General features: G+C 59.7%; 55 protein-coding genes, 1 tRNA gene and 2 pseudogenes (1 of these 58 only partly in view). 25 read left to right on the top strand and 33 right to left on the bottom strand.

The window, feature by feature from the left end; genetic code table 11:
- The 3 genes from FPT12_RS25095 to FPT12_RS25085 form a co-directional block, all read left to right on the top strand.
- On the top strand, positions 1-691 hold the 3' portion of the coding sequence (locus tag FPT12_RS25095; RefSeq protein ID WP_145021456.1) for a succinylglutamate desuccinylase/aspartoacylase family protein. It extends 422 nt beyond the left edge of the window; only the last 691 of its 1,113 coding nucleotides appear in the window; its start codon lies beyond the left edge, outside the window; the stop codon is at positions 689-691.
- A gap of 18 nt (positions 692-709) precedes the next feature.
- On the top strand, positions 710-1,474 hold the full coding sequence (locus FPT12_RS25090; RefSeq protein ID WP_123425469.1) for an ABC transporter ATP-binding protein: 765 nt from the start codon (positions 710-712) through the stop codon (positions 1,472-1,474).
- A 120-nt stretch (positions 1,475-1,594) separates the two neighbouring features.
- Positions 1,595-2,503 carry a MurR/RpiR family transcriptional regulator gene (locus tag FPT12_RS25085; RefSeq protein ID WP_103317263.1) on the top strand — a complete coding sequence of 303 codons (909 nt, stop codon included), beginning with the start codon at positions 1,595-1,597 and terminating at the stop codon, positions 2,501-2,503.
- A gap of 9 nt (positions 2,504-2,512) precedes the next feature.
- Here FPT12_RS25085 and FPT12_RS25080 read toward each other — a convergent pair whose 3' ends face one another.
- The gene (locus FPT12_RS25080) at positions 2,513-2,824 is read right to left on the bottom strand and encodes an AzlD domain-containing protein (protein ID WP_178098891.1); all 312 of its coding nucleotides are present in this window, start codon (positions 2,822-2,824) and stop codon (positions 2,513-2,515) included.
- Positions 2,824-3,522, bottom strand: coding sequence for an AzlC family ABC transporter permease (locus tag FPT12_RS25075; RefSeq protein ID WP_145021451.1), 699 nt, complete (start codon positions 3,520-3,522; stop codon positions 2,824-2,826). The genes FPT12_RS25080 and FPT12_RS25075 overlap by 1 nt, the downstream gene beginning before the upstream one ends.
- A gap of 324 nt (positions 3,523-3,846) precedes the next feature.
- Here FPT12_RS25075 and pcsA point away from each other — a divergent pair, with 324 nt between their 5' ends.
- The 5 genes and pseudogenes from pcsA (at position 3,847) to FPT12_RS25050 (ending at position 6,285) form a co-directional block, all read left to right on the top strand.
- Complete coding sequence (pcsA, locus tag FPT12_RS25070; RefSeq protein ID WP_371922609.1) at positions 3,847-4,548, top strand: phosphatidylcholine synthase; 702 nt, start codon at positions 3,847-3,849, stop codon at positions 4,546-4,548.
- Positions 4,549-4,559: 11 nt separating this feature from the next.
- The gene (locus FPT12_RS25065) at positions 4,560-4,961 is read left to right on the top strand and encodes a DUF488 domain-containing protein (RefSeq protein ID WP_145021445.1); all 402 of its coding nucleotides are present in this window, start codon (positions 4,560-4,562) and stop codon (positions 4,959-4,961) included.
- A 73-nt stretch (positions 4,962-5,034) separates the two neighbouring features.
- Positions 5,035-5,439: a cupin domain-containing protein gene (locus FPT12_RS25060; protein ID WP_145021442.1), complete on the top strand. Its 405-nt coding sequence runs from the start codon at positions 5,035-5,037 to the stop codon at positions 5,437-5,439.
- Between the two features lie 206 nt (positions 5,440-5,645).
- Positions 5,646-5,771 (top strand): annotated as a pseudogene (locus tag FPT12_RS25055) (alcohol dehydrogenase); the annotation flags it as partial.
- 52 nt (positions 5,772-5,823) lie between these two features.
- Positions 5,824-6,285: a GNAT family N-acetyltransferase gene (locus FPT12_RS25050; protein WP_145021439.1), complete on the top strand. Its 462-nt coding sequence runs from the start codon at positions 5,824-5,826 to the stop codon at positions 6,283-6,285.
- A gap of 112 nt (positions 6,286-6,397) precedes the next feature.
- Here FPT12_RS25050 and FPT12_RS25045 read toward each other — a convergent pair whose 3' ends face one another.
- The 4 genes from FPT12_RS25045 to FPT12_RS25030 all read right to left on the bottom strand — a co-directional run bounded on the left by FPT12_RS25045 (position 6,398) and on the right by FPT12_RS25030 (position 11,158).
- On the bottom strand, positions 6,398-7,567 hold the full coding sequence (locus tag FPT12_RS25045; protein ID WP_145021436.1) for an MFS transporter: 1,170 nt from the start codon (positions 7,565-7,567) through the stop codon (positions 6,398-6,400).
- Positions 7,568-7,583: 16 nt separating this feature from the next.
- Complete coding sequence (locus tag FPT12_RS25040) at positions 7,584-8,999, bottom strand: saccharopine dehydrogenase C-terminal domain-containing protein (protein WP_145021433.1); 1,416 nt, start codon at positions 8,997-8,999, stop codon at positions 7,584-7,586.
- A 1-nt stretch (position 9,000) separates the two neighbouring features.
- Positions 9,001-9,792, bottom strand: coding sequence for a hypothetical protein (locus tag FPT12_RS25035; RefSeq protein ID WP_145021430.1), 792 nt, complete (start codon positions 9,790-9,792; stop codon positions 9,001-9,003).
- Between the two features lie 409 nt (positions 9,793-10,201).
- Complete coding sequence (locus FPT12_RS25030) at positions 10,202-11,158, bottom strand: LysR family transcriptional regulator (RefSeq protein ID WP_145021427.1); 957 nt, start codon at positions 11,156-11,158, stop codon at positions 10,202-10,204.
- Between the two features lie 124 nt (positions 11,159-11,282).
- On the opposite strand from FPT12_RS25030, the gene FPT12_RS25025 reads away from it, so the two are divergent.
- The gene (locus tag FPT12_RS25025; protein ID WP_145021424.1) at positions 11,283-12,041 is read left to right on the top strand and encodes a TSUP family transporter; all 759 of its coding nucleotides are present in this window, start codon (positions 11,283-11,285) and stop codon (positions 12,039-12,041) included.
- 200 nt (positions 12,042-12,241) lie between these two features.
- A complete protein-coding gene (locus FPT12_RS25020; RefSeq protein ID WP_145021421.1) occupies positions 12,242-12,514 on the top strand; it encodes a DUF2790 domain-containing protein in 273 nt (90 codons plus the stop codon).
- A gap of 44 nt (positions 12,515-12,558) precedes the next feature.
- Here FPT12_RS25020 and FPT12_RS25015 read toward each other — a convergent pair.
- From FPT12_RS25015 to FPT12_RS24995, 5 genes and pseudogenes are all read right to left on the bottom strand, one after another.
- Positions 12,559-13,514 (bottom strand): annotated as a pseudogene (locus FPT12_RS25015) (LysR family transcriptional regulator).
- Between the two features lie 65 nt (positions 13,515-13,579).
- Positions 13,580-14,530 carry an aldo/keto reductase gene (locus FPT12_RS25010; protein ID WP_145021418.1) on the bottom strand — a complete coding sequence of 317 codons (951 nt, stop codon included), beginning with the start codon at positions 14,528-14,530 and terminating at the stop codon, positions 13,580-13,582.
- A gap of 66 nt (positions 14,531-14,596) precedes the next feature.
- Positions 14,597-16,087, bottom strand: coding sequence for an efflux transporter outer membrane subunit (locus tag FPT12_RS25005; protein WP_145021415.1), 1,491 nt, complete (start codon positions 16,085-16,087; stop codon positions 14,597-14,599).
- Positions 16,088-16,106: 19 nt separating this feature from the next.
- On the bottom strand, positions 16,107-17,606 hold the full coding sequence (locus tag FPT12_RS25000; protein ID WP_145021412.1) for a DHA2 family efflux MFS transporter permease subunit: 1,500 nt from the start codon (positions 17,604-17,606) through the stop codon (positions 16,107-16,109).
- On the bottom strand, positions 17,603-18,742 hold the full coding sequence (locus tag FPT12_RS24995; RefSeq protein WP_145021410.1) for an HlyD family secretion protein: 1,140 nt from the start codon (positions 18,740-18,742) through the stop codon (positions 17,603-17,605). Before FPT12_RS24995 ends, FPT12_RS25000 begins: the two co-directional genes overlap by 4 nt.
- Positions 18,743-19,001: 259 nt before the next feature.
- Here FPT12_RS24995 and FPT12_RS24985 point away from each other — a divergent pair, with 259 nt between their 5' ends.
- The 3 genes from FPT12_RS24985 to FPT12_RS24975 all read left to right on the top strand — a co-directional run bounded on the left by FPT12_RS24985 (position 19,002) and on the right by FPT12_RS24975 (position 21,194).
- The gene (locus FPT12_RS24985) at positions 19,002-19,625 is read left to right on the top strand and encodes a TetR/AcrR family transcriptional regulator (RefSeq protein WP_145021404.1); all 624 of its coding nucleotides are present in this window, start codon (positions 19,002-19,004) and stop codon (positions 19,623-19,625) included.
- A 37-nt stretch (positions 19,626-19,662) separates the two neighbouring features.
- Entirely contained in the window at positions 19,663-20,187 is a 525-nt protein-coding gene (gene mug, locus FPT12_RS24980) for a G/U mismatch-specific DNA glycosylase (RefSeq protein ID WP_145021401.1), read from the top strand.
- A 92-nt stretch (positions 20,188-20,279) separates the two neighbouring features.
- Positions 20,280-21,194 (top strand): LysR family transcriptional regulator, encoded by a 915-nt coding sequence (locus FPT12_RS24975; RefSeq protein WP_145021398.1) that lies wholly within the window; start codon positions 20,280-20,282, stop codon positions 21,192-21,194.
- A 16-nt stretch (positions 21,195-21,210) separates the two neighbouring features.
- Here FPT12_RS24975 and FPT12_RS24970 read toward each other — a convergent pair whose 3' ends face one another.
- Complete coding sequence (locus FPT12_RS24970; RefSeq protein WP_145021396.1) at positions 21,211-22,092, bottom strand: LysR family transcriptional regulator; 882 nt, start codon at positions 22,090-22,092, stop codon at positions 21,211-21,213.
- Positions 22,093-22,195: 103 nt separating this feature from the next.
- On the opposite strand from FPT12_RS24970, the gene FPT12_RS24965 reads away from it, so the two are divergent.
- Complete coding sequence (locus FPT12_RS24965; RefSeq protein WP_145021393.1) at positions 22,196-23,257, top strand: alkene reductase; 1,062 nt, start codon at positions 22,196-22,198, stop codon at positions 23,255-23,257.
- A 61-nt stretch (positions 23,258-23,318) separates the two neighbouring features.
- A complete protein-coding gene (locus tag FPT12_RS24960; protein ID WP_145021390.1) occupies positions 23,319-23,558 on the top strand; it encodes a hypothetical protein in 240 nt (79 codons plus the stop codon).
- Positions 23,559-23,627: 69 nt separating this feature from the next.
- Here the strand turns inward: FPT12_RS24960 and FPT12_RS24955 are convergent.
- The 3 genes from FPT12_RS24955 to FPT12_RS24945 all read right to left on the bottom strand — a co-directional run bounded on the left by FPT12_RS24955 (position 23,628) and on the right by FPT12_RS24945 (position 25,722).
- Positions 23,628-23,702 (bottom strand) — tRNA-Gln (locus FPT12_RS24955).
- A gap of 190 nt (positions 23,703-23,892) precedes the next feature.
- Entirely contained in the window at positions 23,893-24,546 is a 654-nt protein-coding gene (locus FPT12_RS24950) for a peroxiredoxin (RefSeq protein ID WP_145021387.1), read from the bottom strand.
- A gap of 162 nt (positions 24,547-24,708) precedes the next feature.
- Positions 24,709-25,722 carry a GlxA family transcriptional regulator gene (locus FPT12_RS24945; protein ID WP_178098889.1) on the bottom strand — a complete coding sequence of 338 codons (1,014 nt, stop codon included), beginning with the start codon at positions 25,720-25,722 and terminating at the stop codon, positions 24,709-24,711.
- A gap of 314 nt (positions 25,723-26,036) precedes the next feature.
- Between FPT12_RS24945 and FPT12_RS24940 the strand changes: the two genes are divergently transcribed.
- Both FPT12_RS24940 and FPT12_RS24935 read left to right on the top strand, forming a co-directional pair.
- Positions 26,037-26,342: a panthothenate synthetase gene (locus tag FPT12_RS24940; RefSeq protein WP_145021384.1), complete on the top strand. Its 306-nt coding sequence runs from the start codon at positions 26,037-26,039 to the stop codon at positions 26,340-26,342.
- Positions 26,343-26,444: 102 nt separating this feature from the next.
- On the top strand, positions 26,445-26,846 hold the full coding sequence (locus tag FPT12_RS24935) for a hypothetical protein (protein ID WP_145021381.1): 402 nt from the start codon (positions 26,445-26,447) through the stop codon (positions 26,844-26,846).
- Positions 26,847-26,910: 64 nt separating this feature from the next.
- Here FPT12_RS24935 and FPT12_RS24930 read toward each other — a convergent pair whose 3' ends face one another.
- The 3 genes from FPT12_RS24930 to gabT all read right to left on the bottom strand — a co-directional run bounded on the left by FPT12_RS24930 (position 26,911) and on the right by gabT (position 29,489).
- Positions 26,911-27,399, bottom strand: a complete 489-nt coding sequence (locus FPT12_RS24930) for an Lrp/AsnC family transcriptional regulator (protein WP_008055821.1) — start codon at positions 27,397-27,399, stop codon at positions 26,911-26,913.
- Between the two features lie 45 nt (positions 27,400-27,444).
- A complete protein-coding gene (locus FPT12_RS24925) occupies positions 27,445-28,101 on the bottom strand; it encodes a 2-haloalkanoic acid dehalogenase (protein ID WP_145021377.1) in 657 nt (218 codons plus the stop codon).
- A 95-nt stretch (positions 28,102-28,196) separates the two neighbouring features.
- A complete protein-coding gene (gabT, locus tag FPT12_RS24920) occupies positions 28,197-29,489 on the bottom strand; it encodes a 4-aminobutyrate--2-oxoglutarate transaminase (RefSeq protein ID WP_145021374.1) in 1,293 nt (430 codons plus the stop codon).
- Between the two features lie 272 nt (positions 29,490-29,761).
- Between gabT and FPT12_RS24915 the strand changes: the two genes are divergently transcribed.
- Positions 29,762-30,688: a glyoxylate/hydroxypyruvate reductase A gene (locus FPT12_RS24915; protein WP_145021371.1), complete on the top strand. Its 927-nt coding sequence runs from the start codon at positions 29,762-29,764 to the stop codon at positions 30,686-30,688.
- A gap of 160 nt (positions 30,689-30,848) precedes the next feature.
- Here FPT12_RS24915 and FPT12_RS24910 read toward each other — a convergent pair whose 3' ends face one another.
- Entirely contained in the window at positions 30,849-31,733 is an 885-nt protein-coding gene (locus FPT12_RS24910) for a LysR family transcriptional regulator (RefSeq protein WP_123583692.1), read from the bottom strand.
- 95 nt (positions 31,734-31,828) lie between these two features.
- Between FPT12_RS24910 and FPT12_RS24905 the strand changes: the two genes are divergently transcribed.
- The 5 genes from FPT12_RS24905 to FPT12_RS24885 all read left to right on the top strand — a co-directional run bounded on the left by FPT12_RS24905 (position 31,829) and on the right by FPT12_RS24885 (position 37,312).
- Positions 31,829-32,965 carry a DSD1 family PLP-dependent enzyme gene (locus FPT12_RS24905; protein ID WP_145021368.1) on the top strand — a complete coding sequence of 379 codons (1,137 nt, stop codon included), beginning with the start codon at positions 31,829-31,831 and terminating at the stop codon, positions 32,963-32,965.
- Positions 32,955-33,374 carry a RidA family protein gene (locus FPT12_RS24900; RefSeq protein WP_145021365.1) on the top strand — a complete coding sequence of 140 codons (420 nt, stop codon included), beginning with the start codon at positions 32,955-32,957 and terminating at the stop codon, positions 33,372-33,374. Before FPT12_RS24905 ends, FPT12_RS24900 begins: the two co-directional genes overlap by 11 nt.
- Positions 33,375-33,456: 82 nt before the next feature.
- Positions 33,457-34,641, top strand: a complete 1,185-nt coding sequence (locus tag FPT12_RS24895; protein WP_145021362.1) for an FAD-binding oxidoreductase — start codon at positions 33,457-33,459, stop codon at positions 34,639-34,641.
- Positions 34,642-34,700: 59 nt separating this feature from the next.
- Entirely contained in the window at positions 34,701-35,558 is an 858-nt protein-coding gene (locus FPT12_RS24890) for a GNAT family N-acetyltransferase (RefSeq protein WP_145021359.1), read from the top strand.
- Positions 35,559-35,824: 266 nt separating this feature from the next.
- On the top strand, positions 35,825-37,312 hold the full coding sequence (locus FPT12_RS24885; RefSeq protein WP_145021356.1) for an aldehyde dehydrogenase family protein: 1,488 nt from the start codon (positions 35,825-35,827) through the stop codon (positions 37,310-37,312).
- Positions 37,313-37,371: 59 nt separating this feature from the next.
- On the opposite strand, the gene FPT12_RS24880 is transcribed toward FPT12_RS24885, so the two are convergent.
- The 13 genes from FPT12_RS24880 to FPT12_RS24815 form a co-directional block, all read right to left on the bottom strand.
- Entirely contained in the window at positions 37,372-38,451 is a 1,080-nt protein-coding gene (locus FPT12_RS24880; protein WP_145021353.1) for a tartrate dehydrogenase, read from the bottom strand.
- Positions 38,452-38,477: 26 nt separating this feature from the next.
- Positions 38,478-39,935, bottom strand: a complete 1,458-nt coding sequence (locus FPT12_RS24875) for an NAD-dependent succinate-semialdehyde dehydrogenase (protein ID WP_145021350.1) — start codon at positions 39,933-39,935, stop codon at positions 38,478-38,480.
- Between the two features lie 256 nt (positions 39,936-40,191).
- Entirely contained in the window at positions 40,192-41,349 is a 1,158-nt protein-coding gene (gene argE, locus FPT12_RS24870; RefSeq protein ID WP_145021347.1) for an acetylornithine deacetylase, read from the bottom strand.
- On the bottom strand, positions 41,346-42,500 hold the full coding sequence (locus FPT12_RS24865) for an FAD-binding oxidoreductase (RefSeq protein WP_145021344.1): 1,155 nt from the start codon (positions 42,498-42,500) through the stop codon (positions 41,346-41,348). The genes argE and FPT12_RS24865 overlap by 4 nt, the downstream gene beginning before the upstream one ends.
- Positions 42,497-43,888, bottom strand: coding sequence for an NAD(P)/FAD-dependent oxidoreductase (locus FPT12_RS24860; protein ID WP_145021341.1), 1,392 nt, complete (start codon positions 43,886-43,888; stop codon positions 42,497-42,499). The genes FPT12_RS24865 and FPT12_RS24860 overlap by 4 nt, the downstream gene beginning before the upstream one ends.
- On the bottom strand, positions 43,870-44,178 hold the full coding sequence (locus tag FPT12_RS24855; RefSeq protein WP_145021338.1) for a (2Fe-2S)-binding protein: 309 nt from the start codon (positions 44,176-44,178) through the stop codon (positions 43,870-43,872). The genes FPT12_RS24860 and FPT12_RS24855 overlap by 19 nt, the downstream gene beginning before the upstream one ends.
- Positions 44,175-46,016, bottom strand: a complete 1,842-nt coding sequence (locus FPT12_RS24850; RefSeq protein ID WP_145021335.1) for an ABC transporter ATP-binding protein — start codon at positions 46,014-46,016, stop codon at positions 44,175-44,177. The genes FPT12_RS24855 and FPT12_RS24850 overlap by 4 nt, the downstream gene beginning before the upstream one ends.
- Position 46,017: 1 nt before the next feature.
- On the bottom strand, positions 46,018-46,893 hold the full coding sequence (locus FPT12_RS24845; protein WP_145021332.1) for an ABC transporter permease: 876 nt from the start codon (positions 46,891-46,893) through the stop codon (positions 46,018-46,020).
- On the bottom strand, positions 46,890-47,846 hold the full coding sequence (locus FPT12_RS24840; protein WP_145021329.1) for an ABC transporter permease: 957 nt from the start codon (positions 47,844-47,846) through the stop codon (positions 46,890-46,892). Before FPT12_RS24840 ends, FPT12_RS24845 begins: the two co-directional genes overlap by 4 nt.
- Before the next feature lie 48 nt (positions 47,847-47,894).
- Positions 47,895-49,532 (bottom strand): ABC transporter substrate-binding protein, encoded by a 1,638-nt coding sequence (locus FPT12_RS24835; protein ID WP_145021326.1) that lies wholly within the window; start codon positions 49,530-49,532, stop codon positions 47,895-47,897.
- Positions 49,533-49,624: 92 nt separating this feature from the next.
- Positions 49,625-50,899 carry an FAD-binding oxidoreductase gene (locus FPT12_RS24830; protein WP_145021323.1) on the bottom strand — a complete coding sequence of 425 codons (1,275 nt, stop codon included), beginning with the start codon at positions 50,897-50,899 and terminating at the stop codon, positions 49,625-49,627.
- 40 nt (positions 50,900-50,939) lie between these two features.
- Positions 50,940-51,608: a haloacid dehalogenase type II gene (locus FPT12_RS24825; protein ID WP_145021320.1), complete on the bottom strand. Its 669-nt coding sequence runs from the start codon at positions 51,606-51,608 to the stop codon at positions 50,940-50,942.
- Between the two features lie 476 nt (positions 51,609-52,084).
- Positions 52,085-53,557 carry an aldehyde dehydrogenase gene (locus FPT12_RS24815; protein ID WP_145021316.1) on the bottom strand — a complete coding sequence of 491 codons (1,473 nt, stop codon included), beginning with the start codon at positions 53,555-53,557 and terminating at the stop codon, positions 52,085-52,087.
- A 242-nt stretch (positions 53,558-53,799) separates the two neighbouring features.
- On the opposite strand from FPT12_RS24815, the gene FPT12_RS24810 reads away from it, so the two are divergent.
- Together FPT12_RS24810 and FPT12_RS24805 are read left to right on the top strand one after the other, a co-directional pair.
- Positions 53,800-54,657, top strand: coding sequence for a GNAT family N-acetyltransferase (locus tag FPT12_RS24810; RefSeq protein WP_145021313.1), 858 nt, complete (start codon positions 53,800-53,802; stop codon positions 54,655-54,657).
- A 69-nt stretch (positions 54,658-54,726) separates the two neighbouring features.
- Positions 54,727-55,440 carry a cupin domain-containing protein gene (locus tag FPT12_RS24805; protein WP_145021310.1) on the top strand — a complete coding sequence of 238 codons (714 nt, stop codon included), beginning with the start codon at positions 54,727-54,729 and terminating at the stop codon, positions 55,438-55,440.
- 91 nt (positions 55,441-55,531) lie between these two features.
- Here FPT12_RS24805 and FPT12_RS28130 read toward each other — a convergent pair whose 3' ends face one another.
- On the bottom strand, positions 55,532-55,660 hold the full coding sequence (locus FPT12_RS28130; protein WP_256676854.1) for a hypothetical protein: 129 nt from the start codon (positions 55,658-55,660) through the stop codon (positions 55,532-55,534).
- Positions 55,661-55,806 lie beyond the last annotated feature (146 nt).

Raw genomic sequence — 55,806 nt, 5'->3', positions numbered from 1 at the left:
GCTGGCCGAATCGGAACTCGACGGCCTGCGCCGCCTGCTGTTGCAGCACGCCTGCGATGCCGATGTGGTGTTGGACCTGCACTGCGACTTCGAGTCGATCATGTTGCTGTATGCCCTGCCGCAAAACTGGCCACGCCTGCGTTCACTGGCCGCACGCCTGGACGCCGGTGCCGTGCTGTTGGCCGAGGACGCTGGCGGCAATGCCTTCGATGAAGCCTGCGCGATCCCCTGGTTACGCCTGGCCGAACTGTTCCCGCAGGCGAACATTCCGCTGGCCTGCGTGGCGACCACCATCGAACTGCGCGGCATGGCCGACACCGAACGTGAACCGTGCATGGCCAGTGCCGAGCAGATCCTCGGCTACCTGGCCGAACAGGGTCTGATCAGCGGTGACTGGCCAGACGCGCCGGCCAGCTGCTGCGACGCAACGCCCTTCGCCGGTGCGCAATACGCCTATGCGCCACACCCCGGTGTGGTGAGTTTTCTGCAACCGCTGGGTGCTCGGGTCTCGGTCGGCGACCCGCTGTTCGAAGTGCTCGATCCGTTGACCGATCGCCACAGTGTGGTGAAGGCCAGCACCGACGGCATTCTTTATGCCCGCGAACGCCTGCGCTTTGCCCAACCGGGCTTGTGGCTGGCCAAGGTCGCAGGCTCTACCCCCATTCGCCAGGGTCGCTTGCTCAGCGACTGACTCAAGAGAATCGACACCATGAACACACTTGAAATTCAGGACCTGCACAAACGCTACGGCACCCACGAAGTGCTCAAGGGCGTGTCCCTGGAAGCCAAAGCCGGCGACGTGATCAGCATCATCGGCTCCAGCGGCTCGGGTAAAAGCACCTTCCTGCGCTGCATCAACCTGCTGGAGCAACCCAACTCGGGCAACATCCTGCTCAATGGCGAGCAGTTGAAACTGGTCGCCAACAAGACCGGCGGGCTCAAGGCCGCCGAGCCAAAACAGCTGCAACGCATGCGCTCGCGGCTGGCAATGGTGTTTCAGCATTTCAACCTCTGGTCGCACATGAGCGCCCTTGAAAACGTCATGGAAGCGCCAGTGCATGTGCTGGGCATGGACAAGAAGCTGGCCCGTGAAAAAGCCGAGCACTACCTGAACAAGGTCGGCGTGGCCCATCGCATGGGCGCTTATCCGGCGCACATGTCGGGTGGCGAGCAGCAGCGCGTGGCGATTGCGCGTGCGTTGGCGATGGAGCCGGAAGTCATGTTGTTCGATGAGCCGACTTCAGCCCTCGACCCGGAACTGGTTGGCGAAGTGCTTAAAGTCATGCAGGACCTGGCCCTGGAAGGCCGGACCATGGTGGTGGTGACCCACGAAATGGGCTTTGCCCGGGAGGTGTCGAACCAACTGGTGTTCCTGCACAAAGGTCAGGTGGAAGAGCGTGGCAACCCGCGTGAAGTGCTGGTCAACCCGCAGTCCGAACGCCTCCAGCAGTTTCTGGCCGGCAGCCTGAAGTAAGCCGCTCGCCGACCGTTTGGGGTGCTGCACGCCAACGGTCGGCTTCGGATACACTGGCGCGCACTCATGTCAGGGGCCAGATAGGGTCCCTTCCAACCTCCTGCGGATGTTGAGCCGGTTATGCCTACTCCTTCGAAAAACACCACGGTCTACGCCGCGCCAGTCATGCGCAAACTGGCAGAAATTCTTGCCGACTTGCAGCCGTCGCTGCGCAAGGTGGCCGACTTTATCCTGCGTCATCCGCTGAAGGCCGCCACTCTGACCATCGAAGAGATGGCCCATGAAACTTCCACCTCGCCGGCGGCGGTCAACCGTCTGGCCAAGGCGTTGGACCTGGGCGGTTACAGCGGCATGAAAGCCGAGCTGGTCGCGACCTTGCAGCAGATGGTCTCCCCGGTGGACAAACTGCGTAACGAACTGGCACACCGCCCCGGTGGTGCATTCGGTCTGCATGAGCAAATCCAGAGCGCCACCAGCAACCTCGGCACCGCCGGCACCAACAATCACCCTGACACCTTCGAAGCCGTGGTCACCTGCCTGATCGAGGCGCGCAAGATCTACATCCTCGGGTTCGGCAACAGCGTCTACATGGCCGGTCTCGCGGCCTCGACACTGATGCCGTTCTGCGCCGACGCCACGGCGATCAGCATGGAAGGCGGCAACGAAAACGCCGCCTATCGACTGGCTGCAATTACCGATCAGGACGTGCTGCTGGCGATCTCGCTGCCGCGCTATTCCCTCGACACCCTGCAACTGTCGCGCTTTGCCCATGAGCGTGGCGCGACGGTGCTGGCGATCACCGACTCGCCCGCCTCGCCCCTGACTCACATCGCTCAGCACGTGCTGTTTGCGCCGGCCGACCACCCGGTGCTGACCAGTTCCAACATCGCGGTACTGGCGCTGATCGAAGGTTTGGTCGCCGGTGTGATGGCGCGTAACAAAGAAGCGGTGAAGCTGGCGACCGAACTCACCGAAAGCGTGATGAATTACCTGCACATTCCCGGCAGCAGCAAAACCCCGAAAAAGTGAGACGGCGGGTCACAGCCACCAGCGCAGCAGGAAAAAGAAGCCCATGCTCAGCAGCATGCTGATCAGGGTACTGCGGGTGTAGAGCACCAGGCCGATGGCGACCAGTGAACTGATCAGGTACGGGTTGTCGTACTGCAGATTCAGTTGATGGCCGGGCATGAACACGATCGGCCCGCAGATCGCCGTGAGCATGCCCGGCACCGCAAATCCGAGAAATTGCCGTGCGTTGCTGCTCAAGCGCACGGGCAACCGTGGTTCAAGGAACACATAGCGGTTGAGAAATACCAGCACGCCCATCCCAAAAATAACCGCCCAGACCATCATGTGCGCGCTCCATAGAACTTGTTGCAGACAAACCCGGCACTCATCCCCAGCAAGCCGGCCAATACCAGTGCCGAGCCCCAGTGCCAGTAGTTGAAGAGCACCGAGCAGAACAGCGAAACCGCCACACAGACAATCGTCGGAACGTTGCGCACCACGGGGGTGATCAACGCAATAAACGTGGCTGCGATGGAAAAATCCAGGCCCAGGTGTTCAAGGCCCGGAATGCTGCTACCCAGCACAATTCCGGCGAGGGTGAAGAGATTCCACGCCACATAAAAGGTCAGGCCCACCCCGAGGGCGTACCAGCGATTGAACTGCTGCTGGTCAAATTGACTGGTCAGTGCGAACAGTTCATCGGTGAGCAAAAATCCCAGCCCTACCCGCCAGCGACCCGGCAACGGCGAAACCACCGGACGCATGCTCATGCCGTACAGCAGGTGTTGCGAGGTCAGCAGCAAGGTGGTCAGCAGAATCGAGAAAATCCCCGCACCGCCCTTGAGCATCCCGATCGCGACCAACTGCGCAGCCCCCGCAAAGACAATGCTTGATAAGCCCTGGCCTTGCAGTGGAGTGAGGTTGGCCTCAATGGCCATCGAACCTGCCAACAGCCCCCATGGCGCAGTCGCCAGGGACAGGGGCATGACGGCAGCGGCACCGCGCAGGAAAGCACTGCGCGGCAATAGATTGTCTGACATAGCGCTCTACAACAAAGGAAAGGTTGCTAACTGTGTCAGCCGATCAACCTCTTGTCTTGAACAATCTTGCGTAATTGCGCTTCAGGCGCAGGCCGGTGGTTGAGCGCTGAGGGTAAAAAGTACTGTTCGATTGACATGGTAGCGACAGGGGATGGTCTACTTTTAATGGATGTCGACTTCGGGTCGTTTGAGCGCAGCTGAATCTTATCGCCGGATACCCGGTCGATAGGTGCAGCCCAGCCAGGTTTGCCGGTGACCCCGTCGGTAGTAGCAACTGGCCCGTATCATTCGCTGGAGAACGCCCTCTTGATAACGACCCGACGCATGGCCACGCTCAAAGCCTGGGGCGCCCACGGTTTTACCGCAACCGGTGTGGTGACCGCCTTCCTGGCGACCCTCGCCTTGTTCGATAACCAGCCCAGAGCCTGCCTGCTGTGGCTGGGCGTGGCGCTGATCGTCGATGGCGTGGACGGCTCGCTGGCACGCAAGGTCAATGTCCAGACGGTACTGCCGCATCTCGACGGATCGGTGCTGGATCTGGTCATCGACTACCTGACCTACGTGTTCATCCCGGCGCTGTTCATCTACCGTTACATCGACTTGCCGGCGTACACCCCGCTGCTGACCACCTCGGTGATCCTGGTCTCGTCGCTCTATTGCTTCTGCAACGTCAACATGAAGAGCAAGGACAACTACTTCCAGGGCTTCCCTGCCGCGTGGAACGTCGTCACTCTGTGCCTCTACATCATTGCGCCGACACCCTGGCTGACGCTGCTCACCATTATCGGCCTGGCACTGTTGACGGTGACCCGGATGAAGTTCCTGCACCCGTTTCGCGTGCGACGGTTCATGCCGATCAACATTGCCGTGACGTCCATCTGGTTGCTGTGCAGCCTGTCACTGGTCCTCAACCATCCGACCGTCAACCCTTGGGTCATGGGGCTGTGGCTTACGATGTCGGCTTACTTTCTGGGGATCTGCATCTGCCGCTCGGCCGCAGACTGGCTTGAGCGCAGTCATCATTAATGGAGGCATGAATGCCTATCCATATCGTGCAATTGGGCACGCCCCGCACACCCCATGAAGGGCTGCGCCTGGGCACCGTCCGCCGCCCACCGCGCGGCGTTCCGAAAGCCGAATTCGCCAGCCGCGACTTCTATGACACCTGGCTCCCCGTCCTGTCGCCCAGCGCGGAGCTGGTAACAGAAGCCAAAGCCGCGGAGGACGAAAAAGACTGGGAAGCCTTTCGACGTAAATTCAAGGCCGAAATGAACCACCCCGCCCCCAGCCAATTGCTGGATCTGCTGGCTGCCCTGTCCCATCAAACCTCGCTGGCCATCGGCTGCTACTGCAAGGAAGAACGCCACTGCCATCGTTCGGTGTTGCAGGAGTTGTTGAAGGCTCGTGGAGCGGTGATTGTGGCGGCTCAAGAGGTGTAACCGGTCTTGGATATCAGAAGCTAACACCACAGAAAAACAGTACTGTTAGCGCTAATAAACCTGAGCGTCGACCATGAATAAATATCTATCAATTTCTATTTTAGTCGGAACCATGATGGCTGCTCACCCAACCATGGCCACAGATACTGCGCCTGCCGCAAAAGAGACAGAAACATTGCAGAGGATTGCGGTAAATGGAACTAACCGTGAGTTGGGCATGGGAATCTCGGAGTTTCCGCCCAATGCAGAAAAACCGCGTCACCGGGCTATCGGACCCGAGATTGTGTACGTCATCCAAGGAGAAGTAATCGTTCTTATTGATGGGCAACCGGCGAAAACCGTTCGCGCAGGCGAGAGCTATCAACTTGCAGCGAAAGACGTTCATACCACCAAAGCTGGCCCATCCGGGGCAAAAACAATTGCTTCCTGGGTAACCATCCCAGGCAAACAGTTCAACATCTACACCAATAAAGAATAGGATATTTTTATTTCTCGAACATTTTCAATCATGGTGGGTTGCGAATAACCCATTAGGTTTTTCTGACCGCACAAGCGAAACCGACATTTATAATATGCCGCTTTCCTGGATGAGGTTTACATGATTAAAAATACGTTGCGACAGATCATGAGCGAAAGAAGCGGAAAATCACTCTGGGCGAGCTTTCCCATCTCTCCGGTGTGAGCAAGGGCATGGCGGGCCCGCTGTTCTGCGCCGGCTCGACAGTGTTCAACCCGCTTGTGGAATACGACGTCAAGCCCACCGACCGGGTCGGCGTGGTGGGCATCGGCGGCCTCGGTCATCTGGCACTGCCCCCCTCCGCGACCCGCCCTCTACATGACGAATACATAAGGAGTTGTTCAGATGCTGCGAGTGGATTGGCTCGATAAACAAATGGATAAATGCGACATGATGGCCGAATGGCTTTATCGAGAGTTCAGGTATGAATTTGCACAGCAATCTCTCGCCAGTTGGCAGCACGAGTTCTCTGTGGGGCAACGTGGTGGTCGTTGGAGATGCCTGATCGCAACGCAACGAGACCAGTTGCTGGGTGGCGCAACTCTTGCCAGTAGCGACCTACCTGACCGGCCCGAGTTGGGCCCGTGGCTGGCCTGCGTGTTCATCACCCCAAGCGCTCGACGCAGAGGAATTGCAGCGCAGTTGATCGAAGGCATCTGTAGCCATGCGAGAGAGGCTGGATTCACCACCTTGTTCTTGCACACGCACAACCAGAGTCATTATTACGCCAAGCTTGGCTGGGAAGTGTTGGAGCGCTTTGAGGCTTGGGGGAAAAGCCAATACCTTATGTCACGGCGTTTATCGTAAAAGCCGGGTTCAATCGCCGCCCCAGAGCCGCTCGTCAGTATTAGAACTCAGACGTGACGTCCGGGGGCGGGATATCAGGAGGATACGGCGTACGCCGAGCGGCTGGTGCGCATCACTCTGGCGCGGGGGCTCTGCGTAACATCAACATTGCGATGAACAGCGCACCGACTATCCCCACCGAGATCATCAATCCATGTTCGCTAACATAGGAAACCGTGGCGCCAGTGGCTATTGGGCCCAGTACGCTGCCTAAAGTGTAGAACATTGCAATGGCGGTCATAGCTGTGGACACTTGATGTTCGCCAACCCGGTCCCCCGCCTCAATCACAGCCAGGGTGTTCATGCCGCCAATGGCTCCCCCCCAGAGAAACACGATGAGCGTCGCTAGCCAGGGAAGGGGCTGGCTGAAGGGAATGGCCACCGTGCCCAGCAGCAGGATCAGGCCACAGACCAGTTGGCCGGTCTTGTACGAGCTGCGGTCGGCCATCCAGCCGATCGGCAGTTGCAGCACTGTGCCGCCAATGCCGAACACCGAAATCAGCAAAGTCGCGGCGGTCAACAGGTACCCGGCCGAGAGGCTGTAGCCTGCAAGGAATGACACTGATGAAGTTTCCGAAAAGCCGGCGATAAAGGCGCCACACAGAGCCGTCGGAATGACGCTGAACAACTTACCGTGGCGTTTTTCCACCGGGGTTTGCGGCTGTGTATCATGGTCTTTCAGCGTTAAGGCTAAAGCGCCGGAAACCAACACGATCGCCGCACAGGCGTAATAGGGAGCGGAGCTCCCGACGCCGAACCCCACCAACAGTAGCGGGCCGACAGCAATGCCCAGCCCCATCAGGGTCTCATGGATGCCGATCGCTCGGCCACGCTCGTTTTTCGAGGCGACCGCGACGATCCAGGTATCGCAGGCGATCCAGCGCAGGATCAAGCCAATACCCAACACAAAGTTCAGCGCAAAGATCAGCACCAAGTGGTTGGTCAGGGTCATACCGATCAGCGCGGTGATGGTCAATGCCGCGCTGAGGAGATTGGTCTTGACGAGCCCCAGAACGGCCAGCAGGCGCGGAACCATTTTGTAAAACAGCAGGATCGCTAACCACGAGGCGCTGACAATCACCCCGATCCTGGCCGCCTCGACACCCCGTTGTTCCAACGATAGCGACAGCAGCGGCGTTACGGTACCGATCTGCACGATCTGCGACAGAGCCGATAGGGTGTTTATTTTGGTGAGGGCAAACCAGCGTTGCTTGTCAGAGCACCCGACACTCAGATTTTCCATAAATGACCGACCTTATCTAGACAGCGGTAAAGTGCTCGAACTGCCACGGACAAAACTCACCTTCGGGCTTGTGGAACAGCGCGTTAATGGTGTCCAGAGGCGTCCAGTCGGTCTGTATACCTTCGAGTCTTCCGAGGAAAGGTAGAGCAATTTCCAATACCCGCCGATGGTCCATCTGTTCCGGCTCGACGATCCCGCGGTCAGGGTTTTCAATGGCCCAGATGATGCCTGAATATACTCCGGCGGCCACTTGCAGGCTGGTTGCTGTATTGAACGGCGCGATCTGCCGTGCTTCGTCGATACTCAGAATAGAGCCGTACCAATAGGCATTCAGGGCATGGCCCATGAGTAGCACACCGAGCGCGTCGACACCACCCGGGGCAATTTCGTCGTTCATGATCCGCTTACTGTCTTGTAACCGCCAACCACGGCCCACATATTCATGCACCGAAAGCAGCGCATCGTCACAAGGGTGGTAAGCGTAATGCACGGTCGGCCGGTACAGCAGCACGTTACCGTCTTTGACAGTCAAAAAGTCAGGAAGCGAGATTGCTTCGTTATGGGTGATCAGCAAGCCAGTGCAGGGGCCGCCGTTGGGGGTCCAGGTTTTTACTGGCACCGAGACGCCGGGGCGCTCAAGGTAGATCGCGTTGTTTGAACCGAACTGATGATGGCGTGCGAAGGGGGGCCAGGTTTTCTCATGGGATCCCCAGCCAAGTTCAGCAGGCTGGCCGGCTTCGCTAACAAACCCGTCGACTGACCACGTGTTAACAAATTCGTCGTCGGACTTGATGCGTGCCGAGCGCTGGGTATCACGTTCAGCGATGTGAATAACCTTGACGTTCAGCGCCATCGCCAGTTCGCCCCAGGCGACGCTGCCGTCGGCCTCAGGCACCGCGATGGCCAGCTTCTCGGCGAGATGCAGCAATGCCGATTTGACAAAATGCGAGACCAGGCCCGGATTGGCGCCGTGGGTCACCACAGCAGTCGGGCCCGAGCCGAGCTCGTCTCCGAGGGCCAACAACTGGTCGCGCAAGGCGTAGTTGGAGCGCTGCGAGGTAGTTAGACTGGGTTCGTTGTAGGTGCCTTCCCAAGGCTCGATACAGGTATCGAGGTACAGAGCACCTTGATCATGGGCAAACTTGATCAAGGCGGTGCTGCTGACGTTGACCGATAAGTTGACGATGAAATCACCGCGCCGGACGACATCGCGCAATACACTGTGAAGGTTCTCGAGAGTCAGCGCCAATTCGATAAAACTCACCCCCAGTTCGAGGAACGGCTGGTGTTGCTCTATCTGCGGAGCGATCACGAATATCGATGAGAGGTCGAATGTACGGGCTTGGACAAGCAACCCGAGGGTCGCTTTGGTGATTGATCCGAAACCGATAAACACCAATTTTGTGGCGGAAAAATTCGCATCCTTGCTCATTTCAAATAGCCTCACAGGTGGATTCAGATGCGTCAAGGTGCTGACTGCCAGGGGTGGCGGTCTCGCTGAAGTCCGGTGTGCGCCCAGTGTTGAAATACTGCTCCCATTCACAGATGATCTTTGGCACGTAAATCAACGGCATATCATGTCGATACAGTTCCTTTACCGACTCGGCGAAAGCCGGGTCCTGATGATTAGCGAACCAGTATTTATTATCGTCGTGCAAGTAGACCGGGCACTTCTGAACGTTGGTCATGTTGATGTAATTGCCCAGAGTTCTTTCAGCAATACGCTGCCAACCGTATAGCACCGTCTCGTAGAGCTGGCCGCGTTCGGAGGCGGTCAACTCGAATACCTCGCGTTTGAATTTCTGCAGGCTCATGTCACGGCAGAACATCGAGAAGGCATATACGTCGGAGTTAAAGTTGACCGCAGGAATAGGCGCCGACATCAACGGGTCATAAAGCTCATCATCCAGATCATCCGATTGTGGACAGAACGCTACGGCATCAAAGTCTTCGAATAGCACTTTGACGTTGGTGACCGGGCAAGTCAGATAGAGTTTTTTGTTCAAGGCGTGGCCAGTAGCAAGCTCTTCAGAAGAGTACTCGCTAATCGAGCTGAACAGCGCCGACAAACGCCTTACTTCCTGAGCTACGCTGTACGTATTTTGCTCTTCGGTAGCCGTCGGGCAGATAATTAGACAGGCTACTACTTCGCGCGCTTCGAGTGCCCGTACATAAGCTTCGTAGCGATCCCTAACCTCTTGTGCGGTTCGAGCAATGGTCAGCATATTAGCGGTTTTTACTGAATTCCCGCCTGCCTGCCGCGCACCCTAAGCAGCTGATAAACCAATCTTTTACTTCATCCAGAATCTTTCGATCATCCATAAGTCACCGTCCTGATAACTTTAAACAAACCATGGCAGCCTTGCCTAAGATCGGCTCGTTTCTCGGGCTCCAGCCCAATGACGGTGCGATTAGTACATGCCGAAATTTGCAAATGCAAATATTTTTACCTCATCACCCGCCCCTCCAAACTCACCGCATCCGTCTCCCCCCCGCTCCCCCGCCGCATCGATTGTGCAGGAAGGCTGGAATCAGGTCGATCCGGTGAGCGAGCATGTATCGACTAATTTTGACGGTCTCTGTTTTTGATTGGCTCAAGGCCGTCACACAGTCGTGGCCAAACGACTTGCAGGGTCAGCCCATCCCCTGCAATCCAGTTTTGATCAGCGGTAAAGCAGGCTTTCGGTCCAGGCTTTCGCCAAAGCCACGGATCATCTGCAACAGCGACTTCACCCGCAGCGGCAGATTTCCGGCCGGGTACACCGCGTGCATCTGCGGGCTTTCGCCGCTGCTGGAGGTGAGCATGTACTCGGGACAGACCCGAAGCAGGCGCCCCGCTTCCACTTCGGGCTCTGCGACCCAGTCCGCCAGGCGGGCGATCCCGACACCCGCCAGGGCCGCCTGGAATACCGCCGAACCGGAGTTGAAGCGAAACTTGGGATCAGCCCGAAAGCTGATGGCCTGCGTCTCACTGCGAAAATTCCAGTCTTTTAGAATACGCGGCGCCGTATGCAGGATCAGCGAGTGCGCCTCCAGCGCCTCGATGGAGTCGGGCGTCCCGCGCCGCTCCAGGTACCCGGGGCTGGCGTACAGGTAACGTGAATAACTCCAGAGCGGAAAGCCGATCAGGTCACTGGATTGCGGATACCCGCCACGAATCGAGAAGTCCAGTTTGCTCTTGGCCGGGTCGATGGTTTCATCGGTGAAAATCCCATCGACGTTCACGTCTGGATAACGCTCACCGTACTGCCCGATCAGCCGGGGCAAAACCCCGTGGCCGAGAAACTCGGGGGCGGAAAAGCGGACCCAGCCGTAAGCCTGGCCGCTGATTCCGGCCAGGTCTTCATCCGCTTCACGTTGCAGATCCAGCATTTTGTAGGCGTGGGGCAACAAGCGTTCACCCGCCTCGGTCAAGCTCACGGCATTGGAGGAGCGATTGAACAACTTGACCCCGACGCTTTCCTCCAAGGCTTGAACGGCACGGGTCAGCGAGCTGGGTGAACGCCCCAGCGAGCGTGCCGCCGCGACAAAACTGCGCTTGCGAGCCACCGTCGCAAAGGCTTCAAAGTCCCCCAACATATCCAGTGCCATTCGCCACCTCGTTGCACTTTTCACAACGTGGCATTGCAACACAAAAAAAGCCGTTCCGTTAACCTTCCCGCTCAATCCACACCGCTAGACCTTCACCACTCCTTCATCGTCAAGGCCTGATTTCATGATCGATACTGTCATCCTTTGCGTGTTCGCCTTTGCCGCCGGCCTGATCGATGCGGCGGTGGGTGGCGGCGGACTGATCCAGATACCTGCGCTGTTCAACGTGCTGCCCACGGCGCAACCCGCGGCGCTGCTGGGTACCAACAAGGTCGCGGCAGCCTGCGGCACTGCATTCGCGGCCCGGTCTTTCGTACGCAAGGTGGTGATCGACTGGGGGCTGGTGATCCCCGCTGCCTGTGCGGCCTTTGTCATGTCCTTCTTCGGCGCGGCCACAGTGTCGTTCGTCCCGCAGTCGGTGATCCGGCCAGCAGTGCTGGTGTTGATCGTGCTGATGGCGATCTACACCTTCTGGAAAAAGGACTTCGGCGCCCTGCACAAACCCATGCACATCGGTACCCGGGAGAAACTGCTGGCGATCGTCATCGGCGGGGCCATCGGTTTCTACGACGGACTGTTCGGTCCCGGCACCGGCAGCTTCCTGATCTTCCTGTTTATCCGCTGCTTCGCCTTCGACTTCCTGCATGCCTCGGCGTCGGCCAAACTGGTGAACATCGCGACCAACGTCGCGGCGCTGATTTTCTTCATCCCGACAGGTAACGTGCTCTACCTGATCGCCCTCCCCATGGCGGCATTCAACATCCTCGGCGCGCTGACCGGCACCTGGCTGGCGGTTCGTAAAGGCGTGCCTTTTGTCCGGGGCCTGTTCCTGGTGTTGCTGGTGATCCTGATCAGCAAACTGTCTTACGACCTGTTTGTGTGAACCTGAGCCGTGGTACTGACTGTCCCCGTAGCGTTCTATTCATGCGAAATCCGACAACAGTGTTTGTCCAATAGGCCGCTGTCTGGGAAAGGGATAAACATCTAGCATCGTTTCTACCCGGTGAGCAAATTGAATGAACATCAACTAGCTCACGAGGTAAAAACGACGCAGACCAAACCTTGAACGATACGGTGAACATGATGAAGATTTCAAAAGTTGCGATCTTCCTTGCGCTTGGCAGTTTAGGTGCACAGGCATTTGCAGACGAGAGCCATTCAACAGTCGCGACCCGTCAGGCACCGATTGAAAATTACACTTACGTAACCAAGCTCGACATTAAAAAAGTCATTGCAATGACAGACGCTGCGGACCAGTGCGGACCGGTTCCTGTTCAAATGACCTATGAAGACTCTCACGGTCAACACCATGTCCTTCAGTATCAAGTCATGGGAACAGGCTGTTCAAACGGTTGAGTACTGTGCGGACGATGGAGGGTCGACACTCCATACCTGCCGCGCTAGCGAACTCGACAGCTGTTATCTTTCCTGGCTGAACCGACGATTTCTTCATCGGATGCCAACAAACCCGGAATGTAATCTTTAAGAAACTCTACCCACGTCTTTATTTTTGCATCCACGAACTTTCGTGATGGGTATATGGCAAATACATTGAACTCTTCGAAATGATAATCCGGCAGTACACGCACTAACGTGCCAGACGTCAGTCCATCGACTGCAGACGCAATAGGCTGAATACCGATCCCCATCCCATTCGTTATGGCAACGGTCATGGCGTCGGCGGTGTTGACGTGAAACGGAGACAATGGAATGTTGACGGTCTCCACGCCTTCGGGTCCCTCAAATACCCAGTTTTCAACCGGCATTACCGTATTCACAATTCTCAAACAATCATTTCGCCAAGCGACCTCGTAGAATCGGGGATCCCGCGTTTCTTCAGGTACGCTGGCGAGGCGCAGAGAATGCTGTAGGTGATGCCCAGCCGCTGAGCGACAAATCCTGAATCGGGTAGATCCCGCGCTAAAACAATCGATATGTCATAGCCCTCCTCCAGCAAGTCAGGTAGCCGATTGGTCAGTGTCAAATCAAACATTACCAAGGGATAAATCTCTCTATACCTGGCAATGGCTTTGATCACGTAATGATTACCGATGGCTCCCATCGCATGAATCTTGAGCCTGCCAACGGGCATGACCTGGGCGGTACCCGCTTCGTCTTCGGCCTCACGTACCTCCTCAAGAATTTTCTCGCATCGCTGCAAATAGCGCACACCTGCCTCGGTCAACGCCAGGCGTCGGGTCGTGCGGTTAATCAGACGTGTTTGAAGCCTGGCCTCCAGACTGGAGACCGCTTTGGAAACGTTAGTTGTGGTGGTGTCCAATAGCTCAGCCGCCGCCGTAAAGCTGCCGCTCTGAGCAACAGCAACGAAAAAACGCATGGTCTGGAAAACGTCCATTGCTATCACCTCTGGGGGGATAGAAAGGGGGTGGCCCTGCAGAAGACCGCCCCCCTTGTCGCGCGTTACTTCTTGCCCGGAATAAATCCGGGCACACCGGTATCCACCACCGAGTTGAATCGTACCCGGGTCGTAATATCTTCCTTGATTTCAAGCATGGCCCTGCGAGGCAGGGTAGAAATCGCAAAGTTTTCCTGAATATGACTCAGCGTTGCAGATGTCGTCAGGAAAGCCACACCACGTTGTACGGACCAGGCCAATGCAACTTGAGCCGGGGTCTGTTGCAAGCGCCGGGCGATGCCTGTAATTACAGCGTCTTCCAGTACGTTCGGCTGCATGCCATGCCCCAGTGGTGCAAACGCAAGGACGATAATTCCATGCTGCCGACAAAACTCGAGCAGTTCCCATTCAGGCAGATAAGGGTGAGATTCAACCTGCACGACGGCAGGTTTAATCCGCGCCACTGCCACAATTTCTTGCAATGCTTGCAGTGTAATGTCGGATAACCCGATGGACTTGCACCGCCCCTCATCTACCAGACGCTCAAGTGCTCGCCAAGTCTCGATTAATGTCACGCCGGAGTCGTAAATGATTCTCCCCTGCTCGTCTCTTGGTTCCTGGTCTTCGCCCGGTTGAAAGGCAAAGGGCGTGTGGATGAGATAGCAATCGATGTAATCCACTTGAAGTCGTTGGCAACTGGCTTCAAAAGCCGGCAGAACCCGCTCGGGGCGATGGTTGGTGTTCCACAGCTTTGTGGTAATAAACAGGTCTTCCCGCCGGACCTTACCAGTCTCCAGGAACTCCTTTATGGCCACTGCGACCTTGTCTTCATTTCGATAGCGTTCTGCACAGTCAAAATGGCGAAAGCCTGTTTCCAGTGCGTGCTTGACGGCTTGTGTTGTCACGCTCAGATCCCGGAACAGCGTGCCAAATCCAACGGCCGGCATCTCACCCGCTCCGTGGACAAGAGGGAATTTTGTATCGCGAAGTTCATCGTGAAACGCTTCGTATGACATGTCTTTACTCCGATGTCTGGGGCCACAGCCGCAATGGCGGTAGTGCTCTCTCGTAAAGCGCAGCTGCTATTGATAAACAGTTTTCGGCTCTTCGCGACTGGCAACGCGTTGCTCGGATACACCCACCGAATTACCGCCGAGTGCCACATACAACCGCACCGTGTCGAGATACTGCGCCGTCTTCACTCTGATTCGACCGAGTAACGCCTGCTCATAGGCACGCTCCGCCTCCAGCACCTGGAGAATGCTGTTCTCGCCTTGCGCATAGGCTTGCTGGTTCAACCGAAAGCTCGTTTCGGCCGCTCGTAATGCGTCCTCCTGCGCCAGGTTTTCCTCTGAGTCATGGTTGATTGCCTGCAGCGTGTCTGCGACCTGGCCAAAGGATTGAATCACCGTTTGCTGGTAGCCGGCGAGTGTCGCCTTGTAGCCGTCGACGGCTGCCTGACGTTCAGCCTTGAGCGTGCCGCCATCGAAGATCGGCCCCGCCAGCCCCGCAGCAAGACTCCAGAGTGCGGCGCCGCCATTGCCTGAAGCCGCCTGTGCAAGAGACGCGGACAGCGTTACATGGGGATAGAGATTGGCTGTCGCGACCCCGACGGCGGCGCTGGCCATATGCAATTCAGCTTCTGCCTGCAGTACATCCGGCCGGTCGTGGGCCATTTCCGAGGGCAAGCTGACTGGCACGTTTGACGGCAAGACAAACTCGGCGAGATTGAAGTCGGGAGCGGTCCAGTCTCCTGGGCCTTTCCCCGTCAGAATCGACAGCGCGTGCCGTGCCGAATCACGCTGTTGAGCGAGGGGCGGCAGCAGCGTGCGGTCCTGAGCGAGCCGCGTCTCAGCCAGCGAAACGTCGATCTGCGTGGTGGTGCCATTGGTGTGCGCCATGCGCACGAGCTCGAGGTTCTTCGCGTCATTGGCGAGCAGTTTCTCGACGGCTTCCATCTGCGCATTTGCCGAAGCAACCAACAACGCCTGGCTCGCAACATCGCCCGTCAGGGTCAGGTACGCCGCTTCGTAGCGATGTTTCTGCAGACTCGTAAACGCTTCCTTCTGCTCGACCAGCCGCTTGGTACCGCCAAAAGCGTCAAGGTCAAACCCGACCCGTGGCCCAATCGCGTAGACATTGGAGACGGTTGGCTCGGGCCCATTGTGTGTCCGTTGGCGGCCAGCCTGAGCGCCAAAATCGACCTGCGGATAAAGAGCACCTTCCGCTGCGGCAACAGAAGACGCCGCTTGCCGGATCGTCGCATCCGCCGCCACGAGCTCAAGATTGCCGTCGATTGCCCGACGTACAACCTTGTCGAGCTTTGGCGAATGGAAGGCAGACCACCAGTCACCGCTGACCTTCTTGCCAAGCTCAATGTGCTGTTCAGCAACCTTGTTGCCGCCCTCGCCAAGACGCTGCTCGGCCTGTTGATCATAGTGCTGCGACAGGCTCTGCGCGGGCGCTTTATAGTCAGGGCCGACGGTACAGGCGGACAGGAACATCAATGCCGACACCGCACCGACCGTCGTTTGGAACTGCTGTCTGTTGAGTACGAACGTATTGGATTTCATTGGGCAGACTCCACGAAAACTAGTTGGTCGGAACGGGTTTGCGAAGAAAGACAACCAGCGGGCTCACCACCAGCATCGCCAGCATCAAAATCTTGAACTGGCCGATAACCGCGATAAAAGCCGCCTGGCCGGTGATCATTTCGTTGAGCCCCCCGAGTGCTTGCAAGGACGTCGACGCCGTCATGGAATGTGCCGCAGCACGATAAGGCGTCAGATGGCTTGCCAGCGCCACATGCATCGTTTGCGTGTTGTTGAAGAACAACACTTGCACGACCGCAACGCCGAGGGTGCTTCCGTAAACACGGGCCAGATTGAAAAAACCGGTACCTTCCGGGCGGAACCTCGGATCGAGCGTGCTGAAGGCCACCTTACTGATCGCCGGCATCAAGACACCGAGGCCGATGCCCTGGAGTGCACCCGCCACCGCCACGGGCCACCAGTCCATCAACGGTGAATAGCCAAGCATCAGCCAGTTGGCATAAGCCACCAGCGCCACGCCCGCGGCAACAAAGAGCCGCGAGTCGATCCGAGCGGGCACCCGGCCCATCAGCAGAAACGCACCTACCAGCCCTACACCTCGCGGTATCGTCAGGTAGCCGGTCGTGTCAGGTGGGTATCCGAGAATTTCATCCAGCATCGGCGATGTCAGGGCCATCGTCGGCAACAGCACAAAACCGAGTGCGAAAAAGATGATCGTCGACAGCACGAAATTGCGGTCTTTGAACAAACTTTTGTTGAGAAAATGCACCTTCGCGGTCAGCACATGAACAACGAACAGGTAGAGCCCCAGTGCACCTGCCAGCGCTTCCAGCCAGATCTCGGGCGACGCAAACCAGTCCAGACGCTCACCGCGGTCGAGCAGCATTTGCAACCCGATCATTCCCAACGTGAAGGTGCCGACACCGAAAAAGTCAAACGGCGGACTTTTCTCGGCCTTTTTCTCGGCCAGCAACAGCGTCACCACCACGAAGATAAACGCCGACAGCGGAAGGCTGATGGAGAATATCGAGCGCCAATCGTAATGTTCGCAGACCCAACCACCGATACTCGGGCCGCTGACGATGCCCAACAGCACAATGGCCGTGAACATCGAACCGAATTTCGCGCGCCGCGCCGGTGGCAGTGTCTCCATTGCAATGGCCATCGAAAGCGGTGCAAGCAGGCCACTCGCGGCACCTTGAATGATGCGCGCACCAACGAACTCCAACGGGGTCGTTGCCTGCATAGCGAGCAACAAGCCAAGGACGAACAAGGCTATCGCGGCTTGATACACAACCTTCAAGCCGTAGCGTCCGGCGAGCCACTGCGCAATCGGCAGGGTAATGGCGCTCGCCGCGAGGTATGAAGTGAATACCCAGCCAGCCTGGTCATCCGTCATCGACACGGCGCCCTGAATAAACCTCAGTGCCGCATTCGGCAGAGGCAGGTTCGCCGACTGCATATAGGTCGCAAGCAATGCTGCGAACCTGAGCGTGCGCGGCCCCTCTCCCGCCGGGTTTCCAGCAAGATTGGCGTTCATCGGTCAGTACCTGCGGTTAACAGAGCCTTGAGTGGGTGCCACCAGGGCGTGCGATACCCGGTGTCGACTTTGACCGTGGCACTGGTACCCGAGAAAAGCGGCAGAGCAGGATCCACTTCATCGAGTTCGAGTCGAACCGGTACCCGCTGGACAACCTTGACCCAGTTGCCGGTCGCATTTTCGGGCGGCAGCAGTGCGAAGTCCGACCCGGCACCCGGGCTCATGCTGGCCACGTGGGCTTTGAAAACGTGGTCAGGATACGTATCGACACTGATGGTTGCTTCCTGGCCCGGATGCATATGGGTCACTTCCGTTTCGCGGAAGTTAGCCTCCACCCAAGTCTGGCGATCGGACAGCAGAGCAAAGGCTGGCGCACCGCTGTTGACGTAGTTGCCAACCTGCAAATCGTCGACCTTGGCCACGATGCCATCGTCCGGCGCATACACCGTCGCGTACGAGAGATAAAGCTGCGCCTCGTCCAACTGAGCCTTGGCCTCGCGAACCATCGGGTGTTTATCGGCTTCGATGTCCGGATTGCCGTTCAAGGCAACGACCGTACTGGCGATCTGCTGTTCGATAGACGCTATTCGTTGCCGTGAAACTTTAAGGTCCGTGTCCGCACGTTCGTAAATGGCGCGCGAGACGAACTCGGTGGCCACCAGCGCTTTCTTGCGGGCAAATTCCCGTTGGTCGAAATCCGCCGACTCTTTGGCCGATTGCAGTTCAGCCTGCTGCTGCCGATAGCTTGCCTTGAGTCCATCGATGCGAAGCCGCGCGACGCTCAGCTGTGCTTCTGCACGGTTAACCGCGATCTGGAACGGCTCCGGGTTGATCCGAAACAGCACCTGGCCCTCGCGAACAGGCTGATTGTCCTCGACCGCGATTTCGACGACTTGTCCGGAAACGCGAGCGTTGATCGATGCCTTCGCTACCCGGGCGTAGGCGTTATCGGTCGAAACATAGGGCTCGCCCGTCACATAGTGTGAGTACCCAACCGCTGCGACGAGAGCAGGAACACCCACCATAAGGAGTGGCCGTAACTTCTGTTTAAACGGTTTCTTGATGGGCGTGTCAGTCTGGTTCGGCCCTGGATGCTCGAAGGCCTGCGAAGCTGGGATGTCGAACTGTTTAGTCATGATCGAATACACCTTTAACCGGGAAATCGGGCTAACACCGGCAACGATCGCCTGTGGCCCTGATGTCAATAATTGCTATGAGAAAGCAAGCCCATGCGCGGTCATGAGGATCGCTCTGCCGCACCTGTTTCATCGCTGCAACACCCAGTTCGAGCTCCGCTGCAACAAACCTGAAATTCAGGAACTTCTGGTTCCTTAATTTTGTGCGATGATGTAAGAATATGCCCTGACCGACCTTCATTCAAGGATTTTGTACAACATGGCACAAAAAAAGATTGTAGAGGGCAAAGGCCGCGGCCGCCCTCGCGCGTATGACCCGCAGACAGCACTGCAGCAGGCACTTGGGGTTTTCTGGAGCACCGGATATTCCGGCGCGTCTCTGGATAGCATCGCAACGGCGGCCGGCATGAATCGCCCAAGCCTCTATGCGGCATTCGGTGACAAGCACGCGCTCTATATCAAAGCGCTTGAGCAGTATTGGGAGTTTGCCGCAGCGGCCATGCATGAGGCGCTGACGGACAACGCGCTGACACTGGAGCAGGCGTTGATGCGTTTTTATGAGGGGCAGTTGTCGATCTACTTCTCGGGCGAAGGCCAACCGCGTGGCTGCTTTGCGATTGGTACGGCGACGACCGAGGCCGTCGAGGATGCTGAAATACGCGACGTTCTTTCGGATCGGCTGAGCAGGCTCGATGCCGAACTCGAAACGCGTCTGCGGGCAGCAATCGATTCCGGCGAGTTGAAAAGCGATGCCGACCCTGCAGCCCTTGCCGTACTCGCGTCAGCCATGCTGCATAGCATTTCGATACGTGCTCGGGCGGGTAAATCCCGCGCTGAATTGACCGAGCTTGCACGCAATGCGGTCAGCGTGATCTGCGGATAATTGACCTCGGCACCTGTCGGGTTTGTGAGGTTTTATCGTGGGTGAAAGACTCGAAGATATTCTTGCCGAGCAGCTTGCAGTGATTTTTTGTGGCATCAATCCGGGCATGACTGCCGTCGCCCAGGGGCATCATTTTGCAGGTCGGGGCAATCGCTTCTGGCGCACACTCCATCTCGCCGGTTTTACGCCGCAGGAAATACACCCGGAACACGATCGGACACTCTTGCAGTATCAGTGTGGATTAACTGCAGTGGTCGAACGCCCAACGGCACGGGCGGATGAGTTGTCTGCACATGAATTCATCGCTGCCGCTGCCGATTTTGAACAAAAGATCGCGCGCTATGCACCACGCTTTGTGGCGTTTCTCGGCAAAGCGGCGTACTGCGCGTTGTCCGGTCAACGAGAAATTGCATGGGGGCTTCAGTCAAAGACCTTTGGTAATGCCTCGGTCTGGGTCCTGCCCAATCCGAGTGGGCGAAATCGCGCGTTCACGCTGGATCAACTGGTCGGTGCGTACCGCCAACTCTGCTTGGCAGCAGGTGCGAGTCGGTTTCCCGGTTGATCAGGGGGGTCACTTTACTTTTTCGTCAGACCGGAATAGATAGCGTGTTACGCCACTTACTTGATACCTGATGTAATTAATCGAGAGATGCGATGCCCCGGCATTTTGACGATGTGCAACTCGGCAGCATTGAGCTGTTCTGTTTAGCCGTTGAGTTTGAAAGTTTCACTGCCGCGGCACAGGCAGCCGGCGTGACACCCGCCGCCGTGAGCCGGTCGGTTTCACGCCTGGAGGAGCGTCTGGCAGTGCGCTTGTTTGTACGCACCACCCGGCAGATACGCCTGACCGAGGCAGGTCGGGTCTATTACGAGCAATGCCGGCAAGCGTTGACTCAACTGGTTGACGCGGAACGCAAAGTGACGGGGCAGCAGCAGGCGCCCTCAGGGGAATTGCGAATCAGCGCACCGACGCCCTATGCGCATTTTCGACTGTTACCACGCCTTGCCGAGTTTCGTCGACGCTATCCACTGGTCAAGGTAGTCGTGCACGTCAGTACCCGGAATATAGATTTCGCTGAGGAAGGTTACGATCTGGCCATCCGTGGTCGAGCGCCCGATGACTCGGCGCTGATTGCGCGCACACTCGAGAATGCGGAGCTGGTGGTCGTAGCCTCTCCCGAGTACCTTCGGCAGCGTGGCGTTCCGCAGGTACTGTCGGACCTGGAATTACACGATTGCATTCAGTTTGAACTGCCCAGCAGCGGAAGGAATGTGCCGTGGACCTTCATCGTCGATCAGCGGTCGGTGAGTATGCACACCTCTGGAAATACCACTTGCCTTGAAGACTATCTGGCAACGATCACGATGGCCAGACACGGCGCCGGGATCGTGCAGGCGTACCGGTTTACCGTTCAGGCGCAAATCGACAGTGGTGAATTGGTCGAGGTACTCGGGGAGTTTGGTGGCGCTACCCGGCCCTTCATGTTGCTGTATCCCCATGCCCGCTATCTACCGATGAAAGTAAGAGCGCTGATTGATTTCTTAACGGACCCGGAGTCGGTTCGTTGACTGTTCGGCAACGGCGTCAGGCGTCCTGGAGATGCTCACGCAAGAACTCGATGAAACGTTGGGTTTTCGCTGGCAACAGCCGTGTTTCGGTGAGGGCATAAACCGAGATGGGCGAGGCTTGCCACTGCGGCAAGACTCTGCACAGCGTGCCATTGGCAACGTCCTGGGCAGCGATGCCTTCCGCCAATAACGCGATCCCCAGATCCAGCGTCGCCAGACGTCGAATCATTCCCACGCTGTTGAGCTCGAACCGACCGCCAATCGCAACCTCCACCTCCCCTTCACTGCTGGAGAGCGTCCAACGATCAGCTCGCATTCCGCGCAGGCGCAAGCATTCGTGGCGTGTCAGATCCGAAGGATGAACAGGCTCACCGGACAGCTCCAGATAACGGGGTGAGGCGTAAAGATAGCGTCGAAAACTGGCCAGCTTACGGGCGATCAGGTTCGAACTGACAGGCTCGCCCATGCGAATCACCACATCAACCGGCTCACTCACCAAGTCGACCTGACGTGGGCTCAGATCGAACTCGAAGCTGATACCGGGATAAAGCCGGGCAAACTCTGCAATCAGCGGCGCCAGGTAGACAGTGGCAAAATCCACCGGAAACGAGGCCCGCAGTACACCGCTGGGTTTGGCGAGCATTTCGCCTAGCTGCTCGTGCGCGAGCCTGGCCTCCTCGACAATGCGTTTACAGCGATCGAAGTACACCTGCCCCGCCTCGGTCAGCTCGATCTTGCGCGTGGTGCGATGCAGAAGCCTTAGGCCGATTGCCTTTTCCAGGCCACTTATCCGGCGAGACAGCGTCGAGTTCGGCATCCCCATCGCCTCCGCCGCCCGACGGAAACTGCGCGCCTTCACGACCTCGACGAACAGCGCCATGTCGTTGAGAAATTCCAATGCTATTGCTCCACCAGTGGATCAGTCATTTCAATTTAACCAGGTTTATCCCGGATTCGGATTGATCAATGATAGCCCCCATCGTTTACAGAGGAGCACTACAATGAATTCGCTTTTTTCTCAGGTCCGGATCGGTCGCCATCAGCTGTCCAATCGCATGGTCATGGCCCCGATGACCCGCTCGCGCTCCGATGATGCCGGGGTGCCGACCGAGCTGGTGCCGACTTACTACGCACAACGCGCCGGTGCCGGGTTGATCATCACGGAAGGTGTGTTCCCGGTTGCGCTGGGCAAGGGTTATGTCCGCACCCCCGGTATCGAAACCGCCGAGCAGGTGGCCGCCTGGAAACAAGTCTCCGAGGCCGTCCATGCTCGCGGCGGACGGATCTTCATGCAGTTGATGCACTGCGGACGCGTTTCTCACCCATCGCTGCTGGCTGACGGTGCGCAACCGCAAGCGCCCTCGGCGATCAAGGCTGCAGGCCAGACCTGGACTGCCACCGGCCTGCAGGATTTCGTCACCCCGCACGCCCTGACCGTGACCGAAATTGCCGCTGTCATCGAGGGCTACCGGCAGGCCGCACGCCTGGCCATTGAAGCCGGGTTTGACGGTGTCGAACTGCACGCAGCCTCCGGGTATCTGCCAGAGCAGTTCCTGTCGACGGGCAGCAATCAGCGCGCTGACGAATATGGTGGCTCTGTCGAGAACCGTGCCCGGTTTGTGCTGGAAGTTCTCGACGCCATGGCGAGCGAAGTCGGCAGCGATCGTGTGGGCATCAAGATTTCCCCTGAAATGAACTTCAATGACATCGTCGATGCCAACCCGCAACACACCTACACCTATCTGGTCGAGCAGCTGCGCGGGCGGAATCTTGCCTATCTGCACGTCGCCCTGTTTGGCGCCAGCGTCGACTACCACGCCGTGTTGCGTCCTCTGTTCGATGGCAGCTACCTGATCGGTGGCGGACTCGATCAACGTTCTGCCGAATCGCTGATCGCCGATGGTCGGGCCGACGCGGTCGTTTTTGGCAGCGCATTCCTCGCCAACCCCGATCTGCCCGAACGTTTTCGCACAGGTGCCGAGCTTAATGCTCCGGACAAGGACACGTTCTACGCACCGGGCGCGCAGGGGTATATCGATTACCCGGCCATGAGCCCGGCATGAGTGATCGAAACAGTCCCAAACCTGGGCCTAGCGGCCCAACCTTGTTGCCAGGAGAATCATCATGACGCACGAAAAATTCAGTGCCGACAATGCCGCCCTGCTGTTGATTGATCACCAGGTGGGGACTATGAGCTGGGTGAAATCCATTCCTTTCGAAGAGCTGAAACGCAACGCCCTGCGGCGAATGGATAAAGGTGGCGTGACGCTGACCACCACCAACCAGCTGATTGCAGAACTCGCCGGCAGCTGGGCTACGCCACAAGGGGGTCAATTGGTGCAAGTCCTGATGACGGCACTTTAAGGCTGACGATCATCCTGAATTCGCACAAAACCTGCCGGTTGAGGGAATGCCTGGATGAGCATAGGAAAATGGCAGGGGCGGCTGGATTTGAACCAACGCATGGCAGGATCAAAACCTGCTGCCTTACCGCTTGGCGACGCCCCTGTAGCTGTTGCTGAAAGCCCCGTGAGGGCCTCTGCAAGAACGCGCGGAAATTTATCAACTTTCGCTTCGCATGGGAAGCCCCAGACCACATAAATTGTTTTTAAAACAGCCACTTGCTATTGATCGGGTTAAACAACCCTCCCCTGCCCGAGCCTGAGGCAATCGTTGCAAGGGAGGGACGCCGAGTGAATTACTTTGGTTGCGCCACGGTGCGCAAATAGGGTTTCAACGTCTTGAAGCCCTGTGGGTACTTCTTCCTGGCTTCCTCGTCGGACACCGACGTGGGAATAATGACGTCCTCGCCCGGACGCCAGTTCACCGGGGTGGCGACCGTGTGCTTGGCGTTTAATTGCAGCGAGTCGAGCAGGCGCAACACTTCATCGAAGTTGCGCCCGGCACTCATCGGGTAGATCAGCATCGCCTTGACCTTCTTGTCCGGGCCGACGATGAACACGGAGCGCACCGTGGCGTTGTCCACGGCGGTGCGTGAGCCGCCACTGGCATTCGGGTGAATCATGTCGTAGAGCTTCGCTACTACCAGGTTCTCGTCGCCGATCATCGGATAGTTGACCGCATGCCCCTGGGTCTCTTCGATGTCACCGAGCCAGGCCCGGTGGTCACTGACCGGGTCGACGCTGAGCCCGACTATCTTGGTGTTGCGCTTGTCGAACTCCGGCTTGAGTCCGGCCATATAACCGAGTTCAGTGGTGCAGACAGGGGTGAAGTCCTTCGGATGCGAGAACAGGATGGCCCACTTGTCGCCAATCCACTCGTGGAAGTGGATCGGGCCTTCGGTACTTTCGGCGGTGAAGTCCGGTGCTTCATCGCCAATGCGAATTGCCATGTTCAATCTCCTTACCGTGACTGATGGGGAAGCTGTCAGCCCCTGACAGCGGGCCCGACGGCGTTGGATGCCAGCGTTGGGCCTGGCAACGCGAATCAGTATAGGAGACGCATCAAGACAGCCGAGACAATCGCTTGGCCCGGCCTTGCGGTGGCGCCGTTTTCATTTGACCAGTCGCGTTTCCTTGGAGGGTCTGTATCCAAAGTACGAGCTATAGCATTTACTGAAATGACTGGGTGAAACAAAACCGCAGGCCACCAGCACATCGACCTGGGACAGCTCGGTGTGTTGCAGGAGTCGCCGCGCCTCGGTGATACGCAGTTCCATGTAATACCGCTGCGGCGTCGTGCCCAGTTGCTCCTTGAACAACCGTTCAAGCTGTCGACGAGAACGGCCGGCATAAACCGCCAATTGTTCCAGCTCCAGAGGCTCTTCGAGGTTGGCATCCATCAGCTTGACCACCTCGCGCAATGGCGCGCTCACACAGATGTTTTCCGCCGGTTTGATGCGCCGATAACGAGACTCCTCGAAAGCCAGAATGTCCTCGATACCCTCGACCAGTGCTTTATCGTGCAGCCCCTTGATCCAGTCCAGCGCCATATGAAATGCCCCCGCGGGACTGGAAGCGGTGAGCCGGTCTCGATCAATGACATAGGCTTCGCTGGTGACATGCGTCACCTTGGAAATTTCCGCGAGTGCGGGACGATGTTCGGGGTGAATAGCGCAACGATACCCATCCAGCAAGCCGGCGCTGCCGAGGAACCAGGCGCCATTCCACAACCCGGCCAGACTCACGCCACGGTCTGCCGCTGCTCGCAACAGACTGATCAACTCATCCGTCGCCTTCAGCTCTGTCCTGTAGCCGCCACAAATGACCAACAGGTCCAGGTCTTGAATAGCTGAAGAATCGAAACGCGCATCCGGACGAATGACAAGTCCCAGATCACTGATGACCTCCCCGTCATTCAAGCCGAACGTTCGGGAAGCGAACAACCCGGGGCGTAGCAGATTCGCCGTAACAATCGTATCCAGCGCCTGGGTGAACGCGGGCAGTGAGAAATGCTCGAGCAGCAGAAATCCTGCCCGGGTCATTTGAGCCGTCTCACTGGGATTCTCATTCAGATAGCGAAGGTTTTTTCCCTTCATGCCTCCGCTAAATTGGCGTCGTTCGATCAATGTTCGACCTACTCGGTTGCGTTAACCCACCGGTCATTTGGTGCGTCGGTAAAGCGCCATGCTAACCGCAGAAGTTTCAACACCACCAGCACCATTATGCAACTGATCAGGCAAGCTGAAAGCCGTGCAAAAACGGGTGACATGGTCCAATCACATTCAGCGCCACGACCGCCCGTAACCCTGGACGAGCGTCAGCTTATGCTTCGCTATGCTTAACCACACACCGCTGGAACGGTCGAATACAAGCTTCGTGGCATCAGTACCAGAAGCAAAGGCAGGGAGATGAGGCAGCTATCTGACAAGAGAATCGAATAATGAAAATGCTAATGATGGTCGAGTGCCCGAATGAACCCTTCAATGCGCTCGTCAGAGCCGGGAAGGTCGGCGAAGTCATCGGACGAATCCTGGAAAGCATCAAACCGGAGGCTGCCTACTTTACCGAGCAGGATGGAATGCGCGGCGGGATTTTCCTGATCGACGTACAAGACTCCTCCCAGATCCCCAGCTTTGCAGAACCGTTCTTTCTCAACTTCGATGCCACCTGCAAGTTCCGTCTGGTCATGAGCCCGCAGGACCTGCAAAGGGCCGGTCTGGAAGCGCTCGGCAACACCTGGGGCTGAGGGCTATCAGTGCGGGGGGGGGGGTGGTCCGCCCCACGCCCTTATCGGGTCGCGACGAACCCGCTGGGCAATAGCGGTTGCCGATAGCTATGATTGGAGACCATGACAGCCTCTCTCCAGATTCGACAACCCTGTCCGCCCGGTGCCTGCGATTGCAGGCGCGAACAGTTGCTGGACATTCCCAGCGCGGATTTGCGCATCCTGCACCTGACCCGACAGGAGGAAAATCGCCTGCTCGACCGGCTGGAGAATCTGCAGAGCCTGGCCGACCTCGAGCACATGCAGCGGCGGATGTATGAGCAGCTAGGCATTCGCGTGCACATCACCCCCAGCGTGCACGAAGTGCGAAGCATGCGCGGCATCGGTATTCAGCTTCTGGACCTGCCAGGGCTGTGCCGCAAAACCCGCCAGTCGATTCCGGCCGCCATTCGTCGCGGCCTGGAAAAACACCCCGAGATTGCCTACGAGCTGCTTAACGCTCACGACCTGTTGCGCGATGCCTGAGGTGCCGCCCGGCGTGTGTCTCTTGCAAAGACACGGCGGGCGACAAGCGGTTATCGAGAACGTCTCAATGGCGCAGCAATTTGCGCAGCGGCACGCCGTCCTTGAGCACGGGCGACTTGATGACGATGTAACTGAAGTACTTGGAAATCCCGATGTTCTTGTCCAGCAGGCTTTCGATCACTTCCTGATAGTGCTGGATGCTGCGGGTCATGAAGCGCACCAGATAATCGTAGCCACCGCTGATCAGATGGCATTCGAGCACTTCATCCACCAGACGGATATTGGACTCGAACTTGGCGAAGTCTTCGCGCTTGTGATCGCTCAAGGTTATTTCGGTGAACACCGTGACCGAGTCAGTGATCTTGGCCAGGTTCAAATGCGCCTTGTAACTCGAGATGTACCCGGCCGACTCCAGTCGCTTGACCCGTTGCAGGCACGGACTGGCTGACAGCCCCACGGCATCGGCCAGGCTGACGTTGGTCATGCGCCCGTCTTTTTGCAACTCAACCAAGATGCTGATGTCGATCCGGTCCAGTTTCACTAAACCTTCCATTGCGTACCTCTTGATTGCCGTTTGTAGGACAATCTTCTAGCAAAATCAGCGCCGTAAAGACAGCTGATGCTGAGCCACCAGGTCAGCCATGCTGTTGATGCAGTAATCCGCCGCACACGACGTTGCAGGTTTTGCCCGCCCGCGACAAATCAGGCACACATCGCTGGCCGCCTGTCGACCGGCAGAAGGTCGGGTCACTTGCAGGATCTCCCGGGCCTCGAGCCCATTGGCCTGTAACCAGTCCCGATCCAGCAAGGGATCGCTGGCCAGCGAAATGAAGTCGTCGGGCATGACTCCCAAACGCTCACAGAGCAGCCCTCGATCTTCGGCATCCCGATCGCCCTGCACCAGCAAGCGATAGAACTTGCGCAGGTACAACATCGCGCCGGGCGCGTCCTCGAACAGCGACCAACTGGCCACCGAACGGGCAAAACTCATGCCCTCCTCCCAACTGGCTCTCAGCCCCCAGCGCTCGGCCAACTGGCGATGGGCAAAACACAGCAAGCCACTAAAGCCCAGTTCACCGAAACGCGGGTAGAGCGCACGCACCACCTCGCCGTACTCGGCCAGGACCTGTTCCTTGTCCGGACGACCGCCAAGGCTGTCGAGCAGCGGTTGCAGCGCCGTCCAGACTCCCGAATCGCGATCGACCAGCACTTCATCGCAATCGATGAGCAACGCTCGATAATCAGTCAGCCCCATGGTACGCCAAGCCTCCAATAATGCACTCCGTCACCCCATGCTCCATAAATGCTCACGGGCGATACCTTGCAGTATCGCCCGGAGCAGGCATGAACTCAGTTCAAGACGCGTGCCAATGCTGCTTCAAGAATCTGCAGCGCTTCGTCGATCTGATCCTCTGTTGTCACCAGCGGCGCAAGGAAGCGCAGCACGTTGCGGTACACGCCGCATTTGATCACCAGCAGACCACCTGCTCGGGCTTCGTCGATCAGCCGCTGATTCAGGTCCGCGTCCGGGGTACGCGCGTCGTCATCCTTGATCAGCTCGATCGCCAGCATGAACCCACTGCCGCGCACATCGCCGATTTGCCGGTGACGGGCCTGCAAGCGCAACAAGCCCTGACGCAAACGCTCGCCCAAGGCGTCGCCCCGCGCCAGCAGCTGTTCTTGCTCATAGGCTTCGATCACCGCCAGCGCGGCGGCGCATGACAGCGCGTTACCGCCGTAAGTACCGCCCAGGCCACCGGGCAATGGCGCGTCCATGATCCCGGCCTTGCCGACCACGCCGGACAACGGCAAACCACCGGCAAGACTCTTGGCGACGGTCACCAGGTCCGGCTGGATGCCGGCGTGCTGGAAGCCGAACCACTTGCCGGTACGGCCAAAACCGGTCTGGATTTCATCGAGAATCAGCACGATGCCGTGTTTTTCAGTGAGGGCACGTAGCGCCTGAAGGAACTCCACGGGCGCCGAGAGGAAACCGCCGTCTCCCTGGACCGGTTCAATGATGATTGCCGCGACCCGTTCAGGGGCGACCTGGGTGACCAACAACTCGTCCAGCGCCTTGAGGGCCATCTCGCTGCTGACGCCGCGATAGGCATTCGGATACGGCGTGTGAAACACCTCCGGCGCGAACGGCCCGAAGTTCTGCTTGTACGGCTGGCTCATGCCGGTCAGCGTGGTGCCGAGCAAGGTGCGACCGTGAAACCCGCCACGAAACGCAATCACCGCCGAGCGATTGGTATGAGCGCGGGCGATCTTCACCGCGTTCTCCACGGCCTCGGCGCCAGAGGTAAAGAACGCCGCTTTATACGCCTCGTTGCCGCCGATCATTTCGCACAGGCGCTGGGCCAGATCAAGATAAGGCTTATAGGCCACCACCTGAAAACACGCGTGGGAGATCTTTTGCAACTGGGCCTGCACCGCGGCGACCACCTTGGGGTGGTTATGCCCGATGTTCAGCACACCAATGCCGCCGACAAAATCCAGGTAGCGCTTGCCGTCCACATCCCACAATTCGGCACCTTGGGCGCGATCGATCACCAACGGGTGAGCGGTAACCAGGCCACGTGGCACGAATTGATCGCGCTGACGGAGCAAATGAGGGGTTTCGTCGACTTTGCTGTTCATGGCATTTCCCATCGTGAGTCCGGCAACCGGGAGGTGGTTGCGATGGTGTTCAGGTTAAGGCTTGTGCGAAACGAACTACGCCGAACTTGCGCCCTGAGAAATTCGGATCAACTGTTTTCACCCCGCCAAACGGCAGATTCCTTCAGCCCGCCGAATCTGCCGGGGCATGCCTGATAGAAACGGGTGCAACGTGTTTAACCCGGCCCTTTCGACAGATCCTGCGCTGGCGTTGCGCGATGATGGACAGCCTCTTCACCCTTCAGGAAATGCCCATGGCCCTGCTTTATAAAGCTGACCCGGTACGCGGCGAACAGTGGAAAGCGCTGTTCGCCGAGCATGCCCCGGATATCGAATGGCGCGCCTGGCCGGACATCGGCGACCCCAAGGACATTCAGTACCTGGCCGCCTGGCAGGCACCGGACGATCTCGAGGTGCTGCTGCCCAATCTGCGCGTGTTGTTTGCGTTGTCCGCCGGGGTCGATCAACTGGACCTGAGCCGCTTGCCGACGAGCTTGCCGGTGGTGCGCCTGCTGGACCCTGGCATCACTCGCGGCATGTGCGAATACGCCAGTTTTGCGGTGCTCAGCCTGCACCGGGACATGCTGCGCTATCGCCAGCAACAAATGGCCCGGTGCTGGCAGGCGCACTTGCTGCAACCGGCAGCCAAGCGCCGGGTGGGCGTCATGGGCCTCGGTACCCAGGCCCGGCAGATTCTGGCGACCTTGCAGCCCCTGGGTTTTGCGTTGTCGGGCTGGGCGCGCAGCGCCCATCACATTCAGGGCGTCGATTGCTATGCCGGCAACGAGCAACTGCCGGCGTTCCTGAGCCAGTGCGACATCCTGTTGTGCGTACTACCGCTGACCGAACAGACCCAAGGCATCCTCGACCGCACGCTGTTCCAGCAACTGCCCCGTGGTGCAGCGCTGATCAACATGGGCCGTGGCGGGCATCTGGTGGAAAGTGATCTGCTGGAGGCGCTGGACAGCGGGCAGCTGAGCGGCGCCGTACTCGATGTGCTACAGGAAGAACCGGCGCCGCTGGATCATCCGTTTTGGGATCATCCGCAGATTCTGCTGACCCCGCACATCGCAGCGATGACTCAACCGGAAAGTGCGTTCGGGGTGTTGCTGGAGAATATTCGGCGGCATCAGCGAGGGGAGTTGATGGTGGGTGAAGTGGATCGCAAACAAGGTTACTGAATTCACCGCCAATCACATGTGGGAGCGAGCCTGCTCGCGATGGCGATTTGTCAGTCAACATCAATGTTGAATGTCAGTCCCTCATCGCGAGCAGGCTCGCTCCCACATTAGCCAGGTGGTGTGGTTCAAAGTCTGTCGGCAATCACCCGTTCGACGCTGATCACGCTTTCAATGCATCTTCCAGAAAGGCCACCAACGCCTGTACGCGCGCGCTGCGAAGTTTGCGTGAGGGGACCAACAGGTTGATCGGCGCGCTGTCGAATTGCCAATCCGCCAACACCCGCGTCAGGCTGCCGTTGGCAATTGCTTCACTGACATCCCATTGCGAACGTAGCACCAGCCCCAAGCCTTGCTCGGCCCACCGCCGGGCCACGCCTCCATCGTTGCTCAACAGCGCCGGCTCGATGCGCAGCGTTTTGCGCCCCTGCCCCTTACGCATATGCCACAACGTGACGTCTTCATCATTCTCGCGAATGCAAATGCAACGATGCTCGGCCAGTTGCTCGGGCGACGACGGCACGCCGTGCTGCTCCAGATACGCCGGACTGGCGCACAGCCATCGGTTGTTTTGCGTGAGGGGTTTGGCGATCCACAGACTGTCGTTGAGGTGACCAATGTGAATCACCGCATCGCTGTCGTGACGATCAGGCCACGGCGTTTCGCGTAAATCCAGGTGTAGGCACAGCTGTGGATGCAATCTGGCAAAACGGGCCAGCAGCGGCGCAATGCGCTGGCGCCCATAGCCGAACGGCGCCGCCAGCCTGAGTGTGCCAACCAGCCGCTCATCATGCTGTCTGAAGGACTCTGGAAGCGCCTCCAACTGTTCCAGCAAAAGCGCGCTTTCACGGGAGAAACGCTCGCCATCGGCAGTGAGACTCAGGCGCCGGGCATCGCGATTGGCCAGGGTCAGACCCAGCAGCGTCTCCAGCTTGCGCAAACGCATGGACAGCGCCGGCGGTGAGACATTCAGGACTCTGGCAGCAGCGCTTAAAGACTCGGAGCGCGCCAGCGTGACGGCCAGACGTAAGTCTTCGACGGAGATCATTCAATTTTACTTAATGATTGATGACTATCCATTGAACCACACCTTCATGACGGCTGAGTAGAGTGGACCTCGTACCCAGCCACCCGAGTTCTGTCATGTCCGCCTCTATTGCCTCCCTCGATACGCCCGCAGCGATAGTCGATGTCCCGCGAATGCAGCGCAATATCCAGCGCATGCAGCAGCGCATGGACACCCTGGGTGTGCGTTTGCGCCCGCACATCAAAACCAGCAAATGCCTCCCCGTGATCAAGGCACAGATAGCCGCTGGCGCAAGCGGTGTCACGGTTTCCACCTTGAAAGAAGCCGAGCATTGTTTTGCTGAAGGCATCAGCGACATTTTCTATGCCGTTGCCATGGCGCCTGCCAAATTGGCCCAGGCACTGACACTCAGGCGCAAGGGCTGCCAGCTGAGCGTGCTCACCGACAGTGTTGCCGGGGCGCAAGCCATCGTCTCCTTCGGACAGAAACACGACGAACGATTCGAGGTCTGGATCGAGATAGATTGCGATGGCCACCGCTCAGGTCTGACCGTTGAAGATCATGCACTCATAGAGGTCGCACGTGTCCTTTCTGAGGGGGGCATGCAACTGCGAGGCGTAATGACCCACGCCGGATCCAGCTACGAACTCGACAGCCTTGAAGCACTGCAAATCCTCGCCGAACAAGAACGCGCCCTCTGCGTCGAGGCCGCCGAAAAAATCCGCGAAGCCGGACTGGCGTGCCCAGAGGTCAGCATCGGCTCCACTCCCACGGCACTGTCGGCACTGAGTCTGGAAGGCGTCACTGAAGTACGCGCAGGTGTCTATGTGTTCTTCGACCTGGTCATGCACAACATCGGCGTCTGCCAGGCAGGCGAGTTGGCGCTGAGCGTGCTGACCACCGTCATCGGTCACCAGCAAGATAAAGGCTGGATCATCACCGATGCCGGCTGGATGGCCATGAGTCGTGATCGCGGCACGCAGCGCCAGCGACAGGACTTCGGCTACGGACAGGTGTGTACCGAGACCGGTGACTGGATTGAGGGCGCGCTGCTCACGGGCGCCAACCAGGAGCATGGCATCATCACCCTTGGAACGGCCGAGAGCGCCAACCTCGTAGCGCGCTTCCCTATCGGTAGCCGTCTGCGCATTCTCCCCAACCATGCGTGTGCCACGGGCGCGCAGTTCCCGGATTATCACGCCTGTGACGCCGAGGGCGTTGTGAATACCTGGAGTCGTCTACATGGCTGGTGATCAAGCAGGTTCGATCGACTTGATCCACACGACCCACGCAGCAACTCCGGGCGGACACTACTCCCAGGCGGTATTGCACGAGGGCGTTTTATATGTGTCCGGACAACTGCCGGTACGCGCGAATGGCGACCACAGTGCCGACCAACCGTTCGAGATTCAAGCATCCATCGTGCTCGATAACCTGGTGGCGATCCTCAGCGAAGCAGGCCGGAGCACGAGTGACCTGCTGAAGGTCACTGTCTATGTCGTAGGAATAGAACACTGGCCCGCCTTTGATCGGATTTATGCCCAATATCTGGGAGAACATCGGCCAGCCCGCGCCGTGGTGCCCGTTCCGGTATTGCATCATGGTTACTTGATCGAAATCGAAGCACTGGCCCGCGGCGAACAAACGGAAACCTACCGATGACGAGGCGCTTTGCACGACTGGCCGAGCAGGGTCGGCCGACCGTCAACACACCCTCACCGATGATGATCATCGAGGAGCTCTCATGAAACCGCAAAAAAGCGATGTCCTGATTGTCGGCGGCGGCATCATGGGCTCGACGTCGGCGTTTTTCCTGCGCCAACGTGGACTCTCAGTCACCCTGCTGGAGCGTGACCAGATCGGTCAGTACGCCAGCGGCGTGAACTTCGGCAACGTCCGGCGCCAGGGGCGATTCCTTGGGCAGCTTGAGCTGGCGAATCGTTCCTGGGCGTTGTGGAAACGCTTGCCGGAGCTGATCGACGACGACCTCGAATTCATCGCCAGCGGCCACATGCGGGTGTGTTATCGCGAAGACGAAATCGCCGAACTTGAGGCCTACGCTGCCGCCCCCGAGGCTGCGCAACTGGACTTGCAAATCTTTCGCGGCGCTGAGCTGCACCGGCGTTTTCCGTTTCTTGGGGCGGATGTGAAGGGCGGTTCCTACGCGCCCCACGACGGGCACGCCAACCCGCGTCTGGCAGCGCCGGCGTTTGCCCGGGCGGCCCGGCGCCTCGGTGCGCGGATCGAAGAGCGCACCGAAGTCGCCGAGGTGCAGAAGGTCAATGACCAATTCCACGTCACGACCACCGATGGCCAACTGTTCGTCGCCCAGCAACTGCTGATCACCGCCGGCGCCTGGGCCGCCAAGCTGTCCGAACAATTCGGCGAACCCGTGCCGCTGGAACCCAATGGTCCGCAGATGTCGGTGACCGAGCCGGTGCCCTACGCCTTGCCAACGGTGATCGGCGTGTTTACCAAAATCAAGGAAGAGGTGATCTACTTCCGGCAGATCCCTCGCGGCAACATCATCATCGGCGGCGGCAACCGCTGCAAACCGGACATGGTCAACCGGCGCGCTTACTTCAAACCCGAAAGCCTGCTCAACCAGATGCGGCAAATGCGTCGCCTGCTGCCGGGGGCCGAGAAGCTGAACATCATCCGCGTCTGGAGCGGCATCGAGAGCTATACGCCGGACTCCCTGCCGGTCATCGGCCCCAGCGGCACCGTCGATGGATTGTTTTATGCCTTCGGCTTTTGCGGTCATGGCTTCCAGCTCGGCCCGGGCGTCGGCGATGTGATGGCTGAACTGATCAGCACCGGCCGTACCAGTACCTTGATCAGTCCATTCGATATCCGTCGGTTTACTAACCCCTCTGCCATGGCGATGCCGTTATCTACAAGCCTCCTCAGCACAGGCAAACTTATATGAGCCGCGCACCGCAACGCCCTGATCGCCCCACTCAAGATTGCCCTCTTCAAGGAGGCTCCATGCCTGCAACGCCGGACTTTGCCTATCTGTACCGCACGGTTACCGCGGCGGATATGCCCGCGGCACACGCTCTCTCCGCGCACCTGAAATGGCCTCACCGAGAAGAGGACTGGGCCATGGTACAGCGCACGTCCGAAGGCTTTGTCACGGAACATAACGGTCAGCTGGTCGGCGTAGCATTTGCCTGCCATCAAGGTGCTTACTCCTCCATCGGCCTGGTGATCGTGAGTGATGAGCACCAGGGAAAGGGGATCGGACGTCGGCTGATGAACCTGTGCCTGGACGCCGCTGAACCCCGCACACCGATCCTCAATGCCACCGAGTCGGGCGCACCGCTCTATGCAAGCCTGGGATTCGTCGACTTCGCGCGTATCCAGCAGCATCAAGGCGTGCCACAGACACCTGCGCTGATCCCTTTGATCAAGGGCTCGCAATGTCGCGCATTAGGCCCGGCCGATTACCCGAGGCTGATTGAATTGGCCAATGCGGGTAGCGGCCTGGACCGTACAGCGGTACTCAACGATTTGCTTGCGATGGCCGAACACGCGGTCGGCATTGAGGCGGATGGACAGCTGCAAGGCACTGCCCTGCTCCGTCGTTTTGGCCGTGGCCATATCATTGGTCCGGTTGTCGCACACAACCAGGAACAGGCCCAACAGTTGATTACCCACCTTCTGCGTTTGATACCGGGTACCTTTGTTCGCTTCGACATTCTGGCCGATTGCGGGTTAGCACGCTGGCTGGAGAGCTTGGGGTTGCAGTGCGTCGACAGAGCGCCGCGAATGGTTCGTGGACTTCCCCCGCAGTCAAGCGGTGGAATCCAGCAGTTTGCGCTGGTGACTCAAGCTATCGGCTAGCGATCACAACCGCCAGCGAGGGGTTTATCGGACGCACTACCCACGTAAACGGCTCAGTTGCATGGACGCAACGTTAGCCTGGCAGATACAGCAGATTGTCCCTCGCCGACTTGAATAACGGCATCTTTTGCCGGGGTCATTTTGTTAGCGTATTGCGGTAACAGGGCATAGGGATGTATGGGTCGCCACGGCGATGCTCTGGTGACTCGCTCCCTCCCCGGCCCTTCTGTTCGCGGTGTCTATTACCGCTCCAAGGAGCTCGTTGGATGACAACACAATCTTCGAATAGCTACAGCGTTGATCCGCAAACGTCTCACAAGTTTTATATCAACGGCCGTTGGTCTTCCCCCGCCATCCCGGCCAGTTTGCCGGTGGTCAATCCGGCAAGTGAAGCCGTTGTTGCGCAGGTCGCGCGCGGGTCTGCCGAGGATGTCGATCGGGCAGTCGCTGCGGCGCGTGCAGCGTTTGCGAGCTGGTCTGCGTCCTCGGCAGAGTCGCGCGCGCTTGTCCTTGGAAAGATCTACGATCTCATCCTTGAGCGAAAAGAGGTGCTCGCGCAGGCACTCTCTCTCGAAATGGGGGCAGCGATCAGTTTCGCTCGGGCAATGCAAGTGCCTCTCGCGGCCGAACACGTTCGGGTCGCACGCGATCTCCTCTCCAGCTATCGCTTCCAAACAGTTGAAGGCTGCACCGCGATTGAACGCGAAGCAATAGGTGTCTGCGCGCTCATCACGCCGTGGAACTGGCCGCTGTATCAAATCACCGCGAAAGTTGCCCCGGCTATTGCTGCCGGGTGCACGGTGGTTTTGAAACCCAGCGAACTGTCGCCTCTAAGCGCCCTTCTTTTTGCACAACTGGTCCATGACGCAGGCCTCCCGCCTGGCGTCTTCAACCTGGTGAACGGAAGTGGTCCTGAGGTCGGCGCCGCCATGGCGGCGCATCCCGATATCGATATGATCTCAATTACCGGCTCAAACCGCGCAGGCGCGCTGGTCGCACAGGCAGCCGCGCATACGGTGAAGCGCGTCACGCAAGAGCTGGGAGGCAAGTCCCCGAATCTTCTGCTTCCCGACGCCGACTTCGCCAAAGCCGTCCCGCTGGGAGTGATGTCTGCGTTTCGCAACGTCGGACAATCCTGCAGCGCCCCGACACGAATGATCGTTCCAAAGGACCGGCTGGCCGAGGTCGAATCCCTGGCTGCCGCAACTGCCAATGCGATTATCGTGGGTGACCCGCAATCGGAAGATACGGTACTGGGCCCCATTGCCAACGAGGCCCAGTTCAATCGCGTGCAAGCCATGATCAACGCTGGCCTTAGTGAGGGCGCCAAACTCATTTGCGGAGGACCAGGACGTGTGCCGGGCTTTGAAAAGGGCTTTTACACCCGCCCCACTATTTTCTCCGAGGTAGATTCCACTATGCGGATCGCCCAAGAGGAAATTTTCGGTCCCGTGTTGTGCATCATTGCGTATGAGACGGTCGATGAGGCAGTCGCTATCGCAAACGACACGGTATATGGGCTGGGCGCCCATGTTCAGGCTCAGGACCTTGATCTTGCACGTGCCGTTGCCTCTCGTATTCGCGCGGGACAAGTGCATCTGAACTACCCCGCCTGGAATCCAATGGCTCCGTTTGGCGGTTATAAGCGCTCGGGTAATGGTCGGGAATACGGTGTCTACGGCTTTGAAGAGTACCTGGAAACCAAAGCAATCATCGGATTTGGCGCAGCACCCGATCTCCCTTCGCGCACATAAAACACGCTTCATCGGACCAATAGGGCAACTGCTCGCAGCCGCCCTATTGTTACCTCAGTTCAAAGCGCAGCGACGATTGCCCTGCCGACATCCTGAGTCGAGCCCTTCCCGCCCAGATCCGGCGTGATCGGCCCCTCGGCAATCACCCGCTCGATCGCCTGCAAAATCCCGTCATGCGCCGCGCGATAACGCTCATCACCGTTACCGAGGAAATCCAGCATCAACGCCCCGGACCAGATCATCGCAATCGGGTTGGCGATATTTTGCCCGTAGATATCCGGGGCCGAGCCATGCACCGGTTCGAACAGCGACGGAAAACGCCGCTCCGGGTCGAGATTCGCCGACGGCGCAATGCCGATGGTTCCGGCGCAGGCCGGACCGAGGTCGGAGAGAATGTCGCCGAACAGGTTCGACGCCACCACCACATCAAAGCGGTCCGGTTGCAGCACGAAACGCGCACACAGGATGTCGATGTGCTGTTTGTCCCAGCTGATGTCCGGGTACTGCGCGGCCATCAATGCCGTGCGCTCGTCCCAGTACGGCATGCTGATGGAAATCCCGTTGGACTTGGTCGCTGCCGTCAGGCGTTTGCGCGGCCGGGTCTGGGCCAGCTCGAAGGCGAACTTGAGAATCCGGTCGACGCCGCGCCGGGTGAACACTGACTCTTGCAATACGAACTCGTGCTCGGTGCCTTCGAACATCTTGCCGCCGACCGAGGAATATTCGCCCTCGGTGTTCTCGCGAATCACCACGAAATCGATGTCCCCCGGCTTACGCCCGGCCAACGGACACGGCACGCCGGGGAACAACCGCACCGGGCGGATGTTCACGTACTGGTCGAAGTCGCGACGAAACTTCAGCAGCGAACCCCACAGGGAAATGTGATCCGGCACCTTGTCCGGCCAGCCCACGGCGCCGAAATAGATCGCGTCAAAGCCCTTGAGCTGTTCGAACCAGTTGTCGGGCATCATCTGCCCGTGCTCCAGGTAGTAATCACAGTGCGCCCAATCGAGCACCTCGATGCTCAAATCCAGCTGCCATTTCTTCGCGGCCTGCTCCAGGACTCGCAGCCCTTCGGGCAGGACTTCCTTGCCGATGCCATCGCCGGCAATCGCGGCGATTCTGAATGTCTTGCTCATCAATCGTGGCTCCCCGTGTCTGTGAATTACAGCCCGCCAATGTGGAAGGCTTTGACTTCAAGGTATTCATCCAGGCCGTACTTGCTGCCTTCACGGCCAAGACCCGACTGCTTGATACCGCCGAACGGGGCGACTTCCATGGAAATGATCCCGGTGTTGAGGCCAACCATGCCGAACTCCAGCGCTTCGCCGAAACGCCACGAACGGCGCAGGTCCTGAGTGAAATAGTAGGCGCCCAGGCCATAAGGCGTGGCATTGGCCAGCGCGAGTGCTTCGGCCTCCTCGGTAAAGCGCATCAACGGCGCCACCGGGCCGAAGGTTTCTTCGTTGGCCAGCAGCATGCCAGCGTGGGTATCGCCGAGCACCGTTGGCTGGACAAATTGACTGTCGCCCTCGGGAACACCGCCGCAGAGCAAACGCGCGCCCTGGCTCAGGGCATCGTCGATATGCCGGGCGACTTTGCTCACCGCCGCCGAATTGATCAGCGGGCCGATGGTGACGTCAGCGTCGAGGCCGTTGCCGACCTTGAGCTTGCCCACCTCCGCCACCAGACACTGGGCGAAGCGTTCGTAGATGCCGTCCTGCACCAGGATGCGGTTGGCGCAGACGCAGGTCTGACCGGCGTTGCGAAACTTGCTGAGCATGATGCCCGCCACTGCCTGCTCAAGATCAGCATCGTCGAACACAATGAACGGCGCATTGCCGCCCAGCTCCAGACTAAGACGCTTGATGTGTTCAGCACTCTGGCGCATCAGCAGCCGACCCACCGCCGTCGAGCCGGTAAAGGAAATCTTGCGTACGGTCGGGTTGCTGGTCAGCTCTTCGCCGATGCCGGCAGGCATTCCGGTCAGCACGTTGAACACCCCGGCCGGAATCCCGACCCGTTCGGCCAGCACCGCCAGGGCCAGCGCCGACAACGGCGTCAGGTCCGAGGGTTTGACGATGATCGGGCAGCCTGCCGCCAAGGCTGGCGCGCACTTGCGAGTGATCATCGCGTTGGGGAAGTTCCACGGGGTGATCGCCGCGCAGACGCCCACCGGTTGCTTGAGGGTCAGCAGTCGGCGGTCGCCGCTGGGGGCCGGCATGGTTTCGCCGTAAACCCGTCGAGCTTCTTCGGCGAACCATTTGACGAAACCGGCGCCGTAGCGAATTTCGCCTTTGGCTTCGTTGAGTGGTTTGCCCTGCTCGCAGGTCATGATCAGCGCCAGGTCGTCGAGGTTGTCGATCATCGCCTGATACCAGCGCTCCAGCAGCGCCGCCCGCTCGGCTGCCGGGCGGGCGCGCCAGGCCGGCCAGGCTTTTTCAGCGGCGTCGATGGCGCGACGGGTTTCCGGTCCTTGCATCGCCGGTACACGGGCGAGCAACTGGCCGTTGGCCGGGTCGATGACGTCCAGCGTCGCGGCGTTGTCGGCGCCGATCCACTGCCCGTCGATGTAGGCGAGTTCTGCCAAAAGGCTGGGGTCTTTCAAACGATTCTTGAGCATGGTCGAGTCCTGATCCGAGACACTTGCCAGTCTAGGGAGGTGCCTCGGAAGAGGATGCTGAAAGCGCCTTGAGGGCAGCGTCGGATGCTGAAAATCGCGGTGGGACGGCAGGCTCTACCGAGGTGATTCATGGCCTTTCAGACAAACACAAAACCCTGTGGGAGCGAGCCTGCTCGCGATAGCAGTGGGTCAGGCAATATTGATGTTGAGAGATAAGCCGCCATCGCGAGCAGGCTCGCTCCCACATTTGATCCTTTTACAATTTCAAAGAACCGGTTAGGCCTTCAAGAAACCGCTCCCCGGCCTCCATCTGGCTGATCTCGATAAACTCGTCCGGCTTGTGCGCCTGTTCGATCGAGCCCGGTCCGCAGACCACCACCGGCACATCCAGGCGCTGCTTGAATAACCCGCCTTCGGTGCCGAACGAGACTTTGGCGGTACCGGTATCCGGTGCGGCGAAGTTCTTCAGAAAGCGCACCGCCTCGACGCTCGGATGGGTATCGAGCCCCGGATAGACGTTGAGGGTTTCAATCTCGATGTCCGCCACGCTGGACAGCTTTTTGGCCTCGCGCACGATCACTTCCGCACGCTCTTGCATCTGCGCCAGGAACTGATCCAGATTATCTGCCGGCAAATTGCGCACTTCGAAATCCAGGGTGCACAGGTTCGGCACGATGTTCAGCGCCTTGCCGCCGACAATCTGCCCGACATGCACCGTGCTGTAAGGCACGTCGTAGTCCGTATCCTGCGCGCCCTGCTCTTGCAATTGCTGTTGGCTTTGACGCAGTGCCGCGATGAAATCGCAGGCCACGTGAATCGCATTGACGGAACGCGGTGCCAGCGAGGAATGCGCTTCCAGGCCACGACAGTAAGTGCGGTAAGAGCCCTTGCCCTTGTGCCCAAGCACAAATTGCATGTTGGTCGGTTCGCCAATCAGGCACAGGAATGGCCGCACCGGCGCAAGGTGCAACACGTCGAGCAAACGCCGCACACCGACGCAACCGATCTCTTCGTCATGGGACAGGGCCAGTTGCAGCGGTCGGCTCAACGAATGGTCGGCGGCATCGAGCATGGCGTCGATGGCCAACGCGATAAACCCCTTCATGTCGCAGCTGCCGCGACCGTAAATCCGCCCCTCCTGCACCGTCGCCTGAAACGCCGGGAAGGTCCAGGCCTGACCCGCTGCCGGGACCACGTCGGTGTGCCCGGACAGCAGAATCCCCGGTAACGCTTCTGGGCCAGTGCTGGCGAACAGGTTGGCCTTTTTGCAGGTGGAGTCCTTGACGATCAGCGACTTGATGCCCTTGCTCAGCAGCAGGTCGCGCACGTACTCGATCAAGGCCATATTCGACTCCGAAGACACGGTATCGAAGGCCATCAGGCGTTTGAGAATTTCCAGTACACGGGGTTTCATGACGCCTTGCTCCGTTGCTCGGATAAAGTGGCGAACCGGCGGATGGAGAACGGCTCAATCGACGTGCGGGTGCCGCCGGTGCTGATCAGTTCGGCCATGACGTCGCCGACGCCCGGGCCAAGCTGAAAGCCGTGACCGCAGAAGCCGAACGCGTAGAACAGCCCGTCTACCGTACCGCTGGGGCCCATCACCGGCAGGGAATCGGGCAGGTAACCTTCGATGCCGCTCCAGACGCGGATGATGTTCAGGTTGCCGACACCCGGCAGCAGGCGACGCATCTGCTGGATCTGGTTGAGGATGCTGCGCGGCTCGACCTGAGCCCGACGGGTGAGCATGTCCGGCTTGCTGCGATAGCCACCGCCGATGACGATGTTGCCGCGCGGAATCTGCCGGAAATAAATCACTTCCTCGGGAATCTTGGTGTACACGCCGATCACCGTCGGCAAGGCGTAGGGCACCGGCTCGGTCACGGCCATTTGCGGGCCGTGAGTGTCCAGTGGCACCGGTTCGCCGAACTGCGCCGAAAGCTTCTGGCCCCAGGCACCGGCGGTAATCAGCAACTGTTCGGCGCTGAACTGGCGTCCATCGGTGGTGGTGACGGTGAACTCGCCGCCAACCTTTTGCACGTCGGCGACTTCGGTCTGCTCTTCGATCCGTGCGCCAAGGCGCCGTGCCGCCCGGGCAAACGCCGGCGCTGCCAGACGCGGGTTGGCGTGCCCGTCGTGGGGCGCGTAGGAACCGCCCTTCACATCCGCCCCAAGAAACGGAAAACGCCGGTGCAGCTCAGCGCCGCGAAAGATTTGCAAGTCCAGTTGCGCAGCCTCGGGGGCGGCAGCGTAGGCCTCAAGTTCAGCGATTTCGTCTTCGCGATAACACACCCGCATGTGCCCGCTGGCGATGAATTCGAGGTCGTCGTCGATCAGCTCCGGCAGGCGTTTCCACAACGCCCAGGAACGGTTGGCCAACTCCAGCTGACCGAGGAATCGCCCCTGGCGCCGGACGTTGCCGAAGTTCACCCCGCTGGCGTACTGACCGATCTGGTCGCGCTCCAGCAAGATCACCGACTGCCCGCGCTGGCGCAGGAAAAACGCCGCCGCCGAACCCATCAGACCGCCCCCGACAATCACCACATCGGCTTTCTGTACCGTCATGGCGACACCTCCTCGGTGAGCATTGAAAGCGGTTTGACCGGCGCCTGACCACGCTGGCGGCCGACCTGTTGCACGTTGACGCCCGCCGCAGCGGCAATCACCTCGGCCCCGGCCTGAGAGCAATAACGGCCCTGGCACCGACCCATGCCGACCCGGCTGAACGCCTTGGCCCGGTTGACCTCACAAGCACCTTTCTCCCGGACCACGGCCCGCAACTCGCCGGCGCTGATCATCTCGCAGCGGCAGACAATGGCGGCGTCCGGCAAGGCTTTGGCTTGCGCCGCCGGCCAGGGAAATGCCTCGGCCAAACCGAGACGAAACCGGTCCATCACCGCTAGCGCGTGGCGTTGTTCGTCGCGCAATCCGGCGTCCACCGGCTGGTGCAGATCCTCCAATAGCGCCATGGCCACCAGGCGCCCGGCGTGTTCGGCGGCATCCGCCCCACGAATTTTCGAGCCATCGCCTGCGGCATACACGCCATTCACCGACGTCCGGCCTTCTTCGTCGGTGGCCAGCCACCATTGGCTGGACGCCTCATCGAAGCGCAAACGGCAACCGGCCAGATCCGCCAGTTGGGTTTCCGGGCGCAAGTGATAACCCAGCGCAACCGCGTCACACTCCACATTCAACGTCTCGCCACGCGCCATCAGCACCCGCACACCGCTGACCCCACTGGCCGCGTCGCCCAGCACTTGCAGTGGCTTGATTCCCAAGTGCACCGGGATCTTCGCCCGGTACAGCTGCGCCAACAGTTTCATCCCGCTGAACAGCACTCCGGGGCGCGCCAGCAGTTTCGGCAAGGCGCCGATGCGCTTGCTCAGCGGCGACGTGTCGAGCACCGCCGCCACGTTGGCACCGGCCTTGAGGTATTGACTGGCGACCAGGTACAGCAACGGCCCGCTGCCCATGAACACCACGCGATGACCAATGGACACCGCCTGGGATTTGAGCGCGATCTGCGCCCCGCCGAGGCTGTAGGTGCCCGCCAACTGCCAGCCTTCGATCGGCATCAAGCGGTCGGTGGCGCCGGTACAGAGGATCAGTGCGTCGTACTCCACGGTCGAGTGTTTGCCCTGGCTGACGCAACACAGTTGCCCCGGTGTGAGGTTCCACACCAGCGTGTCCGGGCGGTAGTCGATCAACCCGCGCAGGCGGTCGAAGCTTTGATGCAAGTCTTTGGCCTTGGCGGCCTCGGTGCCGTACAGCGTGGCATAATCGCGGGTAAAGCCCTCCGGTTGGCGGCGGTAGATCTGCCCGCCATCCCGGCGATTTTCATCGATCAGGATCGGCTTGCAACCCGCTGCCAGCAAGGTTTCGGCGCAGCGAATACCGGCCGGCCCGGCGCCAACGATAACGACCCGATGAGTGCTCAGCCGTGCAGTGGCCATATCGCCTCCGGTTGTGTAGTGACGATATCCAGCCCTTCACGGACTTCGTTGGAACAGGCGCGCAGACGTTCGCCAGTGCGGGTCCAGACCCAGCAATCCTGACAGGCGCCCATCAGGCAAAAACCGACGCGGCGGCCCGAATCGAACTCCGACTGGCGCAACGCCGAGCCCTGGGTCAGCAACGCGACCATCAGCGTGTCGCCCTGCAACGCCTCGATGGGTGCGCCGTCCACCTTCAATTTGACAGTCGGCCGGCCCTGCTCGGCCAGCCTCACAAAACGCCCCTTCATGCATAGACCCCCTGAATCATGCTGTTCAAATCCTGCTGGGTTTTCAGCAACTCGGCACTGTCGTGGTGGCAGAGGATTTCACTGCCGCCGACAAGCGTCCGGCGGTTCGGCGCAGTGCGATTGCACAGACCGTCGACCCGCACCGGGCAACGATTGAGGAACGTGCACAACTCCGGCACGTTGGCCTTCGCACCGATCGGCGGCAACGTGCCGCAGGTGGTGCCGCAGTTCTCCAGCCAGCCCTGACGCAATTCCGGTACCGAATGAATCAACAGGTCGGTGTAAGGATGGAAAGGCGCCTGGGCAAACGACTGCCGACTGCCCTCCTGAACCTTGTAGCCGCTGTACATCACCACGATGTCGTCACACAGCGCCCGCACGGTGGAGATGTCGTGGCTGATGAACAGATAGGACACCCCCAGCTCCTGACGCAGGTCGCGCAGCAGTTCAAGAATCGCCGCGCCGACCACCGTATCCAGCGCCGAGGTCACCTCGTCGCACAGAATCAGGTCCGGCTTGGCCGCCAGCGCCCGGGCCAGGTTGACCCGTTGCTTTTGCCCGCCAGAGAGTTCATTCGGCCGACGCTCGGCCAGGTTCCGAGGCAAGCGCACCAGGTCCAGCAATTCGCCGATACGCTCGCGCAAGGCGGCGCCCTTGAGGCCGAAATACATCTTCAGCGGTCGACTCAGAATGGTGCTGATGCTGTGCATCGGGTTGAGCGCAGTGTCGGCATTCTGGAACACCATCTGAATGCGCCGGAACTGTTCATCGGTGCGCTCGGAGAGACTGCCGCCCAATGGCTGACCATCAAAGGTCAGGCCACCCAATGCCGGCGTCAGCAACCCGGCTACCACCCGCGCCAGGGTCGACTTGCCGGAACCCGACTCACCGATCACGCCGATGGCCTGCCCTCTGCGCACCGTCAGGTCGATGTCTTCCAGCACGCGAATCGACGGCATGCCTTGGGTATTCTTGTTGCCGTAGCCAGCGGTCAAACCTTTGATGGTCAGCAGCGGCTGATCTTCGGCCACACTACAGGGTGGGCGGATTGTCGTATCCGGCCGTGCTGCCGCCAACAGGCTGCGGGTGTACTCATGGGCCGGGCCTTTGAGCAACGGCGCGGTGGCGCTCTGTTCGAAGATCTGGCCGCCGTTGAGCACCACAATCTGGTCGGCCATCTGCGCCACCACCGCCAGGTCGTGGGATACGTAAACCGCCGTCGCCCCACGTTCGCGCACCACCCGTTTGAAGGCGCGCAACACGTCAATCTGAGTGGTCACGTCCAGCGCGGTGGTCGGCTCGTCGAGCACCACCAGCAGCGGATCGCTGATCAGCGCCATCGCCGCCATCACTCGTTGCAGTTGTCCGCCAGACACTTGGTGCGGGTAGCGCTGACCGATGTGTTCGGGGTCCGGCAGGGCCAGGTCGCGGAACAGTTCGATGGCTTTGGCTTCGAGCACGGTCCGGCTGCCCAGGCCATGAATCAACGCGCCTTCCACCACTTGGTCGATGAGCTTTTTCGCCGGGTTGAACGCCGCCGCAGCGCTTTGCGCGATATACGACACACGATTCCCGCGCAGGCCTTGCAGTTCGCGTTCGCTCAACGCCAGCATGTCGTGCTCGCCGACTTGCACCACCCCGCCGGCCAACCGGCAACCGCGTCGGGCGTAACCGAGCAGTGCCAGGGCGATGGTGGTCTTGCCGGAGCCCGACTCACCAATCAGCGCCAGCACTTCGCCTTTTTCCAGAGAGAAGCTCACACCCTTGACGATTTCTACTTCGCCGCGCTCGCCGCAGGCAACCACGCGCAGGTCCTCGACTCGAATCAATTCACTCATATCAATGGCCTCCCGAACGTCGACCACGCCGGGACGAAAGTCTGTCGATGAACAGATTCACCCCAATGGTCAGGGTGCCGATGGCCAGGGCCGGAATCACGATGGCCGGCGCGCCCTGATTCAGACCACCGATGTTTTCCCGCACCAGGGATCCCAGGTCTGCATCCGGCGGTTGCACACCCAGTCCCAGGAAGCTCATGCCACTGAGCAACAGCACGATGTAACCGAAACGCAGGCCCAGATCGGTCAACACCGGGTTGAGCATGTTCGGCAGGATTTCCATGCAAGCGACGTACAAACGGCGTTCGCCACGGGTACGCGCCACTTGCACATACTCCAGCGCTTCGATGTTCACTGCCATGCTGCGGGCAACGCGGAAGGCGCCCGGGGTGTAACTCAGCACCGCCGTGCAGATCAGCAAGGTGACTGACGAGCCGAAAGCCGAAACCATGATCAACGCCAGCATCTTGCTCGGAATCGAGATGAACGCGTCCATCAAGCGGCTGATGATTTCATCCAGCCATTTCGGCGAAACCACCGACAACAGTGCGCAACTGGTGCCCAGACCGCTGGCCAGCACGGCGGCAACCAACGCCAGGCCGACCGTGAAACGGGCACCGACGAGGATTCGGCTGAGCATGTCGCGGCCCAGGTAATCGGTGCCAAAGGGGTACGCGGCACTCAGGCTGTCGAAGACATTGTCGGAGACCACTTCACCGACCGGGTGCGGTGCCAGCCACGGGCCGAAGACCGCCACCAGCAACCAGATAAAACACATCGCAGCCCCGACCAGACCCAGCCAGGACGGCCCGTTTGACACCTTGCCAACCGACAGGTCGGGGGTCACAGGCATCGATTTCACAATGAGCTTGTTCATTGGTTTCTCAGCCTTGGATTGGAAAGAATCGCGCACAGGTCGGCAATCAGCACCAACCCCAGGTACGCCGTACAAAACAGCATGGTGCAGGCCTGGACCAGCGCCATGTCACGGTTGGTCACCGCATCGACCATCAGGCTGGCGATGCCGGGGTAGTTGAAGATCGTCTCGACGATCACCACCCCGCCCAGCAGGTAGGACAGACTCAAGGCGATGGCATTGGCAATCGGCCCGATGGCATTGGGCAAGGCATGGCGCAGGACGATCCGCACCGGGCTCACGCCTTTGAGCCGGGCCATTTCCACATAAGGACTGTCGAGCTGATCGATCACCGCCGCCCGGGTCATGCGCGCCATTTGCGCGACGATCACACAGCAGAGCGTCATCACCGGCAAGGCGTAGGTGCGCAGAAATTGCAGCGGTGAAGTGATGTCGCTGGCATAGGACAGCGCCGACAACCAGCCCAGGTTCACCGCGAAAATCAGCACCGCCAGGGTCGCCACCAGAAACTCCGGTACGGCGACCATCGCCAGGGTGACAAAGCTGAGGAAGCTGTCGATGCGCCCGCCCCGGCCCATGGCCGAACCGATCCCCAGAATCAGCGCCACCGGCACTGACACCAGCGCCGTAGCGGCCGCCAGCATCAAGGTGTTGGGCACTCGACCGGCCATCAGGTCGCTGACCGGCATGGCGTTGGAGACCGACAGGCCCATGTCGCCGCTGAGCAGGCTCGTCAACCAGTGCAGGTAACGCAACACACCGGGCTGATCCAGCCCCAGTTTCAGCCGCAGTGCCGCCACCTGTTCCGGCGTGGCGAACTGCCCGAGGGCCTGTTGTGCCGCGTCCCCCGGCAGTACCGCCGTGATGGCGAAAACCACCATGGAGACGATCAACAAGGTCACGATCGCGGCGCCCATACGCCGGCCGATCAACCACAGTGTGTTGCTATTCATCGCCCTGTTCTCCTGCAATGTTGCTACGGCACAAACCTCATCGGCGCATCAAGCATCCAGCCAGACCTGCTCGGCGAACATGTAGCCCATGAAGCCGCCCAACGGGTTGCTGCCGTAGCCTTTGACGCGCTGGTCGACAGCATCGATGTTGCTGATGAACACCGGGATGCCGATACCGCAGTGGTCATGCGCCAGGGTCTGCATGTCCGCATACATCTTGCTGCGCTTGGCGTCGTCGGTTTCAGCCCGGGCGAGCATCAGCAACTGGTCGAACTGGTCGTTCTTCCAGCCGGATTCGTTCCACGGCGCACTCGACTGGAAGAACTGCGAAAACATCACGTCGGCGTTCGGCCGCGGGTTGATGTTGCCGAAGCTCAGCGGATGCTTCATCCAGTGATTGGACCAGTAGCCATCGCTGGGCAGGCGGTTGACGTCGAGCTTGAGCCCGGCCTGTTTCGCCGACTGCTGCAGCAGCACGGCGATGTCCACCGAACCGGTCGCGGCAGGTGACGCCACCAGCGGCATGCTGAGGCTGTCCATGCCGGCTTTCTTCAGCAGGAACCTGGCTTTTTCCGGGTCGTAGACGGTCTGCGGCAGGTCAGCGTTGTAGTAGCGCGAGCCGGGGGCAATCGGATGGTCGTTACCGACCACCGCAAAGCCACGGAACACCGCGGATTTGATTTGCTCGCGGTCCATCAGGTGCTTCATGGCCTGGGTGAATTCGGCGCTTTTGCCGGGCATCTGATCCTGACGGATGATCAAGTCCGTGTAGTTGCCCGACGGCGCATCGACGACGCGGTGACCGGCGCTGGCCTTGATTCGCGTGGTGGAGCGCGGGTTGACCTCGTTGATCATGTGCACGTCGCCTGACAACAGCGCGTTGACCCGCGATGGCTCGTCGGCAATGGCGATGAACTCGATCTCGTCCAGGTAAGGCAGGCCCGGTTTCCAGTAGCCGGTATTGCGCGCAGCAATCGAACGCACGCCCGGTTTGAATTCCTTGACCTTGAACGGCCCGGTACCGATGCCCTGATTGAAGTCGGTGGTGCCTTCGGGAACGATCAGCAGGTGCGACACCGCGAGGATCGACGGCAGTTCGGCGTTCGGCGCACTCAGGCGGATCTGCACTTCATTGGGGCCGGTGGCCTTGATTTCGGCGAACTGCTCCATCAGCGGCATGACCTTGGAGCCGGTCAGCGGATCCTTGTGCCGCGACAGCGAGAACACCACGTCGGCGGCGCTCAGGGTTTTGCCGTTGTGGAAGGTCACGTCCTTGCGCAAGGTAATGGTCCACAGCGTGGCATCGGTGTTGTCGATGCGCTCGGCCAGTTCCAGTTGCGGCACCAGATGGCTGTCGAAACGGGTCAGGCCGTTGTAGAACATATAGTGGCGCACGTAGTCGGTGGACAGCGCACCTTTGGCCGGGTCCAGGGTGTCGGCGGTGGAGCTGGACATGCCGGCGACGCGAATCCGCCCGCCCGGTTTGCCTTTGCCAGGGCTCGCAGCTTCGTCGGCAAACAGTTTGCCGGCGGCGCCGAACAGGCTGCCGGCGCCCGCTGCAGCCACCCCGGCGACACCAAGCAATTGCAACGCGTTACGGCGCGACATGCCGCGATTGAGGCCTTCGAATACCCGCAGGCTTTCCTGGCCGGAGATCAGGTTGGAGTCGATCTTGTCATCATTCATTTAAGCTGTACCTGTCAATAAAGAGAAGGCTCATGCTCGCGGTTGTCCGGAGCGTCTTGAAACACAAACGACGGTAAAGCCACAACTTCAACTCAATGCAAATAGTCCTGGAACCGGTAATAAGCGCCCACCAACGGCAGGAACCACGGTTTGCCGAAATGCCCGGGAATCGCCGGCCAGTCGAGTTCGCGCCAGGGGTTGGCCTCGACCTTGCCGGCCATCACCTCGGCCATCACTTGGCCCATGTGCACCGACATCTGCACCCCGTGGCCGCTGTAGCCCATGGAGTGATAAACCCCACCGTGCTGGCCGGCACGGGGCAACCGGTCGGAGGTCATGTCCACCAGCCCGCCCCAGCAGTAATCGATCTTCACGTTGGCCAACTGCGGGAACATCTGCACCATCGCCGCCCGCAGCACTTTGCCGCTCTTGGCGTCGGAGACGCTGTCGGACATGGCAAACCGCGCACGGCCGCCAAACAACAGGCGGTTGTCCGGGGTCAGGCGAAAGTAGTTACCAATCATGCGGCTGGTGACATAAGCTCGCCGACCGGGCAACAACTGGTCGATCAGGCTTTGGGGAAGGACCTCGGTGGCGATCACGAAACTGCCCACCGGCACGATCCGCCGCCGGTACCAGCCCAACCCGCCGTGCTGACAGGCGCCGGTCGCCAGCAGCACTTGCCCGGCGTGCAGCGAACCCTTGGCGGTGTTGACCTGATAGCCGCCAGCCTGGGCTTTCCAGTCCGTCACCGGCGTGTCTTGATAGATCAACGCACCGTGCCGTGCCGCCGCCTCGGCCAGACCGACGCCGAAGCGCCCGACATGCATCTGCACTCCGTTGCGCTGCAGCAATCCTCCGTGGAACTGGGCCGAGTCGACTTCAGCGCGGATCTGTTCGGCGGTCAGCAACTCGACCTCGGCATCGACCTCCCGGCGAATCAATTCGCAGGTCCGCGCCAGGCCCTCGTAGTGCATCGGCTTGGCGGCCAGCTTGAGCTTGCCGTTACGCTTGAGGTCGCAGGCAATCTGCTCCTGCTCCACCAGCGAAACCACGCTGTGCACGGCGCTCTCGTAAGCCTTGTAATAGGCCCGCGCCTTGTCGGCACCGAGGCTGGCGCTCAGGCCGGCGTAATCCTGGGCCACGCCGGTATTGCACTGACCGCCGTTGCGACCCGAGGCTTCGCCGATCACCCCGCCGGCTTCCAGCACCACCACACTGGCGCCCTTCAAGGCCAGCGCCCGAGCCGCCGCCAGGCCGGTGAAACCACCCCCGACAATGGCCACGTCGACCTGCCCGGGCAATGCGCCAGGCTGAGCACCGGTGAACGCCGGTGCAGTGTCGAGCCAGTAGGATTCACTGCCCATGTCTATCCCCTTGTGCTGCCGCGAAGAGTGCCGTTACGACTCAGAGACCAACCAGCGCCGCCAGCCCACCGATGTCGGTGATCTGCCGGTACTCGTAGAAAGCGTTGGCCGGGACTTCGTGACCACGGGCGACGAAGGCCTTGTTCTTGATCTTCATGTCGTGGGCCGGCATCAGGTCGTAACGGAAGCTCGACGACACATGCAAGATGTCTTCCGGGCCGCAATTGAGGTTGTCGAGCATGTACTCGAACGCGGCCAGGCGCGGTTTGTAGGCTTGTGCCTGCTCTGCGGTAAAAACCTTGTGAAACGGTGCGCCAAGCTTATCGACGTTGGACATGATCTGACTGTTGCTGGCGTTGGAGAAAATCACCAGCGGGATTTTGTCGGCGATTTTCGACAGGCCGGCCGGTACGTCCGGGTGCGGGCCCCAGGTCGGTACGGCGTCGTAATACAGCTGACCTTCGTCACGGTATTCAATGCACCAACGTTTGCAGGTCCGCGCCAGCGCGGTCTTGAGGATTTCGTCATACGGCATCCAGTCACCCATGACCTGGTCCAGGCGATAGGCCGAGAAGTCCTTGACGAACTGCTCCATCTGCTCGGGCACCACGCGATCGGCGAACAGTTCGCGAGTCATCGTACCCATGTGGAAATTGGTCAGCGTACCGTAGCAGTCGAACGTAATGAATTTGGGGCGAAGAAAGCTCATTGAGTGCGGTCCTGAAGTTCGTTGAGGTCATGGCGTGACAAGCATTCGCTCCGTTCCGGGAGCCGTGATGCAACGCTGCAGCACACTGTCATTACACCACCGTGAAATCAGCAGATGGCGTTAAAAGCGACCTCTGCTCGATACAAACCACCGTTTTAGCGCCCCCCCTCAGCAGACTTTGCGGGTCGCGCCAGCCTTGGGCAAACCCCGTATTCATGCGCCCTTATGGACCTTTATAACGCCGCAAGGCTCACGCGCAAACGGATTCACCGCAGAACCTGCGCCGGACAGAACGAAAACGGGCGCGTCCCTGAGGAAGCGCCCGTTTGGATGCGGATTAAAGCGTGTTGAAGATCCGGAGGTTATCGAGAACCTGTGGGAGCGAGCCTGCTCGCGATAGCGGTCTGACAGGCGACATTGATGTTGAGTGGACTGGCCTCATCGCGAGCAAGCTCGCTCCCACAGGGGTTCGCGCGTTACTGCACGATATCGATCAGCACACTCTTGAAGCGCAAATTGGCTTCGAACGCTTCGCGCCCCAGGTCCTTGCCGATGCCGGAGCGCTTGTAGCCACCGGTCGGCAGGATGTAGTCGTTACTGCGTCCGTAACGATTGACCCACACGGTCCCCGCTTCCAGGCGCCGAACCAGGCGTAACGCGCGGTTGATGTCGGCTGTATGCACACCCGCCGCCAGACCGTAAGTCGCATGCGCCGCCAGGCTCAGCGCCTGTTCTTCATCATCGAACGCCTGCACCGTCAGCACCGGGCCGAAGATTTCTTCGCAGATCGCCGGGTTCTGGTGGTCCAGACCGGTCAGCAAGGTCGGCTGGTAATAGGCGCCACCGAGACCTTCGAACAGCCCGCCACCGGTCAGCACTTCGGCGCCGGCCTGACGCGAGCGCTGGACGATGCCATCGATGCGGCTGGCCTGCAGCCGGGAAATGATCGGCGACAGCGTGCTCTCGGACGACCAGGTCGGGCCGGGGCGCAGTTCCTCGAAATACGCCTGCAAGTGCGCGATAAACGGTTCCATGATCGAGCGCTGGATCAACAGCCGAGACCCGGACACGCACACCTGCCCGGCATTACCGGTGATGGCCATGGCCACCGTACGGGCGGTTTTGGCGATATCCGGCACATCGGCGAAGACCAGCTGCGGGCTCTTGCCGCCGAGTTCCAGGGTGACCGGTTTCGGACCGACCAGCGCACAGGTGGACATGATGCTCGAACCGGTCGCGGTGGAACCGGTAAAGGTCACCTTGCCCACCCGCGGATGACGGCACAAGGCATCGCCCGTAACGCGGCCATCGCCCTGGATCACGTTGAAGATCCCCGCCGGCATACCCGCCTGCAACGCCAGCTCGGCAAAGCGCAGACTGGAGAACGGCGTCAGCTCTGAAGGCTTGAGCACCACGGCATTGCCTGCGGCCAGTGCCGGCGCGACTTTCCAGGAAGCCATGCTCAGCGGGAAATTCCACGGCGCGATGGCGGCGATCACACCGTAGGGTTCGGCGATCTGCATGCCCAGTCGATCGGTCTGGGTGGCGGCCACATGACCGCCGTGCTTGTCCGCCAGTTCGGCAAAGAAACGAATGCCCTCGGCAACGTAGGGAATATCCCAGGCAATCACATCTTTATGGGGACGGGTCGAGCCCACCGCTTCCAACGGCGCCAGGACGGCGGCGTCAGCTTCGATCAGATCGGCCCAGCGGCGCATGACCCGCGCCCGCTCCCGAGGTGGGCGGCTGGCCCAATCGCTGCGATTAAACGCCTGCCAGGCATCGTTGACCGCTTCATCCACCAGGTCGGCATCGGCGACCGGCAACTGGGCATAGACCTGGCCATCCGACGGCCGCACCACCTCAAGTCCCGGTTGAGCATCGCGGTATTGGCCGGCAATGAAATGAGCGCTGCGCACAGCGATAAGGCGAGGATCGAAGCTATCCATGGAGCACTCCAGAAAAGGGACGGCGAGTCGTGAACTCAGGCCTCCATCGTAGAAAAAACGCCCAAGCATTTGCTGCCGACCTTGCCGTGCAAATAAGTAGTAAGTGTGGTCTTGTGGCTTCGGGCGTGCGGAATCTGCCGAATGTTCCAGCCCCTCTTGTCAGGCCTTCACGCAGATGGGATACAGGCACCATCGCGCCGCACAGCCGGTTGATCGCGCACACAGTCCAAAGGAGACTCGCCATGTCCGCCCCGCATTCTTCTGCTTATGTCTATCGCCCGATGACGACCGCCGACCTGCCCTCGGCCCATGCCTTGTCCGTGCAATTGCAGTGGCCCCATCGCCTGGACGACTGGGCCATGGTATTGCGCATCAGCGACGGCATTGTGGCTCTCGATGGCGAGCGTCTGATCGGCACGGCGTTCGCCTGCCCCCAAGGCGACTTCGCCACCATCGGCCTGGTGATCGTCAGCGACGACTATCAAGGCAAGGGCATCGGCCGCAAGCTGATGGAACAGGCACTTGATGCGTGCCAGTCACGCACCCCGGTACTCAACGCGACCCTTGCCGGTGCACCGCTTTACGCGAGTCAGGGCTTTGTCGAGTTCGGGCGGATTCAGCAACACCAGGGCCCGGCGCAAGCCGTTGCACCTGTGCCGCTGGCCGACGGTGAAACCTGTCGCCCGCTGCGTGATGCCGATAAGGCCCGCGTGCTGGAACTGGCCAATGCCGGCACCGGGCTGGACCGGCAAACGGTGTTCAACGAGCTGTTCGATGTGGTCGAGCATTCGGCTGTCATCGAGCGCGCTGGCCAGGTGCGCGCCTTCGCCCTGCTGCGCCCTTATGGCCGTGGTCGCGGCCTTGGCCCGGTGGTCGCCGAAAACATCGAACAGGCCAAACACCTGATCGCCGTATTGCTGGCCCACGTACCGGATGCCTTCGTGCGCATCGACATTCCGGCGGACAGTGGCTTGAGCGAATGGCTGGACTCGGTCGGCCTCAAGCAGGTCGATACCGTGGCGCAAATGGCACGGGGCACACCGCCACAAGCGGTCAACGGCGTCCGACAGTTCGCACTCGTCACCCAAGCCATTGGCTGATATCCGCGCGCAAAGCAGCCGCCGCTACCCAACACCCTCCACACCCCATTTGCATGGAGCGTCACCCACATGCCTCAACCTACCGTTCTGCTGTTGGCTCGCGCCGACGGCAGCCGTGTCGCCGGGTCTTTCAACGCAACGTCCTTGAGCGCTGCCGATCCCTTCAAGGAACATCGTCAGGTCGCCTACACCGGGCCCGATGGCATCTGCGCCGGGACCGTGAACACAAACGAATCGCTCGAAATCGATGATTTCCCACACACCGAAGTGATCGTGGTCCACGCCGGCCACGTCGTGTTGAAATCCCATGGCCAGACACTGGAACTGGGGATCGGTGCCAGCGCGGTGATCGGTCGTGGGACCACGCTGCGAATCGAGGCGCAAGCCAATACGTGCTGGGCATTCTGTGCCGTGATCAACCCCAGCGCTGAACCGACACCAGGGCTGACAGCGCTGGACCGGTTGGCGCTGCTCTCCCCTTCGGCCGCGCCGGAACCGCAAATACTGATCGGCCCCACCCCGCAATGCCGCTCACGCAATGCCTTCGAAGACAGCACCACCGACCTGCGCGTCGGCGTCTGGGATTCGACACCCTACGAGCGCCATGGCCGGCCGCATAAACTCAACGAGCTGATGCACCTGATCGAAGGCAGCGTCACCCTGCGGGCCGCCGATGGTACGAGCCTGACGGTCAACACCGGCGACACCGTGTTCGTACCGCAAGGCGCACCGTGCGCCTGGCAAAGCACCCGGTATGTCCGCAAGTTTTACGCCGTAAAATAAGCACCGCGGCGCAACGCCGGCAACCGCGCCGACCGGCCGCGAGCCAACGCCGACCGGTCGACGGGGCAAGCCGCCTCGCTACAACGTGGTACTAAGGCGCCTCCGGCTGATCGTAATGATCCAGCGCCCACTCGGCAGCGTCGTGAAGTTTTTTGGAGTTGGTGAAGGCGTAAGGGGAAGCGCTTGGGGTTTCAGGGGGATTGGGGGTGACTTTGTGCATGGTGACGCCCCTAGAGATATGGAGCTGCCACCGTCCGCGGTCAAACGAATTAAGGTGGCAACTGTACGCGGGTTGACCGACCGGGACTCTAGATCGGCATAGGGGACGGCCTTGCCGTTCCCCTGCCACACCACCCGGCATGCGGG

This window comes from Pseudomonas sp. H3(2019) (genome assembly GCF_007713465.1).
Classification (GTDB): Bacteria; Pseudomonadota; Gammaproteobacteria; order Pseudomonadales; family Pseudomonadaceae; genus Aquipseudomonas.
This window is presented reverse-complemented; position numbering and strand designations above follow the sequence as displayed.

Bases quoted from the DNA above. Each gene is read 5' to 3' on its own strand.
- FPT12_RS25090 (WP_123425469.1), top strand. From the start codon at position 710: ATGAACACACTTGAAATTCAGGACCTGCACAAACGCTACGGCACCCAC.
- FPT12_RS25085 (WP_103317263.1), top strand. From the start codon at position 1,595: ATGCCTACTCCTTCGAAAAACACCACGGTCTACGCCGCGCCAGTCATG.
- FPT12_RS25080 (WP_178098891.1), bottom strand. From the start codon at position 2,824: ATGGTCTGGGCGGTTATTTTTGGGATGGGCGTGCTGGTATTTCTCAAC.
- FPT12_RS25075 (WP_145021451.1), bottom strand. From the start codon at position 3,522: ATGTCAGACAATCTATTGCCGCGCAGTGCTTTCCTGCGCGGTGCCGCT.
- pcsA (WP_371922609.1), top strand. From the start codon at position 3,847: ATGGCCACGCTCAAAGCCTGGGGCGCCCACGGTTTTACCGCAACCGGT.
- FPT12_RS25065 (WP_145021445.1), top strand. From the start codon at position 4,560: ATGCCTATCCATATCGTGCAATTGGGCACGCCCCGCACACCCCATGAA.
- FPT12_RS25060 (WP_145021442.1), top strand. From the start codon at position 5,035: ATGAATAAATATCTATCAATTTCTATTTTAGTCGGAACCATGATGGCT.
- FPT12_RS25050 (WP_145021439.1), top strand. From the start codon at position 5,824: ATGCTGCGAGTGGATTGGCTCGATAAACAAATGGATAAATGCGACATG.
- FPT12_RS25045 (WP_145021436.1), bottom strand. From the start codon at position 7,567: ATGGAAAATCTGAGTGTCGGGTGCTCTGACAAGCAACGCTGGTTTGCC.
- FPT12_RS25040 (WP_145021433.1), bottom strand. From the start codon at position 8,999: ATGAGCAAGGATGCGAATTTTTCCGCCACAAAATTGGTGTTTATCGGT.
- FPT12_RS25035 (WP_145021430.1), bottom strand. From the start codon at position 9,792: ATGCTGACCATTGCTCGAACCGCACAAGAGGTTAGGGATCGCTACGAA.
- FPT12_RS25030 (WP_145021427.1), bottom strand. From the start codon at position 11,158: ATGGCACTGGATATGTTGGGGGACTTTGAAGCCTTTGCGACGGTGGCT.
- FPT12_RS25025 (WP_145021424.1), top strand. From the start codon at position 11,283: ATGATCGATACTGTCATCCTTTGCGTGTTCGCCTTTGCCGCCGGCCTG.
- FPT12_RS25020 (WP_145021421.1), top strand. From the start codon at position 12,242: ATGAAGATTTCAAAAGTTGCGATCTTCCTTGCGCTTGGCAGTTTAGGT.
- FPT12_RS25010 (WP_145021418.1), bottom strand. From the start codon at position 14,530: ATGTCATACGAAGCGTTTCACGATGAACTTCGCGATACAAAATTCCCT.
- FPT12_RS25005 (WP_145021415.1), bottom strand. From the start codon at position 16,087: ATGAAATCCAATACGTTCGTACTCAACAGACAGCAGTTCCAAACGACG.
- FPT12_RS25000 (WP_145021412.1), bottom strand. From the start codon at position 17,606: ATGAACGCCAATCTTGCTGGAAACCCGGCGGGAGAGGGGCCGCGCACG.
- FPT12_RS24995 (WP_145021410.1), bottom strand. From the start codon at position 18,742: ATGACTAAACAGTTCGACATCCCAGCTTCGCAGGCCTTCGAGCATCCA.
- FPT12_RS24985 (WP_145021404.1), top strand. From the start codon at position 19,002: ATGGCACAAAAAAAGATTGTAGAGGGCAAAGGCCGCGGCCGCCCTCGC.
- FPT12_RS24975 (WP_145021398.1), top strand. From the start codon at position 20,280: ATGCCCCGGCATTTTGACGATGTGCAACTCGGCAGCATTGAGCTGTTC.
- FPT12_RS24965 (WP_145021393.1), top strand. From the start codon at position 22,196: ATGAATTCGCTTTTTTCTCAGGTCCGGATCGGTCGCCATCAGCTGTCC.
- FPT12_RS24960 (WP_145021390.1), top strand. From the start codon at position 23,319: ATGACGCACGAAAAATTCAGTGCCGACAATGCCGCCCTGCTGTTGATT.
- FPT12_RS24950 (WP_145021387.1), bottom strand. From the start codon at position 24,546: ATGGCAATTCGCATTGGCGATGAAGCACCGGACTTCACCGCCGAAAGT.
- FPT12_RS24940 (WP_145021384.1), top strand. From the start codon at position 26,037: ATGAAAATGCTAATGATGGTCGAGTGCCCGAATGAACCCTTCAATGCG.
- FPT12_RS24935 (WP_145021381.1), top strand. From the start codon at position 26,445: ATGACAGCCTCTCTCCAGATTCGACAACCCTGTCCGCCCGGTGCCTGC.
- FPT12_RS24930 (WP_008055821.1), bottom strand. From the start codon at position 27,399: ATGGAAGGTTTAGTGAAACTGGACCGGATCGACATCAGCATCTTGGTT.
- FPT12_RS24925 (WP_145021377.1), bottom strand. From the start codon at position 28,101: ATGGGGCTGACTGATTATCGAGCGTTGCTCATCGATTGCGATGAAGTG.
- gabT (WP_145021374.1), bottom strand. From the start codon at position 29,489: ATGAACAGCAAAGTCGACGAAACCCCTCATTTGCTCCGTCAGCGCGAT.
- FPT12_RS24915 (WP_145021371.1), top strand. From the start codon at position 29,762: ATGGCCCTGCTTTATAAAGCTGACCCGGTACGCGGCGAACAGTGGAAA.
- FPT12_RS24910 (WP_123583692.1), bottom strand. From the start codon at position 31,733: ATGATCTCCGTCGAAGACTTACGTCTGGCCGTCACGCTGGCGCGCTCC.
- FPT12_RS24905 (WP_145021368.1), top strand. From the start codon at position 31,829: ATGTCCGCCTCTATTGCCTCCCTCGATACGCCCGCAGCGATAGTCGAT.
- FPT12_RS24900 (WP_145021365.1), top strand. From the start codon at position 32,955: ATGGCTGGTGATCAAGCAGGTTCGATCGACTTGATCCACACGACCCAC.
- FPT12_RS24895 (WP_145021362.1), top strand. From the start codon at position 33,457: ATGAAACCGCAAAAAAGCGATGTCCTGATTGTCGGCGGCGGCATCATG.
- FPT12_RS24890 (WP_145021359.1), top strand. From the start codon at position 34,701: ATGCCTGCAACGCCGGACTTTGCCTATCTGTACCGCACGGTTACCGCG.
- FPT12_RS24885 (WP_145021356.1), top strand. From the start codon at position 35,825: ATGACAACACAATCTTCGAATAGCTACAGCGTTGATCCGCAAACGTCT.
- FPT12_RS24880 (WP_145021353.1), bottom strand. From the start codon at position 38,451: ATGAGCAAGACATTCAGAATCGCCGCGATTGCCGGCGATGGCATCGGC.
- FPT12_RS24875 (WP_145021350.1), bottom strand. From the start codon at position 39,935: ATGCTCAAGAATCGTTTGAAAGACCCCAGCCTTTTGGCAGAACTCGCC.
- argE (WP_145021347.1), bottom strand. From the start codon at position 41,349: ATGAAACCCCGTGTACTGGAAATTCTCAAACGCCTGATGGCCTTCGAT.
- FPT12_RS24865 (WP_145021344.1), bottom strand. From the start codon at position 42,500: ATGACGGTACAGAAAGCCGATGTGGTGATTGTCGGGGGCGGTCTGATG.
- FPT12_RS24860 (WP_145021341.1), bottom strand. From the start codon at position 43,888: ATGGCCACTGCACGGCTGAGCACTCATCGGGTCGTTATCGTTGGCGCC.
- FPT12_RS24855 (WP_145021338.1), bottom strand. From the start codon at position 44,178: ATGAAGGGGCGTTTTGTGAGGCTGGCCGAGCAGGGCCGGCCGACTGTC.
- FPT12_RS24850 (WP_145021335.1), bottom strand. From the start codon at position 46,016: ATGAGTGAATTGATTCGAGTCGAGGACCTGCGCGTGGTTGCCTGCGGC.
- FPT12_RS24845 (WP_145021332.1), bottom strand. From the start codon at position 46,893: ATGAACAAGCTCATTGTGAAATCGATGCCTGTGACCCCCGACCTGTCG.
- FPT12_RS24840 (WP_145021329.1), bottom strand. From the start codon at position 47,846: ATGAATAGCAACACACTGTGGTTGATCGGCCGGCGTATGGGCGCCGCG.
- FPT12_RS24835 (WP_145021326.1), bottom strand. From the start codon at position 49,532: ATGAATGATGACAAGATCGACTCCAACCTGATCTCCGGCCAGGAAAGC.
- FPT12_RS24830 (WP_145021323.1), bottom strand. From the start codon at position 50,899: ATGGGCAGTGAATCCTACTGGCTCGACACTGCACCGGCGTTCACCGGT.
- FPT12_RS24825 (WP_145021320.1), bottom strand. From the start codon at position 51,608: ATGAGCTTTCTTCGCCCCAAATTCATTACGTTCGACTGCTACGGTACG.
- FPT12_RS24815 (WP_145021316.1), bottom strand. From the start codon at position 53,557: ATGGATAGCTTCGATCCTCGCCTTATCGCTGTGCGCAGCGCTCATTTC.
- FPT12_RS24810 (WP_145021313.1), top strand. From the start codon at position 53,800: ATGTCCGCCCCGCATTCTTCTGCTTATGTCTATCGCCCGATGACGACC.
- FPT12_RS24805 (WP_145021310.1), top strand. From the start codon at position 54,727: ATGCCTCAACCTACCGTTCTGCTGTTGGCTCGCGCCGACGGCAGCCGT.
- FPT12_RS28130 (WP_256676854.1), bottom strand. From the start codon at position 55,660: ATGCACAAAGTCACCCCCAATCCCCCTGAAACCCCAAGCGCTTCCCCT.